This is a genomic window from Acidovorax sp. T1 (assembly GCF_002176815.1).
In the GTDB taxonomy this organism is placed as follows: Bacteria; Pseudomonadota; Gammaproteobacteria; order Burkholderiales; family Burkholderiaceae_C; genus Acidovorax.
The window spans coordinates 3,938,508-3,996,178 of record NZ_CP021648.1 but is presented as its reverse complement, the minus strand read 5'-3'; the positions used below and the strand labels follow the sequence as shown (position 1 = coordinate 3,996,178).

The following is a 57,671-nucleotide window of genomic DNA, read 5'->3' as shown; positions in this document are numbered from 1 at the left end:
CTGGTCGAATGCGGCTTCCATGGCGACCTGGCCAGCCGCACCGTGGCGCAGGATCAGTGTGTGCGCTTTCTGGCGGCAGCTCGGGTGCTGGACGCGGCCGAGCTGGCACACGCGCTGCCTGGCTGGCAGCAGGCCGATGCCCCCCGCCAGTGGGCGCTGGAGGTGACCGGACCGGTGGTGGCTCGCAGCAGCAACTTCCGTTTCACCGAAGCCTTCACGGGCCTGGAGGTGATTGCGCAGGCCGGAACAGTGATTGGCGACAACGACGGCGAGCCCGTCATCACGCCCTACGACGACTGCGTGCTGGTGATGCCCTCCACTCGCCAGGCGCGCGCCGGCGTCACCGTGGTGCGCTACGCACGCCGTCGGCCCCTCTGAGGCCTGAAGCGCATTCGCGTAGATGCCCTGGCTCAGGGTTTGTGCGGTGAGTTGCTATAATTGTAGTAGCTATCAGCGCTTTATGGAAAAGCGCTACAGGCCTATTTGATGCCAAAACGCGGCCCCAGCACCACGCACACCAGGGCCAGCACCACGCAGGCCACGCCCGCCCATTGCCAAGCCGTGATGACCTCGCCCAGCACCCCCATGCCTGCGGCAATACCGACCAGCGGCACGCCCAGGCTGAAGGGCGCCACGCGGTTGGCGGGGTAGCGCTTGAGCAGGCTGGTCCACATCCCGTAGCCCAGCACCGTGGCCGCCCAACCCAGGTAGGCCACCGACAGCCAGGCCACCAGCGGTACGGCGGCCCAGGCGGCAGGATCGAGCCAGCGGGCCGCATCGGGGTCCAGCCACAGCGACAGCAGGGTGAACGGCAGCACCGGCACCAGGCTGCTCCAGACCACGAACGAGAACGGGTCGTAACCCGGCGAGGTTTGCTGCGCCAGGCGCGAGATGATGTTCGACGCTGCCCACCAGGCCGCAGCGCACAGCGTCAGCAGCAAGCCCGCCACCGTGGTGCCGCCCGTGGCAGCGCCGGGTTGCAGCTGGCTCATGGCAAAGCACAGCAGCCCCAGCCCGGCCAGCCCGAGGCCCAGCAGCAAGGGCCGGCTCGGGCGCTCGTGCAGCACACCAAAACCGAACAGTGCGGTGAAAAACACCTGTGTCTGCAGCAGCACGCTGGCCAGCGCCCCCGTCATGCCCAGCTGCAGCGCTACAAACAAAAAGCCGAACTGCCCCACGCCCTGGAACAGGCCAAACAACAGCACCCAGCGCCAATGCAGGCGCGGTGCCCGCACCAGCAGCACCAGCGGCAGGGCCGCGCACAGGTAGCGCAAGGCGCCCAGCTGAAACGGTGTGAAACTGCGCAGGCCCCATTTCATGGCGACGAAGTTCACCCCCCACAGCAGCACCACCGCCAACGCGGCCAGAAGATCGCGGGCCCGCATCGGCCCTGCCAGAGGCGTCATGGGATTGCTCACTGTGCAGCGCGTGCAGCGTCGATATGGGCCTTGACGCGTTGCGCCAGCGCGATGTCGCCGGGGGTCTCTGGCGTCCAGGCGTCCACCGCGCGGGGCTGGCCATCGTCACCCACGGCTGCGTACACCGCCACGCAATGGGTCACGGGCTGCAGTTCGCGGCTCTGCACGCTGCCCGCTCGCACTTCGATGGCCATGCTCATGCTGCTGCCGCCGGTATAGGCCAGGCGGGCCTCCACTTCCACCAGATCACCGGGGCGAACGGGCCGCAAAAAACTGGTGCTGCCCACAAAGGCCGTCGCACAGTCACCGTGCGCCCAGGCGCTGGCGCAGGCCAGACCGGCTTCGTCGGCCCAGAGCAAGACCGTTCCGCCCTGGATGCGACCAGATGCCGATGGCGCGCCGCTGGCGGCCAGAAAGCGCAAGGTGATGGAATGCATGCCGGGGAATCTCCACAAAAAAGACGTCGGTCATTATTCACCAGCCCTCTGCATCCGCCGGACAGCCCCCAAGCCTTCGTCCGACCGGCAGACGCCGCACAGTGCCATGGCCCATGGGCCGCCGACACACAGCTGTCATCACTTGATTTGAGTCAAAACCACTGGGTGCGAGTGTTTGTACATTGCGTTACAGACTGTGGGAATCCGCAGGGGTTCGCAGTCTGAACGTTGCCGGCATCCCGGTTCGGCCTTTGTGTTTTCACGACCTGCGCGTCTGTGCGCTTTTTGCCATGTCTCTCCTCCATCGCCTGGGCTTGCTGCATAAATTCATGATCCTGGGCACCATGGGGCTGATGATGAGCGCCCTGCCCACGTTCCTTTACGTGAGCAATTCACTGCAGTCGATTGCGGCGGCGCGGCAAGAATCCGTGGGCGCCGCGCCCGCGCTGGTGCTGAACCAGGTAGTGCGACTGATGCAGGTGCACCGCGGCCTGTCGGCCGGCATGCTGGGCGGTGACGAGACGCTGGCGGCGCGCCGCCCCGCCGCCCGCGATGCGCTGGAAAAAGCCATGGGCGAAGTCGCAACCAGCTTTGCCGCCGCCCAGGTGCCCACCGCGCAAACCAGCGCGTGGGCGCAGGCCCAGCAGACCTGGAAGGCCCTGGAGCAGGCCGTGGCCGCACGCAGCCTGCAGCCGGCGCAAAGCACGGCGCAGCACACGCAGCTGATTGCATCCATCATGCGGATCAACGAGGGCCTGCTGCACGCCTACGGCCTGCAGACCGACCCCGATGCCGACACCCATGCGCTGATCCAGGCCGCGCTGGTGCACGCCCCGATGCTGGGCGAAAAACTGGGCGTGCTGCGCGCACAGGGCTCGGGTTTTCTGGGGCGCGGCGAGCTGCCCGCGCAAGACAAGGGCCAGCTGCTGGTGCTGCGCCAGCGCGTGACCGAACTGCAGGCCGAAACCCTGCGCAGTTTTGACCGGGCGCTGGAACTGAACCCGCAGTTTCGCCAGTCGCTGGGGGGCAAGACCCCGGAGATCCAGGGCCTGATCACCCAGTCGCTGCAACTGCTGGAGCGCGAGGTGATCAACGCCACCGAATTCAAGCTCCCGTCCAAGGACTATTTCGACCACTTCACCCGCACCATCGAAGCGCTGAACGCGCTCAACACCCAGGCCGCAGACAACCTGGTACAGGCCCTGGAGCGCCGCGTGGCCGATCTGCAGCAAAACCTGCTGTGGGTGGCCGCGGCCTTGCTGGCAACGCTGTCGCTCACCGCCGGCATGGCCCTGGTGTTCGTGCGCTCCATGACGCAACCGCTGGCGCAGGCCGTGCAGCTGTCGCGCGCCGTGGCGCAGGGCGACCTGAGCGGCGGCCCCATAGCCCACGGCAGCAACGAGGTCGGCCAATTGCTGGCGGCCCTGCTGCAGATGCGCCAGCAGCTCACCGACGTGGTGCGCAACGTGCGCGGCGGCTCGGAGAGCGTGGCCACCGCCAGCGTGCAAATTGCGCAGGGCAACACCGACCTGTCGGCCCGCACCGAAAGCCAGGCCAGCGCGCTCGAAGAAACCGCCGCCTCGATGGAGCAGCTCAACGCCACCGTGCGGCAAAACGCCGACAGCGCCCAGCAGGCCAGCCAGCTGGCCGCCAGCGCCAGCGCCGTGGCTGTGCAGGGCGGCGAGGTGGTGGCGCAGGTGGTGGAAACCATGCAGGGCATCAACGCCGCGTCGCAAAAGATCGCGGACATCATCGGCGTGATCGATTCCATCGCGTTCCAGACCAACATCCTGGCGCTCAACGCCGCCGTCGAAGCCGCCCGCGCGGGCGAGCAGGGCCGGGGCTTTGCCGTGGTGGCCAGCGAAGTGCGCAGCCTGGCCGGGCGCAGCGCCGAGGCCGCGCGCGAGATCAAGACGCTTATCAGCGCCAGCGTAGAGCGCGTGGCCCAGGGCAACGCCCTGGTGGACCGCGCCGGCGCCACCATGGGCGAGGTGGTGGGCGCCATCCGCCGCGTGACCGACATCGTGGGCGAGATCAGCGCCGCCAGCCACGAGCAATCGCTGGGCGTGGCCCAGGTCGGTGAGGCAGTGACGCAGATGGACCAGGTCACCCAGCAGAACGCCGCCCTGGTCGAGGAGATGGCCGCCGCTGCCAGCAGCCTCAAGAACCAGGCCGAAGACCTGGTGCAGGTGGTGTCGGTGTTCCGCCTGGGCGATGAGCGCAGCCACAGCGGAATGCTACGACTTCAATAGCGCTTCGCGCTTATGTATAAAGCGCTACAGGCCATTTTTGCTTGAAAATACGCCACCACTTCCTGGTGGGGCGTTGACGTCAGCCCAGAGGGCGCTCGATGCCCAGCGCGGCCAGCTCTGCGTCAGTGAAGACGCGAGAGCGGGTGTGGAAGGCCTTGCCCTCAGGCCCTTCGAGCGAGAAGGTACCGCCGGTGCCTTCGATCACGTCGATGATGAGCTGCGTGTGTTTCCAGGTCTCGTACTGCGCGCGCCCGATGTAGAACGGGCAGCCGCCGATGTCACCCAGGTACACGTCGCCCGCGCCCATGGTGATTTCGCCGGGCAGGTAGCAGTTGGCCGCGCTGTTGTCGCAGCAGCCGCCCGACTGGTGGAACATCAGATCGGGCCCGTGTTTGGCTTGCAGAAAGGCCACCAGCTCCAGCGCGGCGGGGGTGGCGATGACTTTATCGACCATAGGGTGTCTCCAGCGTGCGATGCAAAAACAAACGCGGCAAGTTGGAACAACGAGCCGCGTCAGTAGAAACGTTTCCCGCGGTTCACAAACCGTCCCTGGCCAGGCGTCTCCGTCGCAGACAGTGGCAGCGCCACGGCAAGACGGAGCAACGACGCCAGGGGCGGTTTTTGGACCGCCACCCCCCATCAGAAGAAGCCGAGCTTGTTTTCTGAGTAGCTCACCAAGAGGTTCTTGGTTTGCTGGTAGTGGTTCAGCATCATCTTGTGGTTCTCACGCCCGATGCCCGATTCCTTGTAGCCGCCAAACGCCGCGTGCGCCGGGTAGGCGTGGTAGCAGTTGGTCCACACGCGCCCGGCCTTGATCGCGCGGCCCATGCGGTAGGCCACGTTGCCGTTGCGGCTCCACACGCCTGCGCCCAGGCCGTACAGCGTGTCATTGGCAATTTCCAGCGCCTCGGCTTCGTCCTTGAAGGTGGTCACGGCCAGCACGGGGCCGAATATTTCTTCCTGGAAGATGCGCATCTTGTTGTGGCCCTTGAACAGCGTGGGCTGCACGTAGTAGCCGCCTTCCAGATCGCCACCCAGGTGCGCCTGGCCGCCACCGGCCAGCACTTCGGCGCCTTCCTGCTTGCCCAGGTCGAGGTAGCTCAGGATCTTGGTGAGCTGCTCCTTGCTGGCTTGCGCGCCCATCATGCTGTCGGTATCCAGCGGGTTCTGGTGCTTGATGGCGGCCACGCGCTTGAGCACGCGCTCCATGAACTTGTCGTAGATCGATTCTTGAATGATGGCGCGGCTGGGGCAAGTGCAGACCTCGCCCTGGTTGAAGGCGAACAGCACCAGGCCTTCGATGGCTTTGTCCAGAAACGCATCGTCCTTGTCCATGATGTCGGCAAAGAACACATTGGGGCTCTTGCCGCCCAGCTCCAGCGTGGCGGGGATCAGGTTGTTGGCGGCGGCCTGCGCAATCACGCGGCCCGTGCTGGTCGATCCGGTGAAGGCGATCTTGGCAATGCGCTTGCTGGTGGCCAGCGGCATGCCTGCCTCGCGGCCATAGCCGTTGACGATGTTCAGCACGCCGGGCGGCAGCAGGTCGGCAATCAGCTCGGCCAGGATCAGGATGGAGATGGGGGTGGACTCCGCCGGCTTGAGCACCACGCAGTTGCCGGCGCCCAGGGCGGGGGCCAGCTTCCAGGCGGCCATCAGGATGGGGAAATTCCAGGGGATGATCTGGCCGACCACGCCCAGTGGCTCGTGCAGGTGGTAGGCCACGGTGTCGCTATCGATCTCGCTGATGCCGCCCTCTTGTGCGCGAATGGCGCCCGCGAAATAGCGGAAGTGGTCCACGGTCAGCGGGATGTCGGCGTTCAGCGTCTCGCGGATCGCCTTGCCGTTGTCCACGGTTTCGGCGTAGGCCAGCAGCTCCAGGTTCTGCTCGATGCGATCGGCAATTTTCAGCAGGATGTTGCCGCGCGTGGCGGCGTCGGTCTTGCCCCAGGCGTCGGCGGCGGCGTGCGCAGCGTCCAGCGCCAGTTCGATGTCTTCGGCGGTGGAGCGGGCTGCCTGGGTGTAGACCTTGCCGTTGACCGGCGAGATGACATCAAAGTATTGGCCCTTGACCGGGGGCACGAATTTGCCCCCGATGAAGTTGTTGTACTGGGGCTTGTAGGCGATCTTGGCGCCAGCGGCGCCGGGGGCTGCGTAAACGGTCATGGTGTGTTGTCTCCTGCGATGGTTGTGTGTATCGGGCGGGCCTCATGGGGCCTGTCCGATACCAACCCCCTACTCAAAACCCATGCCAGCTGGCCAAGGCGCGCGGCGTGTTGATTTCATTGGGATTTTTCTGCCAACCAGGGGCTCACCTGTCGCCGTGGGCCCGCCGTGCTGTGCCGTACCGCAACACCTGTCACGAAATGGAACAGTTGGCGCAAACCTGGCGCCCGCGCCCTTGCCCCCGGCGTTGCTGCCCGCCATACTCGTCCCATACCCACAAGCAGGCCATCCTGAGCCTGTACGGAGACAAAGCGTGCGCCCCAACACTTCCCCCGTCGCCTTGCGACAGGCCCGCCAGCATCTGCTGGACTCTGGCCAGTGCCCCAGCGGCCTGGTGGACGAGCGCCTGGCGCGCTCCTGGTCGCGCAGTATGGCGGCGGGCCTGGTGCCCACCGGGCGGCCCCAGGCCATCGACCACCCCAGCAGCGGCACCCTGCGCCATGTGCTGGCCAGCAACCCCGAGCTGCTGGCGCATTCGCGGCCGGTGATGGAGTACCTGTTTGAGCAGGTGCGCCACAGCCAGAGCGTGGTGGTGCTGGCCGACCGGCGCGGCATGCTCATGCACACCCTGGGCGACCCCTACTTTGTGGACAAGGCCGAGCGCGTGGCGCTGACCAGCGGTGCATCCTGGCACGAGGCCCACCGGGGCACCAACGCCATCGGTACGGCCCTGGCCGAGGCCTGCGCGGTCGAGGTGCATGGCGGCGAGCATTTTCTGGAGCGCAACAGCTTTCTCACCTGCGCGGCCTCGCCCATCCTGTCGGCCACGGGCGAGCTGCTGGGCATCCTCGACATCTCGGGCGACTACCGCAACGGCCACGCGCACACGCTGGGGCTGGTCAGTACGGCAGCGCGCATGATCGAAAACCGCCTGCTGGCCGCCACCTGCAAACGCAACATCCGCCTGCACCTGCACAGCGTGCCCGAGGGCATTGGCAGCGTGGCCGAAGGCATCGTGGCGGTGTCGGCCGACGGCTGGATCGTGGGCGCCAACCGCGTGGGCCTGGCGCAGCTGGGCCTGCACGCGGGCGACGTGGGCGCCACCTTGCTGGAGCGCGTGCTGGACGTGCGGCTGGGTGACCTGCTCTCGCACCACAAGCGCCGCCCCCAGCAGCCGCAGGCTTTGCGCACACCCCACGGCGGCTTGCTGTTTGCCCAGGTGCAGATGGATGCCGCCGCGTGGGTCACCCCGTCGCAGCCCGCCACGGCGGCCCGCGCCGCACCCACGCAGGACGCACTGGCGCTGCTGGACACCGGCGACGCCCGCTGGCGCGCTGCCGCCGACAAGGCCCGCCGCGTGGTGGGCAAGCCCATTGCGGTGCTGGTGCAGGGCGAATCGGGCGTGGGCAAGGAGGTGTTTGCGCGCGCGCTGCACGCCAGCGGCCCGCGCCGCGACGCACCGTTTGTGGCCATCAACTGCGCTGCCATCCCCGAGCACCTGATTGAGTCCGAACTCTTCGGCCACGTGGCGGGCGCCTTCACCGGCGCACGCAAGGAAGGCCACCTGGGCCGCCTGCGCGAGGCCCACGGCGGCACGCTGTTTCTCGACGAAATCGGCGACATGCCGCTGGCCCTGCAAACCCGCCTGCTGCGCGTGCTGCAAGAGCGCAGCGTGACGCCCGTGGGCGCCAGCAAGGCCGTGCCGGTGGACTTTGCACTGGTCTGCGCCACGCACAACCAGCTCATGCAGGCGGCAGAGCAGGGGCGCTTTCGGCAAGATTTGTACTACCGCATCAACGGCCTCACGGTGCAACTGCCCGCACTGCGCGAGCGCAGCGACTTTGTGGCGCTGCTGCAGCGCCTGCTGGCCGACCTGGGCACGGAACAGGGCCTGGGTTTTGAGGTGCAGGTGGCGCCCGACCTGTTGGCCCGCCTGGCCGCCTACCCCTGGCCCGGCAACCTGCGCCAGCTGGCCAACGTGCTGCGCACCGCCTGCGCCATGCTGGCCGAGGGCGAAGACACCCTGGGCTGGGAGCACATGCCCGACGACCTGGTGCAGGCGCTCACGGCGGCGCCCGCCAGCCCGCGCAGCGAAGCGGCAGCAGGCCCGGGTGCGGAGGGCCTGCCCGCCGCCCTCAGCCTGCAGCAACTCTCCACCGCAGCCATCGACCAGGCCTTGCAGGCCGCACGCGGCAACATGTCGCAAGCCGCTCGCCAGCTGGGCATCAGCCGGCAGACGCTGTACCGCAAGCTGGCTTCACGCACGCCTCAATAGCTACTATTTTTATAGCTTCTTGCGCTTTACTGTCAAGCGCTAGAGGCCAATTTCTTTCAAACTATTTGCTGAGATACGGCGCCAGATACCGCCCCGTGTGGCTGGCCGGGTTGGCCGCCAGTTCTTCGGGCGTGCCCACGCCCACCACGCTGCCGCCGCCCGCGCCGCCCTCGGGCCCCATGTCGATCAGCCAGTCGGCGGTTTTGATGACGTCGAGGTTGTGCTCGATGATGACGATGGTGTTGCCTGCGTCGCGCAGCTGGTGCAGCACCTTGAGCAGCAGGTCGATGTCGGCAAAGTGCAGGCCGGTGGTCGGTTCATCGAGGATGTAGAGCGTGCGGCCGGTGTCGCGTTTGCTCAGCTCTTGCGCGAGTTTGACGCGCTGCGCTTCGCCGCCCGAGAGCGTGGTGGCGCTCTGGCCCAGGCGGATGTACGACAGCCCCACGTCCAGCAGCGTCTGCAGCTTGCGCGCGATGGTCGGCACGTCCTTGAAGTAGGCGGCGGCGTCTTCCACCGTCAGCTCCAGGATCTGCGCGATGTTTTTGCCCTTCCACAGCACTTCGAGCGTCTCGCGGTTGTAGCGCTGGCCGTGGCAGATGTCGCAGGGCACGTACACGTCGGGCAAAAAGTGCATTTCCACCTTCACCATGCCGTCGCCCTGGCAGGCTTCGCAGCGGCCCCCACCACCTGCTGCACCCACGTTGAAGCTGAAGCGCCCCGGGCCGTAGCCGCGTTCCTTGGCGGTGTTGGTCTCGGCCATCAGCTCACGGATCGGCGTGAACAGGCCCGTGTAGGTGGCGGGGTTGCTGCGCGGCGTGCGGCCAATGGGGCTCTGGTCAACGTTGATGACCTTGTCGAAATACTCGATGCCCACGATTTCTTCGTGCGGTGCGGGCTCGTCGTGCGCGCGGTACAGCTGGCGTGCCACGGCTTTGTACAGCGTGTCGTTGACCAGCGTGCTCTTGCCGGAGCCCGACACGCCCGTCACGCAGGTGAGCAGTCCGACGGGGAAGTCCACCGTCACGCCCTGCAAATTGTTGCCGCTGGCGCCCGCCACGCGCAGCGCCTGCACGGCACCCTGGCGTGCGTGGTGCTCGGCCATGCGCTCGGCGCGGCGCTTGCTGGCCTCGGTTTGCGGAAAGCGCGACTTGGCCTTGGCCTCCGCCACCGGCGCGGGCTGCTCCAGCACCGGCAGCCACGGCGTGCGGCGCCGGGGCACGGCAATCGACAGCGCGCCCGAAAGGTATTTGCCGGTGAGCGACTGCGCATTGGCGCGCACTTCGTCGTAGGTGCCTTGCGCCATCACGCGCCCGCCGTGCACGCCCGCGCCGGGGCCCATGTCGATCACCTGGTCGGCGGCGCGCATCATGTCTTCGTCGTGCTCGACCACGATCACGCTGTTGCCAATGTCGCGCAGGTGCTGCAGCGTGGCGATCAGGCGGTCGTTGTCGCGCTGGTGCAGGCCGATGCTGGGCTCGTCGAGCACATACATCACACCCGTCAGGCCCGAGCCGATCTGTGACGCCAGGCGAATGCGCTGCGCCTCGCCGCCGCTCAGGGTTTCGGCGCTGCGGTCCAGGCTCAAATAACTCAGGCCCACGTCGTTCAGAAACTGCAGGCGCGTGGCGATCTCGCGCACCACCTTGTCGGCAATCTCGGCCTTGGCGCCGCTGAGCTTCAAGTCATTGAACCAGGCGTGCGCCGCGCTGAGCGTGGCGTGGCTCACCTCATAGATGGCGCGGGCCTGTTCGCCCTCGCCCAGCTTCACATGGCGGGCCTCGCGGCGCAGGCGCACGCCGTGGCATTCGGGGCAGGGCTGGGTGCTGCGGTAGCGGGCCAGGTCTTCGCGCACCACCACCGAATCCGTCTCGCGGTAGCGGCGTGCCATGTTGGGCAGGATGCCCTCGAAAACATGCTTCTTGACGATCGCTTTGCCCTTGGAGGCACCGCTGTCCATGATGTAGCTGAAGGCGATTTCTTCCTCGCCCGAGCCGTGCAGGATGGCTTGCTGCACCGGCGCGGGCAGCGATTCAAACGGCGCATCGATGTCGAACGCGTAGTGCCTGGCCAGGCTCTCCAGCATGGCAAAGTAGTAGCCGTTGCGCCGGTCCCAGCCCTTGATGGCGCCGCTGGCCAGGCTCAGGCTGGGGAAGGCGACCACACGCGTCGGGTCAAACACCTCGCGCTGGCCGATGCCGTCGCACGCGGGGCAGGCGCCCATGGGCGAGTTGAAGGAGAACAGGCGCGGCTCCAGCTCGGCCAATGAATAGCTGCACACCGGGCAGGCGAACTTGCTGCTGAACAGGTGCTCTTGCCCCGTGTCCATCTCCAGCGCCAGCACGCGGCCGTTGCCCTCGTGCCCGCCCACGCGCAGGGCCGCCTCGATGCTCTCGGCCAGGCGCTGCTGCAGGTCCGCGCGCACCTTCACCCGGTCGATCACCACGTCGATGTCGTGCTTCTCGGTCTTCTTGAGCTGGGGCAGGTTTTCGTGCTCGTAGATCTGGCCATCGACGCGAAAACGCACATAGCCCTGCGCCTGCATCTGCGCGAACAACTCGGTGAACTCGCCCTTTTTCTCACGCGCCACGGGGGCCAGCACCATGAGCTTGGTGTCCTCGGGCAGGGCCAGCACGGCGTCCACCATCTGGCTCACGGTCTGCGCTGCCAGCGGCAGGCCATGGTCGGGGCAAAACGGCGTGCCGGCGCGGGCATACAGCAGGCGCAGGTAGTCGTGGATCTCGGTCACCGTGCCCACGGTGGAGCGCGGGTTGTGGCTGGTGGCCTTCTGCTCGATGGAAATCGCTGGCGACAAGCCCTCGATCAGGTCCACATCGGGCTTGTCCAGCCGCCCCAGAAACTGCCGCGCATAGGCCGACAGGCTTTCCACATAGCGCCGCTGGCCCTCGGCATACAGGGTGTCGAACGCCAGGCTCGATTTGCCCGAGCCCGACAGCCCGGTAATCACCACCAGCTGGTTGCGCGGGATGTCGAGGTCGATGTTCTTGAGGTTGTGCGTGCGCGCCCCGCGGATGCTGATGCGCGCCTGCGCCAGGGCGTGGCCCAGGTAACGGCCCGAGGGGCCAGAAGGCTGATCGTCAGCAGGACGTTGGGGGAGGGAAGGGTTCACAGTGGGGCGCACGCCAGAAAAGCAGAAAAACCCACCATGATAGTGACGCAGGGCATTCCATGGGGGCGCCGCCCAGGTGCGCCGCGCGCGGATCGCGGACAATCAGGCGCTTTATCGCTTGTGCTGCCTCGGCCCCCTGGGCCAAACGGCCCCTTTTGAGCGTGTCCGACATTACCGTGCCCCCCCAAACCCCTTCACCCACCCTTGCCACCCCCGCCACGGCCATGACGCCGCTGGAGCGCCGCTCCAGCATCAGCCTGGCGCTGATCTTTGCGCTGCGCATGCTGGGCCTGTTTCTCGTGCTGCCCGTATTCGCACTGGAGGCACGCAAATACCCCGGCGGTGACGACCCCGCGCTGGTCGGCCTGGCCATGGGCATCTATGGCCTCACCCAGGCCGTGCTGCAACTGCCGCTGGGCATGGCGTCCGACCGCTTCGGGCGCAAGCGCGTCATCGTGCTGGGCCTCTTGGTGTTTGCGGCGGGCAGCCTGCTGGCGGCGCTGGCCGATTCGCTCACCGGCCTGCTGGTGGGCCGCGCGCTGCAGGGCGCCGGCGCCGTGTCGGCTGCTGTAACAGCCCTGCTGGCCGACCAGACGCGCGACGCCGTGCGCACCAAGGCCATGGCGCTGGTGGGCGGCAGCATCGGCCTGGTGTTTGCCGTGGCGCTGGTGGCCGCCCCGGTGCTGACGGCCCATATCGGCCTGGCCGGCCTGTTTGGCCTGACCTGCGCACTGGCGCTGGCGGGCGTGGCCGTGGTGCTGTGGTGGGTGCCGGCCGAGTCGGCTGAGCACAAAAACGCACCGCGCGGCAGTGTGTCCGATGTGTGGCGCAACCCCGATCTGCTGCGCCTGAACCTGGGCGTGTTCGTGCTGCACACCGTGCAGTTGTCGATGTGGGTGGCCGTGCCGGCCATGCTGGTGCAGGCGGGCCTGACCAAAGACCACCACTGGCAGGTGTATCTGCCGGCCGTGGTGCTGTCTTTTGTGGCCATGGGGGGGCTGTTTGCGATGGAGCGGCGCGGCCGCCTGCGCGGCGCCCTGCTGGGCGCCATTGCCCTGGTGCTGCTGGTGCAGGTGGGCCTGGGGCTGCTCTCGGCCAGCGGCGCCACCCCCACGCTGTGGGTGCTGGGGCCGCTGATGTTTTTGTTCTTTTGCGGCTTCAATGCACTCGAAGCCAGCCAGCCCAGCCTGGTGTCGCGCATGGCACCAGCGCCGGTGCGCGGCGCGGCGCTGGGCAGCTACAACACGCTGCAGTCGCTGGGGCTGTTTGCCGGCGGCGCACTGGGCGGCGCACTGGTCAAATGGGCCGGCGCACCCGGGCTGTTTGCCGCCACCGCCGCCTTGACCGCCCTGTGGCTGGTGCTGACCTGGCCTCTGCGCCCCGTGGGCCGCAGCGCGGGCGGCGGGCACTGAAATTTGCCTGGCCGCAGCGGGCGAACGCCACCCCCGCTTGCGGCACAATGCACCCTTTGGCGCCTGGAATTCCCTCACATCCGGCGCTTTTTATCCCTTGAAGGCAAAGACACCACCATGGCATCCATCAACAAAGTCATCATCGTCGGCAACCTGGGCCGCGACCCGGAAATGCGCACCTTCCCCAGCGGCGACCAGGTGGCCAACGTGACGATTGCCACCACCGATCGCTGGAAAGACAAGCAGACCGGCGAAATGAAGGAAGCCACCGAGTGGCACCGCGTGGTCTTCAACGGCCGCCTGGCCGAGATCGTGGGCCAATACCTGCGCAAGGGCTCGCAGGTGTACGTGGAAGGCAGCCTGCGCACCCGCAAGTGGACCGACCAGGCCGGCGTGGAGAAATACAGCACCGAAATCCGCGCCGACCAAATGCAGATGCTGGGCGGCCGCCAAGGCATGGGCGGCCAAGGTGGCGGCCATGACGACGGCGGCGGCTATGGCGGAGACTCCGGCGGCGGCTACGACCAGGCCCCGCGCCGCGCCGCGCCAGCACCCATGCAACAACGCCCTGTAGCACCCGCCCCCCGGCCCGCGCCGGCCCCAGCGGCGCAGGCACCGCGCGCTGCCTCGGGCTTTGATGACATGGATGACGACATTCCGTTCTGACAGCCAACGCTTCAGCGAACAAAAAAGCCTGCCAACACATAGTTGGCAGGCTTTTTTTTCTGGGCAACCAGCGCCCGGCCTGAACCGTTGCGGCGACACAAGGCATTGGCGGCCACATCGCCCCACGCAGCGCATCAAAATTAATAGCTGCTAGCGCTTATCCAGCAAGCGCTAGCAGCCATTTTCATCAAAACTTTCAGGCCGACGGGTCCACCGCCGCAATCACACCGCCGCCCAGGCACACCTCGCCGTCGTACAGCACGGCACTTTGCCCTGGCGTGACGGCCCACTGCGCCTCGGGAAACTCCAGGCGAAAGTCGGCGCCCACCGCACTCACCACGGTGCAGGCCGCATCCTGCTGGCGGTAGCGCGTCTTGGCGGCGTACGGGCCCGGCGCGGGCGCATGGCCCGCGCACCAGCTGGCATCCTGGGCATCAAGCCGGTGCGACAGCAGCCAGGGGTGGTCGTGGCCCTGCACCACGCGCAGCACGTTTTTTTCCATATCCTTGCGCGCCACAAACCACGGTTCGTGCTCACCCACGCCGCGCTGGCCCCGCTCTAGCGCGGCCTTCAGCTCGGCGCCCTTGGCTTTCACGCCACCAATGCCCAGGCCCTGGCGCTGGCCCAGCGTATAAAAGCTCAGGCCCACATGCTGGCCCAGCGTGCGGCCCCGGTCGTCCTGGATGGGGCCGGGCGCGTGGCTGATGTAGCGGTTCAAAAACTCGCGAAACGGCCGCTCGCCAATGAAGCAAATGCCGGTGGAATCCTTCTTCTTGGCATTGGGCAGGCCAATTTCTTCGGCAATGCGGCGCACCTCGGTCTTGTGCAGCTCGCCCACGGGGAACAGCGTTTTGGACAGCTGCGCCTGGTTCAGCCGGTGCAAAAAATAGCTCTGGTCCTTGGACGGGTCCAGGCCCTTGAGCAGCTCGAACAGGCCCGTGGCTGCGTTCTGGCGCACGCGCGCATAGTGCCCGGTGGCAATCTTCTCGGCCCCCAGGCGCATGGCGTGGTCGAGAAAGGCCTTGAACTTGATCTCGGCATTGCACAGCACATCGGGATTGGGTGTGCGCCCGGCCTGGTACTCGCGCAAAAACTCGGCGAACACGCGGTCTTTGTAGTCGGCCGCGAAGTTGACGTGCTCGATCTCGATGCCGATCACATCGGCCACGGCGGCGGCGTCCACGAAGTCGATGTTGGACGAGCAGTATTCGCTGTCGTCGTCATCCTCCCAGTTCTTCATGAAGATGCCGACCACCTCGTGGCCTTGTTGTTTGAGCAGGTAGGCGGTGACGGCGGAATCCACTCCGCCGCTCAGGCCCACGACAACGCGTTGCTTTTTCATGGACGGGATTATCCGGCTATCGCCGTGTTACCCAAGACAACTGCTATTGAATATGTAGCTTATGACGCTTGATGAATAAAGGCCAAGGCCTATTTTTTATAAAAACCCAGTAACCTTTTATCCATGCCTTCGAGGGCAGTCGATGCTGGGGCGCCGAACAGGCTTTTGCAATTCATCTGTCCTTTGCTTTCTGGTCGTGTGCGTTGCCAGGACAATCCAGGCCACCGCACCCCCTACCAAGGACGACGATGGCATTGCCCGATGGTTTGTACGACTTGCTGTTGACCGAGGGTCTGGCCCGTTCGCTCGCTGAGCTGGCTCCGTCTCGCGCAGATGTGTCGCCCTTGAAGGGCGGAGCGACTGAATTTCTAACCGATGCCATTACGCGGCAACTTGGGACACTCCTCGACGACCTGCCCGGCGAGGATGCGGACAAAGTCAAAGCGCAACTGGAGCTGGTCAACGGGCTTCTGGTGATGCTGCGGCAGCGGCTCGTGGGTGGTGTTGGTGAGGTGGGCACTGGTCCATCCGCGGATGTCATTGACCTGATTGCCTCTCCGTTGCGGGTCCTGCGGGCGGTCCAGCGTGACCAGCAGTTCCCGGCGTCGCCAGAGATTGGTCTGGGGGTGCCTTGGCTCTTTACCGCCGGAAAAGGCTCGCCTTCGCTGCTGCAGGAAATCCGCCGTGAGCTGGCCTCCAGCGACCAGGTGGACATTCTGGTCAGCTTCATCACCGTCTCCGGCGTGCGCAAGCTGCAGGACGTGTTGCAGCAGATCACGGCCATGGGCGCGCAACCAACAGGGCAGGCGCCACGCAAGACCCGTCTGCGCATCCTCACCACCACCTACACCGGCGCGACCGAGGCGCGTGCGCTGGACGAGCTGGCACGCCTGCCTGGGTGTGAAGTGCGCGTGTCGCTCGATGGCCGGCGTACCCGTCTGCATGCCAAGGCCTGGCTTTTCCAGCGCAAGACAGGCTTCGGTTCGGCGTATGTCGGCAGTGCCAACCTCTCGGGCGCTGCATTGACCGGTGGGCTGGAGTGGACCGTCAAACTGACCCAGCGGGCGCAAGAGGCCCTGTTTGCCCGTGCTGTGGCCCATTTTGAGACGCTGTGGGCCGACAGCGAGTTCCAGCGCTACGACCCGGACAACGTTGAACACCGGCAGGCCCTGGCAGCGGCGCTGGGCCGCGAGTCGTTTGGTGGCGAACCCTCGACCGCCATCAGCTTTTTTGACCTCCAGCCCAAGACCTATCAGCAGGAGATGCTGGAGCAGTTGGCCAACGAACGAGCCCACGGTCGCAGCCGCAACCTGCTGGTGGCTGCCACCGGCACCGGCAAGACGGTAGTGGCCGCGTTCGACTACCGCAACACCTGCCGCAACGAAGGCGGGCACCCGCGCCTTTTGTTTGTGGCCCACCGCGAGGAAATCCTGCGCCAGGCCTTGCGCACCTACCGCGAGGTGCTGCGTGACCCCGAGTTCGGTGAGCTGCTGACCGGCAGCCGCCAACCCGAACGCTGGAACCATCTGTTCGCCACCATCGACAGCCTGACCAGCCGCGATCTTGTGGCCACCGTGGGCGCCGACCACTGGCACACGGTGGTGGTGGACGAATGCCACCGCTTGGCTGCCGACCGGTTTGATGCTTTTGCCAAAGCCGTTCGCCCCAACGTGTTGCTTGGGCTGACAGCCACGCCTGAGCGCAGCGACGGCCAACCCATCGTGCAGTATTTCGATGCACGGCCAGACGGCAGCCCGGCGGTGGAGCTGCGGCTGTGGCATGCGCTGGACCTGCAACTGCTGGCGCCGTTTGAGTACTACGCCTGCGACGACGCCACCGACTTCTCGGAAGTGCCTTGGGACCGGCCGGGGGAACGGGAGGCGGTGGACAACCTGGTCACGGGCAACGACGTTCGCGCCCGACTCGTCATCAATGAATGGCGCCGCTTGGCGTCCGACGCAGGGCAGTCACGGGCTATCGTTTTCTGTGTGTCGGTGGCCCACGCCGAATTCATGACCAATTGGCTCAATCGCGCGGGGCTGCCTGCGGCTTGTGTGGTCGGCACGACGGCGAGTGAAGAGCGGCGCCGGGCACCACAGCGCTTGACTGACGGCGAGTTGTGCGCGTTGGTGACAGTCGATCTCTACAACGAAGGCATTGACCTGCCGATGGTAGACACACTGTTGTTGCTGCGGCCCACGCAAAGCCCGGTGCTGTTTCAGCAGCAGATTGGCCGTGGCCTGCGTCTGGCTCCCGGCAAGGAAAGCTGTCTGGTGCTCGACTTTGTGGGCCAGCACCGCACGGAGTTTCGGTTTGACCGCCTGTTGTCGAGCCTGACCGGCTTGTCGCGGCGCGAGCTGACCGACGGTGTGGAGAACGGGTTTGGCAGTTTGCCGCCCGGTTGCCATATTCACCTGCAACGCCAGACGCGCGAGCAGGTGTTGCAAGGTTTGCGGGCCTTGATATCGCAGAACTGGCGGCGCCTGAAGACCGAGCTGCAGACCTACGCCGCGCTGCGTGGCCGCTCGACCGTGCAGTTGGCCGATTTTCTGCACGACCAGGCACTGGACCTGGAAGACGTCTACCGCGCTGGCACCGGCCAAGGCCGTAGTGGTTGGACGGCACTGAAGCGCGATGCGGGCCTGATGGTGGCCGAACCTGGCCCGGAGGAGGACTATTTCAGCCGCCGCTTTGGCGACCTGCTACACGTAGATGATCCGCGTCGGCTCGATGTGATGGCTGCAGTCGGCACGCGTCACAAAGATTCGCAGGTGCCCACGGCAGAGGAAGCATTGGGCGTGCAAATGCTGGCCTACCAGATTGATGGGCGCCATGAGCAGGCCGGCGGGCACGAGGCCTTCATGGCGCGTGTGGCGCAGCACCCCGCCATTGCGGCAGAACTGGTGGAGTTGTCTGCGCTGCTGCAGGCCCGCAGCACCTTGGGCGCGCATCCGGTTCCCGGTCTTGAAGACACGCCGTTGTGTCTGCACGCTGCGTATGGTGTGCGTGAAATCCTCACTGCGGTGGGCTGGCTGACGGCGTCGCGCCGCGTACCCTTCCAGGCGGGCACCTTGTCATTGATCAGCCGCAAAACCGAGCTGTTGTTCGTCACGCTCGACAAGAGTGAGGGCTACCACGATCGCATCGCGTACCACGACTACGCGGTCAGCGCGGAGCGCTTTCATTGGCAAAGCCAGAACAGCGCTGGCCCGGACACGCCAGGTGGCCGCCGCTACCTCGAAAGCGCGACCAATGGCTGGCAGTTCCAACTTTTCGTGAGGCCGCGCAAGGGTGAGGCCTACCGCGCCTGCGGCCCCGTGGCGCTGGAGTCGGCCGAGGGCGATCGACCCATGAACATCATCTGGAAAATGCACACTCCGCTACCGGCGCGACTGTTCAGAGAATTCAGTGTGCTTCGAGGGGTGTAACACTCCGGCAAAAAGGACCCCCATGGAACTGCGCCAACTCCGCTACTTCGTCAGCATCGTCGAGCTCGGCTCCATGGGCCGGGCCGCGCTCGACCTGAACATGGTGCAGTCGGCGCTGAGCCAGCAGATCAGCCGCCTGGAGGGCGAGCTCAGCACCCGGCTGCTGCAGCGCACGGCCAAGGGCGCGGTGCCCACCGAGGCGGGGTTGGCGTTTTTTCGCGAGGCGCAACTGGCGCTGCGCCATGCCGACCAGGCCGCGCGGGCGGCGCAGCAGGCGCGGCTGACGGGCAGCGTGAGCGTGGGCCTGTCGCCCACCACAGCGTCGGTGCTGGGTGTGCCGCTGATGCGCGCCATGCACGAGCGCTACCCCGATGTGCGCCTGCACATGGTGGGCAGCCTGTCGGGGCACCTGTCGACCATGCTCAACGCGCGCCAGCTCGACCTGGCCGTGCTGTTTGACACCCAGCCCGCACGCCGCTGGAGCGTGCTGCCGCTGCTGGAAGAGCGCCTGTTTTTGATCCGCTCGGCGCACCACCCGGCGCAGCAGCCACTGCCAGCGGGCAAGGTGGCCCTGGCGCAGCTGGGCGATGAGCCGCTGATTTTGCCCACCGGCCCGCACGGCCTGCGCAGCCGGCTGGATGCCGCCTTTGCCCAAGCGCGCGTGGCGCCGCGCATGGCCATGGAAATCGACTCACTCGCGCTGCTGATGGATGCGGTGGACATGGGCCTGGGCAGCACCATCCAGCCCTGGGCGGCGGTGGGCCGCTACCCCGACGCGGCGCAGCGCTTTGTGCTGGCCGAAATTGCAGATGGCCCGGCCTACCGGCCCGCTGCGCTGTGCAGCCTGTCGGACGACGAGCTCTCACCCGCCGCGCTGGCCGCGCGCGTGGTGCTGGGCGACTGCGTGCGCGAGCTGGTGCAGTCGGGGCGGTGGATTGGCGCGAGGTTGACCACCGCAGCCAACGGGTGAGGGGTTCTGGCAGCCAGCCGATAGAAAAAACGGACGACCCAAGCGCCCGCTTCAGTCCGCAGCGTTGCCTGGCCGCGTCTGTAGCCAGTGTTGACCGAAGTCAGTCAAGCGGTAGCGTTGCTTGCTGCTGCGTGGTTTGTCGGGCACTGTCATTTCGATGACGCCCACCTCCAACGCGGGCTTGAGGTAAGCCATACGGAAGTGCTCTGCGCTTTTGAGGCCCAGCGTGGATTGGATCAGATGGCGGGGCATCTCGCCCGCCATCGCGCGCAGCAGGCGCTCAACCTCCCCTGTGACTTCCCCTGTGACTTCCCCTGTGACTTCCCCTGTGACTTCCCCTGTGACTTGCTCGGTGGCCATGGTTGCGCCCACGGCGTGCGGATGGCAGGGCAAGCGAATCACAAACGAAAGTCGGTCATCATCGGTTTCAAACAGTGGTGTGGGCGAGCCATTCGCGGTCATCACCTTGAGGATTTTGGGGATGCCGGTCGAGCGGCCTTCCGTCAGATCCAGTTCTTTCAGGAACTCGCCAATCCGTCGGTTGCGGTAGCGGCGGCTGACCGCACGCCCTGCCTGAAAGTCCTCCAGCCGGATCGACCGATCCGGGCCGGGGAAGCTCAGGATGACCAAATCCTCGTGGCTGATGCGCACCTCGATGGGCTCGCGCTCTTCGTAAGACCGGTGGTAGACCGCGTTGACCAAGGCTTCCTCGATGGCGGCATAGGGGAAGTTCCAGACCCGTGTGGCTTCGGCGCGGTCTGGGTGCTTGATGACCGTCTCGCGCAGGTAGTTGCGCTGGATGTAGCTCAATGCCTCGCGTGTCATCCGCGCCAGCGGCCCCTTGAAGATTTTTTCCTCGAAGCGATCTCCGCCCGCGCCTTCGGGGAACCAGACCACATCGATCTGCACACCGGGAAAGAACCGCTCCGGCGCCTCGTTGAAAAACAGCAGACCCACGTTCTTGGGCCACGGCGACTCGGTGGGGCCGCCCGCCACATTCATCTGCCGCGCCAAGGCCTCGACCGACAATCCGGGCGCATCTGCCGCCAGCGCGCTGCCCACTTCCCGCAAGAAAGCCTGCATCAGCGGTTTGGATAAATCATCCATCTGTGCCGACGGGTGGTAGCGATCATCAAACGGCACCTTGGCGGCCAGGCTCAATAACTCCTGCTCGGTTTCGCCCTTGGCCTCGACCGTGCTGCTGTAGCGCCGGATGTAGTAGCGCCAGGTTTTCTTGTTGGCAGTGACGGCTTCCGGCGCTTTGTAGGGCCGGTTCTGTCCACCCGGAGCCCACAGCACTATCAGATTGCGCCCATCCACTTTCTCCAGGCTCAATACCGGGAAATACGGCGGTTGAATCAACTGACAAGCAGCCAGCAACTCCTGCTGAATCTTGTCGAGCTGGTTGTCGGCCAGCCCCACGGGCGGAAACACCGGCTCACCGCTGGCATCGCAATCCTGCCCGATCACTACATAACCGCCGCCGAGATTTTCAAAATCGTTGGCAAAGGCGCACAGGGTACGGAGGATTGCATCCGGATTCCATCCGGCCTTGTATTCGATGCGTTCGCCCTCGACCGTGCGCTGGCGCAGCAGGTCGGTGAGGTTGATGGGAAGTTTGGTGCTCATACCTTTATGGGTGCTGAGGATGCCACGGCTTGCTGACGCCGACCCAACGCAAGGGCGGTTTTTGCCGAATGTCTTTCACCCATCACGATCCGTGATGGGGTCATGCCGCGCGGCCCCTGCGCAAGCGGCGGTGTTCTTTCTACATTCCCCTACCCCCATGAATGATGAAAAGAACTTGCCCATGAGCCCCGACGTCCTGGTGATCGGCGGCGGCAACGCTGCCCTGTGCGCCGCGCTGATGGCCCGCGAGGCCGGTGCCAGCGTGCTGCTGCTTGAATCGGCCCCGCGCGAGTGGCGCGGCGGCAACTCGGGCCACACGCGCAATCTGCGCTGCATGCACGATGCGCCGCAGGATGTGCTGGTCGATGCCTACCCCGAAGAAGAGTATTGGCAAGACCTGCTCAAGGTGACGGGCGGCCTGACCAACGAACACCTGGCGCGCCTGGTGATTCGGGCGTCGAGCAACTGCCGCGACTGGATGCGCAGCCATGGCGTGCACTTTCAGCCGCCGCTGTCGGGCGCGCTGCATGTGGCGCGCACCAATGCCTTTTTCATGGGCGGCGGCAAGGCGCTGGTCAATGCCTATTACCGCAGCGCGGAAAAGCTGGGCGTGCAGATCCGCTATGAAGCGCCGGTGGACCGCATCGAGATCGAGAACGGCCGCTTCATTGCCGCGCATTGCACCGTGAACGGCAAACCCGAGCGCATCACCGCCAAAACCTGCGTGCTGGCCGCGGGCGGCTTTGAATCGAACCGCGAATGGCTGCGCGAGGCCTGGGGCCAGAACGAGCGCGGCGAATGGCCGGCCGACAACTTTTTGATCCGTGGCACGGCCTACAACAAGGGCGTGCTGCTGCGCCATCTGCTCGAAGACCATGGCGCCGACCGCATTGGCGACCCGACGCAGGCGCACATGGTGGCCATCGACGCGCGCGCGCCGCTGTACGACGGCGGCATCTGCACGCGCATCGACTGCGTCTCGCTGGGCGTGGTGGTCAACCGCGAGGCCGAGCGCTTTTATGACGAGGGCGAGGACTTCTGGCCCAAGCGCTACGCCATCTGGGGCCGCCTGGTGGCGCAGCAGCCGGGGCAGATTGGTTATTCGATCATCGACAGCAAGGCCATTGGCCGCTTCATGCCGCCGGTGTTTCCGGGCGTCAAGGCCGACAGCCTGCCCGAGCTGGCGCACAAGTTGGGCCTGCCGGTGGACACCTTCATGCGCACCCTCAACGCCTACAACGCCGCCTGCCGCGTGGGCAGCTTCGACCACACCGCCCTGGACGACTGCCGCACCGAAGGCGTCACGCCCGCCAAGACGCACTGGGCGCGGCCCATCGACCAGGCGCCGTTCTATGGCTACGCGCTCAAGCCTGGCGTCACCTTCACGTATCTCGGCCTGCACACCGACGACACGGCCGCCGTGCGCTTCAACAACCAGCCCAGCGACAACCTGTTCGTGGCGGGCGAAATGATGGCCGGCAACGTGCTGGGCAAGGGCTACACCGCCGGGGTGGGCATGAGCATTGGCACGGCGTTTGGCCGCATTGCCGGTACGCAGGCGGCGCAAGCAGCTTTACAGTCAAACAAGGCCCCAGCGCGCATCCAGCAAGCGCAAGCAGCTACAAAAACAGGAGTACATGATGCAAACGCTTGAAGCCCTGACGCGCGACGCCAGGGCGCTGGCCAACGGCGAGATCGTGCTGTCCGCCCCCGAGACCGAAGTGGCGCGCCAGATGCAGATCTGCAACGCCTGCCGCTACTGCGAGGGCTTTTGCGCCGTGTTCCCGGCCATGACGCGCCGGCTGGAGTTTGGCAAGGCTGACATCCACTTTCTGGCCAACCTGTGCCACAACTGCGGCGCCTGCCTGCACGCCTGCCAATACGCGCCGCCGCACGAGTTTGCGGTGAACGTGCCCCAGGCCATGGCCCAGGTGCGCGGGCAAACCTATGCCGACTACGCCTGGCCGCCCGCGCTGGGCCAGCTCTACCAGCGCCAGGGGCTCACGCTGTCGCTGGCGCTGGCCGCAGGGCTGGCGCTGTTCCTGGTGCTGGCCGTTGCGCTTGGCGGCGCAGGCGTGGGCGCCCTGTGGGGCACGCCGGTGGGCGGCTTCTATGGCATCTTCCCGCACAACCTGCTGGTGGGCCTGTTTGCGCCGGTGTTCGTGTTTGCCACGCTGGCGCTGGCGCTGGGCGTGCGCCGCTTCTGGCGCGACGTGACGCCAGCCACCAGCGGCGCGCCGCTGTCCACGCCCGCCGCCGCCGAGGCCACCGATGCGGTGCTGCGCCTCAAATACCTGGACGGCGGCCACGGCGACGGCTGCCACAACGAGGACGACGCCTACACCCTGTCGCGCCGGCGCTTTCACCACCTCACGTTCTACGGCTTCATGCTGTGCTTTGCCGCCACCAGCGTGGCCACGGTGTACCACTATGCCTTCGGCTGGGCAGCCCCCTACGACCTGCCCAGCCTGCCCAAATTGCTGGGCGCGGCAGGCGGCGTGGCCTTGGCGCTGGGCACGGCCGGCCTGTGGCGGCTGAACCTGCGCCGCCACCCGCAGCACGGCGATGCCGCGCAAAAGCCCATGGACCGGGGCTTCATCGCCCTGCTGTTCCTCACCGCCACCAGCGGCCTGGCGCTGTGGCTGGGCCGTGGCACACCCGCCCTGCCGCTGCTGCTGTGCCTGCACCTGGGCGCGGTGATGGCGCTGTTTGCCACGCTGCCCTACGGCAAGTTTGCCCACGGCATCTTCCGCACCGCCGCGCTGTTGCGCCACGCGGTGGAAAAGCGCCAGCCCAACCCGATCGGGCTGGGTAGTGACTGAAATTCATCAAAAACAATAGCTGCCAGCGCCCGATTGGTCTGGGCTACAGCCACATTTCATTAGAAACAACACCAGGAGACCCACCATGAAAAAACGCACCCTGATCCAGGCCGCCGCCGCGGCCACTGCCTTTGTGGCCTTCTGCAACCCTGCGCTGGCGCAGGACTTTCCGCCCAAGAAGCCTGTCACGCTGGTGGTGGGCTTTGCGGCGGGCGGCGCTGCCGATGCCGCTGCGCGCCTGATCGCCAAGAAACTGGGCGAGAACATTGGCCAGACCGTGGTGGTGGACAACAAGGGCGGTGCGGGCGGCAACATTGCCCACCAGTTTGTGGCCAACGCCGCACCCGACGGCTCGGTGCTGCTGTTCGGCTCGGTCGGCCCGCTGACCATCGCCCCGCACCTGATGAAGCTCAGCTACGACCCGTTCAAGGACCTGGCGCCCATCTCGGGCGGTGTGAACTTTCCGAACGTGCTGGTGGTGCACAAGGGTACGGGCGTGAAGACGCTGGCCGAATTCATCCAGTTGTCCAAAAAGAAACCCGGCAGCGTGGACTTTGCCTCCACCGGTGCGGGCTCGGCATCGCACCTGGCGGGCGAGCTGTTCAACCAGCGCGCGGGCATCGACATGACCCATGTGCCCTACAAGGGCGGCGCGCCCGCGCTGCAAGACCTGCTGGGCGAGCGCATCGCCTCGTACTTTGCCGCGCCGCCCACCGCCATGCCGCATGTGGAGTCGGGCAAGCTGATTCCGCTGGCCACCACGGGCCTGACGCGCCCGGCCTATCTGCCCAACATCCCCACCGTGGCCGAGTCGGGTTTCCCCGGCTTTGAGGCGCTGAACTGGTATGCCTTCGTGGCGCCGGGCAAGACCCCCGCGCCACTGCTGGACCGTTGGAACCAGGAAATCGTGAAGGTACTGAATGACCCAGGCGTGAAGGAAGCCTTGCTCAAGCACGGCCTGACGCCCCAGCCCACCACGCGCGCCGAATTCGCGGCCTTCATGAAGAAGGAATCGACCCAGTGGGCCGCCATCATCAAGGAGCGCAAGCTGATGGTGGACTGACTTCGAAGCGCCAATCCAGCGAGGCCCCAGCTGCCTCGCACCAACAAAGCGGCCCCGTCAGAGGGCCGCTGCGCTTTGCAGCACGCTCGCATCGGTGTGGATCAGCGACAGCGGTGCGCGCTGCCCAGCCAGGTAGTCCTGGATGCACTGCAGCACCAGCGGGCTGCGGTGGCGGCCTGCGCTGGCGCGCAACTCGTCCAGCGTCATCCACACAGTGCGCACGATGCCTTCATCGAGCGCGCGCCATTCGTGGTGCGTGCCCACCGTGCCGGCAAAGGCAAAGCGCAGGTAGGTGATGTCGTCGCCCGTGCGCGTGCGCGTGAAGCGGTTGAGGTACACGCCCACCAGGGCCGCGGGCGCGAAGTCGTGCGCCGTTTCCTCTAGCACCTCGCGCACACAGGCTTCGATGGGCGATTCGCCCGGGTCCAGATGACCGGCCGGGTTGTTAAGCCTGAGGCCATCGGCCGTGTCTTCTTCCACCAGCAAAAAGCGGCCATCGCGTTCGATGATGGCGGCCACGGTGACATTGGGTTTCCAGCGGTTGGGCATGGCGCGCATTATGACCACGGGCCGTGACAAGCGCTTGATGACGCCTTGCAGCGCCTCAGTGCGGCACCACGGGCGGCTGCACGAAATCTTCCAGCGACAAGCCCTTTTCCTGGAGCAGCGCCTCCAGCACCGGCTGCAGGCGGCCCAGGCTTTCGTGCACTGCCTCGCGCACGGTGTCCACCACCACCTGGGTGCTGCGCTCGATCTCGATGTTGAGCGCATCGCCCACCTGCTTGCCCTCGAACACCGTGGCGCGGCGGGTTTCGGGGATCAGCCAGACCTCGAACCAGCCCTCGGCCCGGTTCACTTCCGACACCGTGAGGCTGGCGCCGTGGATGGCGATGTAGCCCTTGGCAAACACATACTTGCGAAACTCGGGCGGCACGGCCACGCGCCACACCAGGTTGTTGTCAAATTCGCGGCGCTCGATGAGCGTGCCGGTGAAATCGACATGGCCCGACAGCGGGTGGCCGCCGATCTCGGCGCCGTCCTTGGCTGCGCGCTCCACGTTCACGCGGTCGCCTTGGCGGTAGCGGCCCAGCGTGGTGATGTTCAGGCTTTGCAGCATCACGTCAAAGTTGGCCTGCGTGGGCGAGAGGATTTCCGTCACCGTGAGGCACACGCCGTCGGTGGACACGCTGGCGCCCAGGCCCAAGTCGTGGCAGAAGCCCTCGGGGAAGTCAAGCGTGAAGGTGCGCAGGCCTGCGCGGTCGTGGATGGCGGCGATGCCTGCCGTGGCTTGGACGATGCCTGTGAACATGGTGGCGCGGCTTTCCGGGTGCGTTGCGGAGCGCAGGGCCTGCGAGGGCGGGCAGCACTCCTGAAGGGGGTACGCAGATTTTGCCACCCGGCCTGTTCTGCGCGGAGCACCCATGTCTTTATCGCATGGGCGGCGTATCTGTTGCAGCCGCCATGGCGCGCGCCATGTACACCGCGCCCGCGCCATAGCTGGCCAGCCGTTCGCGTTGCGCTGCGTCGCCCAGCGGCCTTGGGGCGTAGCCATGCCGCTGCCAATAGGTTTGCGAGCCCTGCACCGACACCAGCGCCGTGTGCCGCAGCCCCTGCGCCGCCGCGTGGTCCCACAGCGACTGCAGCAGTGCCTGGGCCATGCCCTGCCCGGCGCAGGCGGGCAACACCGCCATGTCATGCAGGTACAGCGTGTCGACCTGCGCCGCCGGCTCGAAATCACCGTGCAAAGGCGTGACCTTGCCCAGCACGGAGCGGTAGGCCGCCAGATAGGCGCAGACTTGTCCATCGCGCTCCAGCACCAGCGAGCAGTTGGCGGGGCTGGCCAGGCGGCGCGCAAACACCTCGGCACTCTCGACAAAGCCCGGGCCATAGCAGGCCCGCTGCACGGCAAGAAGGTCCGCGAGGTCGCGGTGCGCCAGGGCACGCAGGCGCACTGGCGACGGACGGGAAACGGGAGGGAAGGTCACGGTGGCGGCAGGCAAAAAGCAAGCACCGGATTGTCAGGCAAGGAGTGTCAGCCCCTCATTGGCTTGTGCTGCGCGCTTGGCGCGAGGAAGGTCAGGCGACCTGCGCGGCGGCGGGCAGGCCCCAGGCGCTGGCGGTCACGGTCAGCACGGCGGCAATGGTGGCATTCAGGGGCGGGAGCGAGAGGATCGGCATGGCAAACAGCATTCGGAAAACAAAACAATGCCGCAAAGGTAACCACCGGCCGTGACGCCCTGATGACTGACATGCGCCCTGCCGAAGTGGACCCGCACCGCTACCGCGCCACCGCCAGCCCCGCGCCATGCCCGCGCGTGAAGGCTTCCTCAAACACCGAATAGCCCGACCAGTCGCTGTGCGCAAACGCCAGGCGGGCGGTGGTGGGGGTGGGAAGCCAGGCGGTTCGCTCACCATTCGATAGCTGCTTGCGCTTATCAGATATGGGTTTGAGGCCAATTTGACCTAAAAACCCCAGCACACCCGGCGTGGGGATGGACATGGCGTGGCCATAGCGGGTGATGTCCACGCGCGTGGCGCGGCGCGGCAGGTCGGGGTGGGGCACGCTCAAGGCGGCCAGCGTGGCTTGGGCCCAGTGCGTCCAGGGCTGGGTGGCCAGTTGCGCGCGGGCTTGCGGCACATCGCCCAGGGCCTGGTAATAGCTGAGCACGGTAGGGCCGGCCAGCACGGCGCGCGGGTCCAGGCGTTGGTGGCCGGCATCGACATAGCCCAGGCCGCCCGGGTTGGCATCGCCGTACAGCACGTTGTCCCACGCGGGGGCGGCGCCGGGGCGGTCGGCCAGCGGTGCGTCGATGTGGATGTTGGCCACCAGCCAGGGCGCCCACGACAGGCGCTGCGCGGCCTGGCGCAAAAAGGCGGGCGGGCTCTGCACCACGCGCGCTGCCATGAACACCGGCAGCGCCACGATGCAGCGCTGCGCCTGCCAGCGCTCCACGCTGTCGGTGGCGTGGTTGAAAGCGTCCACCTGCACGCCACGGGGTCCCTCGGTGATGCGCAGCACGCTGCAGGCCGTGCGCAACTGGCCGCCGTCGTGCAGCGGCGCGGCCAGGCGCTGGGTGAGCCAGCCGTTGCCCTCGGGCCAGGTCAATACGCCCTCGCGGTCTTCGGCGGCCGCGTCGCCCGGCGCATGAAAGCCGTGGCGGCTGGCGAAATAGTGGATGCCGGCCCAGGCCGACACGCGCGCCGTGCCCGCGCCATAGTCGTCGCGGCAGCAGTAGTCCAGGTACCAGCGCAGGCGCGGGTCATCCAGCCCCTCCTGGTCCAGCCATGCAGCAAAAGTTATAGCATCCAGCGCTTGATGGGTGGGCGCCAGCGGCCGTTTTGCATCCAAAGACTTGAGCATGGGCATGGCGAAGCGCGCGGCCTTGCCCAGCGCCTGCACCCGTTCGGCAAAGCGCCGGTATTGCGCCAGCGTGGCCTCTCCCACGCCCTGCACGCCCTGCACGGGCAGCAGGCCCTCTTGCCACGCGCCCTCGAAAAACAGGCGCTCCTGCGGGCTGTGGACCAGGTAGCGCTCGTCGTATTGCCAGCGCCCGGCCACGCGCTCGCGCAGGCCCAGTTCTTCCAGCAGGTCCTGCACCTCGCGCGCGTCGTCGCCGGGCACGGGCAGGTAGTGCGCGCCCAGCGGGCAGGCGATGCCGTTGACCTGGCCGCCGCGGCTGTTGCCGCCGGCCTCGTCCTCCAGCTCCAGCAGGGCGAAGTCATCCACCCCCGCCAGCCGCAGCGAGCGCGCCGCCGCCAGCCCGGCCACGCCGCCGCCCGCAATCACCACCTGCGCGCGGCGCACCACGGCGGGCGCGGGCAGGGTGCCGGTGGCCAGCAGGTCGCGCAGCGCATGGCCGCGCGCCATGTCGATGCCGGTGAAGCCGCCTGCGAGCGTGCGCGGTGCCCGGTCGCAGCCGGCCAGCGCCCCGCCCAGCATGGCGCCGCTGGCTTGCAGCCAATGCCGCCGCGAGAGGGGAGGGCCGAACGGAGTGGGCGGAGAAGTCACGGGCATGGGCCCTACTCTAAGCCACCAGCGACACCCCAGGGGCGCCTGGTTCGGTCAGTCAGGCCAGCGGTTCTTGATGTCCAGCAAGGTGGGGAGCTGCGCGATGAAGGCATCGACCATCGCCGGGTCGAAATGCAGCCCTGCCTGCGCGCGCAGGTGCGCCACCGTGTCTTCAATGGGCCAGGGCTCCTTGTAGGGGCGGCGCGCGGTGAGCGCATCGAACACATCGGCCAAAGCCACAATGCGCGCCTCTGGAGGGATGGCCTCGCCCGCAAGGCCATGGGGGTAACCGGAGCCGTCCCATTTCTCGTGGTGAAACAGGGCCACCGTGCGCGCCAGGCGTAGCACGCCCGAGGGGTGTTCGCCAATGATGTCGGCGCCGATCTCGGGGTGGCGGCGCATCACGTCCCATTCTTCGGCGGTGAGCTTGCCGGGCTTGCGCAGGATGGCATCCGGGATGCCGATCTTGCCCACGTCGTGCATGGGCGCCGCGTTGAGCAGGTCGTCTGCCCAGGCGGCCGAATACCCCAGCGCCAGCGCCAGCACCTGGGCGAAGTGGCTCATGCGGATGACGTGCATGCCGGTCTCGTTGTCCTTGAACTCGGCCGCGCGCCCCAGGCGCTGCACGATCTGCAGGCGGGTTTCGCGCAGTTCGTCCATGCGCACCAGCGACAGGTGGGTGCGCACGCGCGCGCGCACCACGGGCGCGCTGATGGGTTTGGTGATGTAGTCCACCGCGCCTGCGTCAAACCCGCGCGTTTCTTCGGCGGTGTCCGTGAGGGCCGTGACGAAGATCACGGGGATGCCCGCCGTGTCGCGCTCGGCCTTCAGGGCAGCGCACACGGCGTAGCCATCCATGCCCGGCATCATCACGTCCAGCAGGATGAGCTGCGGCTTTTGTTGCTGGGCAATCTGCAGGGCGCGGGCACCATCGGTGGCAAACAATAGGCGGTAGTCGTCTTGCAGCACGTGCCGCAGCACCTGCAGGTTGGTGGGCTCGTCATCGACAAGCAGCAGGCGTGGGCGGGGGTCTTCGGCAGGCATCATGGGGCGGGTATCTTCTCGACGTGCGCGTGCAAGGTGCGCAAGGCGTCCAGCGCATCGTCAAAGTCAAAACGGTCGAGGGCTTCGCGCAATCCATCCAGACAGGTTGCGGGCATGTGCTGCTCCAGCACGGCCAGGGGGCCATCGGGCAATTCTCCCGTGGCCAGAGCCCGCGTCATGGCGTTGAGCGCAGCCAGCACCTCGGACCGCTCTGGCGCGCCCAGGGCATGGGGCACGGCGGGGGTGCCGTGCGGGCTGGCGTCGGGGGCGTCCAGGCTGTCCAGCGCCTGGCGCACCTGGCCCAGCGCCGCGTCCAGCGCGTCAATCAGCGCCGGGTGGGCACTGGCGTGGGCCGGGTGTGCCGCGGCGGCCTCCAGGCGCTCGGCCAGGCGCTGCACGGTGGTCAGCGCCAGGTTGCCCGCAGCGCCGCGCAGCCGGTGCGCGGCGGCCACCAGGGCCTGCACATCGGTGGCCGCCACGTGGGCGCGCAGGGCGTCCAGGGTGGCATCCGACTCTTGCAGGAACCGGGCAATGGCTTCGCGCAGGTAGCGCGCCTGGGTCCACAGCCGCACGCCCCGCTCCCAGTCGATGGCCGGCAACGCCGGGGCACTGCGCCCGTGGGGCGTGTCGGCCGCCAGGGGCGCCGAGCCGGTGATGGGCGGTGCGTCGTCCACCAACCCGTGCAGGCCGATGACGCGTGCGATCTCTCCCATCAGGCGCAGCGGCTCGATGGGCTTGCTGGCAAAGCCGTCCATGCCGGCCGCCCGCGCGTTGCGGCGGTCTTGCTCCAGCACGCTGGCCGACAGGGCCACGATGGCGGTGGGCTTGCGGCGTTGCGTCTGCTCGAAGGTGCGCATGTGGCGCGTGGCCTCCAGGCCGTCCATGTCTGGCATCTGCAGGTCCATCAGAACCACGTCGAAGCGCTCATTTTCAAAGGCCTGCAGGGCATCGGCTCCGCTGTGGGCCTGCACCACTTTGTGGCCACCGCGCTGCAGGGTGATGTCCAGCAGTTCCAGGTTGGCGGGCACGTCGTCTACCGCCAGCACGCGCAGCGGGGGCAGCGCCAGGCGGGGTTTGGTGCGCACGGCGGCCGTGTGGGGGTCCCCGTCGTGTTCGGAGGCCACCTGCAGCGGCAGCCGCACGCTGAACGTGCTGCCCTGCCCTATCTGGCTGGCCACGGCGATGTGGCCACCCATGAGTTCGGTGAGCTGGCGCGCGATGGTAGTGCCCAGCCCCGTGCCACCGTAGCGGCGCGTGGTGGACGCATCGGCCTGCGAGAACGGGTCGAAGATGCGCTTGAGACCTGCCTCGTCGATGCCGATGCCGGTGTCGACCACCTCGAACAGCAGGTGGCCATCGCTGCCCGAGACCCGCAGCGTGACGCTGCCTTCGTGGGTGAACTTGATCGCGTTGCCAAGGAGGTTGAGCAGAATCTGCTGGATGCGAAAGGCATCGCCCTGCCAGAACTCCGCCACTGAGGGCGGGTAGTCCAGCCCCAGGGACAGGCCCTTCTTGGCCGCGGTGATGCGCAGCGAGGCCAGGATCTGGTCGCACAGCTCGCGCAGGCTGAAGGCCTCGATCTCCAGCTCCACGGCGCCTTTCTCGAGCTTGGCGGTGTCCAGAATGTCGTTGAGCAGCCGCAGCATGGATCGCGCCGCGTGGTGCACGGTGCCCAGGTGGCGGCGCTGCGTGCTTTCCAGGTGCGAGTCGAGCAGCGCCTCGGTGAAGCCGATGATGGCGTTCATGGGGGTGCGAATCTCGTGGCTCATGTTCGCCAGGAAGGTGCTGCGCGCGGCGGCGGCCTGCTCGGCCCGGTCCTTGGCGGTGCGCAGGTCCTCCTCCATCGCCCGGCGCTGGCTCAGGTCGGTGGCGAACTTGATGATTTTCGATACCTGGCCCTCGGCATCGAAAATGGGGTTGTAGGTGGCCTGGATCCACACCTCGCGCCCGCCCTTGCCAAACCACTGGAACTCGCCCGCTACAAAATCCCCTTGTCCCAGGCGGCGCCAGAAGGCGGCGTAGTCGTCGCTTTGCACCAACGCTGGGTGGCAGAACAGGGCGTGGGGCTGGCCGATCACCTCGTCCATGGTGTAGCCGGTCAGCGCCAGGAAGTTGGGGTTGGCGGCAATGACATGCCCCCGCAGATCAAACTCCACGGCGGCCTGCGAGCGGCCAATGGCCTGCACCGTGCCTTCAAACTCGGCATTGCGCGCCTTGATGTCCGTGACGTCCAGGATGACGCCGTCGATCCAGTGCACGGCACCGTCCGTGTCCGGCACGCCGCGGCCGCTTTCCGACATCCAGCGCGTGTGGCCGTCGCGGGTCTTGATGCGGTATTCCACCTGGTAGGGCCGCGCGGTTTGCAGCGCGTGCTCCACATCCAGCGCGATGTGGGCGGCGTCCTCGGGGTGGGTGATGTCGCCAAAATGGATGCGGCCCTGCAGAAAATCATCGGCTGTCCAGCCGGTGATCTGCACCACCGCATCGCTGATGAACAGCATGGGCCAGCTGCCGCCATTGAGGCAGCGGAACGCCACGCCCGGCAGGTTGCTGACCAGAGAGCGCAGCTGCTCTTCGCCCTGACGGCGCTCGCGCTCCAGCGCCTTGCGCTCGGTCAGGTCGGTCAGAAAACCCACGAACAGCGGCTCGCCCGGCTGCTCCACTCGCCCCACAGCCAGCCGGATGGGCACGAGCGAGCCATCCTTGCGCACCGCTTCCACTTCACGCGCCGAGCCGATGATCTTGGTCAGGCCGGTTTCGAGGTGGTTGCGCAGGTAGCCATCGTGCGCATCGCGGTGGGGCGAGGGCATGAGCATGTGGATGTTGCGGTCCATCACCTCGGCGGCTGTCCAGCCCAGCAGCCGTTCGGCCGCGCCGTTGAAAAGCCGCACCGTGCCCTGCGTATCGATGATGATAATGCCGTCCACGGCCGTGTCGACCAGTGCACTGAGGCGCGAGGCATTGGCCCGGGTTTCGCGCAGCAGCTGGCGAAACCGGATGCTCACGTTCGCCCCCGTGATGACCAGGCCCATGACCAGCGCCATCATGGCAATGGCCAGCGCCAGGTACACCGAATGCGAGCCGGTAGCGGCCGGTTCGGCCACTGGCGACACCACGCGCAACGCCGCCATGGCGATGTAGTGCATGCCTGCAATCGCCAGCCCCAGGACCACGCCGCCCAGCGCAGTGGCGGCCCAGCGCGGAATGCGTGCCACGCGGCTGAGCCGCAGGCGCACCCACAGCGCCAGGCAGGCCACCACCACTGCAAACACCAGCGATGCCAGAAAACCCGGCACGTCGTAGCGCATGGCTGAAGCAAACTCGGATGCGGCCATGCCCGTGTAGTGCATCACGCCAATGCCTGCACCCACCAGCGTGCCACTGAAAAGCAATGAGCGGGTACTGACCTGCGCTTGCGCCAGCACTTGGAGCGCCACCCAGGACGCCAGCAAACTGGGAATGACCGAGCCCATGGTGATCCACGGGTTGAAGTTGCCCGACGCACACAGCTCGAAGGCCAGCATGCCGACGAAATGCATGGACCACACCCCACCACCCAGGGCCACCGAGCCCGACAGGATGATCAGGCGGCGGCTGGCGGCGTCTGGCGCACGCTGCGCCAGGCCCGCCAGGTGGAGGGCCATGGTGGACGAGGCAATGGCCAGGGCCACCGATACGGCGACGAGCCAGGGGTCATGGCTCCAAAAAACGTTCAGCACCACCTGATCGGCACTGACAACAAAAAACCGGTCGAGCATCTGGGCAACCTGTAAACAATGGGGGCCATTGTGCCGAAGCGGCGACTGCGCCCATTTCGGCCTGTTTCAGGCCTTGTCAGGGCGTGGTGCGGCCCCACTCGCGCTCGTAGGTGTGCACCAGCGCCTGGTTCGACAGCCGGTTCACCTCGGCGGGCACCCGCGCCATGTCGAGCGGAAAATCGAACAGTGGCGGCAGCGTGTCCGCGCTCAGAAACTGCAGCCCCGCAGGCAGCGCCTCGGGCAGGCGCCAGGGGCGGCGGCTGGCGATGATGAAGCCCCACTCGCCAAAGCTGGGCACATGGGCGTGGTAAGGCGCCGTGCGCAGGCCCGCCGATTCGATGGTCTGCACCACGGTCCAGAAGCTGTGCCGCGCCACCAGGGGCGAGGTGGTCTGCACCACGGCGTAGCCGCTGGCGGCCAGGCGCTGCTCCAGCAGGGCGTAAAAGCTGTGGGTGTAGAGCTTGCCGATGGCAAAGTTGGTGGGGTCGGGGAAATCGACCACGATCACGTCGAAAAGGTCTGATCCATCTTGCAGCCACTGAAAGGCATCGGTGTTCACCACGCGCACCTTGGGGCTTTGCAGCGCCCCGCCGTTCAGGCGCATGAGCGTCGGGTTCTCGCTGAACAGCCGCGTCATGGCCGGGTCCAGCTCGACCAGCGTGACCGATTCGACCGAGGGGTATTTGAGGATCTCGCGCACCGCCATGCCGTCGCCGCCGCCCAGCACCGCCACCTTCTTGGGCGCGCCGTGCGCCGCCATGGCCGGGTGCACCAGCGCCTCGTGGTAGCGGTATTCGTCGCGCTCAGAAAACTGCAGGTTGCCGTTCAAAAACAGCCGGTGGCCCTGCTTGCCGTGGGTGACCACGATGCGCTGGTAGGGCGAGGCGGCGGTAAAGACGATGCGGTCCTGGTAGAACTTGTCCTCGGCAAAGCTGGTGATCTGCTCGGCGCCCACCAGCGCCGCCAGCAGCAGGCCCAGCACCATCACGCAGGCCGCCACATGCGCGCGCAGGCGGCGCAGCTCCCAGCGAAACAGCCACACCGCCCACAGCGCCACCAGCGCGTTCATCAGGCCAAACAGCAGGCCCGTGCGAATGAGGCCCAGCTGCGGCACCAGCAGCAGCGGAAACGCCAGCGACACCGCCAGCGCGCCCAGGTAATCAAAAGTGAGCACCTGCGAGACCAGGTCTTTCAGTGCCACGTTGCGCTTCAAGATGCGCATGACCAGCGGAATCTCCAGCCCCACCAGCGTGCCCACCACCAGCACCATGCCGTACAGCAAAAACCGGAAGGCGCCCGGCGCGTAGGCATTTGCTATGAAAAGCGTAGCTGGAAGCGCCCCACCAATCAGCGCCACCAGCAATTCGATGCGCAAAAAGTGCGCGGGCAACTGCCGCTCGAAATAGCGCGACAGCCACGAGCCCACGCCCATGGCAAACAGATAGGTGCCGATGATGGTGGAAAACTGCAGCACCGAGTCGCCCAGCAAATACGACGCCAGCGCGCCCGCCGCCAGCTCATACAGCAGGCCACAGGCCGCCACCACGAACACGCTGGCGAGCAGGGCGATGTCAATGGGGCGGGCGCCGCCGGGTGGCGCCCCAGGCGCGGTGGCAGGTGTCATGCCAGCACCGTATCGAGTTGCTGCGCCAGGCTCTTGCCGTCTTGCTGCTTTGTCAGCCACCCAAACACGGCTTTGCCCGCGCTGGCCTGTGCCCACAGCGCACCGACCTGGCTCTTTTCCGTTTCATACGGGTCGCTCAGCAAATGCGCCCCCTTGTATTCGAGCAAGGCCACACGGCCATCGACCAGCTCGGCCACAAAGTCGGCAAAAAACCGGCCGCGCGACGTGGGCAGGGCAAAGCCGCAGGGCGCGGTATCGAGGTTGCGCACCCATTGCCGGACTTTGGGGTGGCGGTCAATCAACTGCGCGCACAAAAACTCTTCGCCGCCGTCCTTCAGGTCGGCCAGCACGGCAAAGTAATGCCGCGTGAACTGGTAGCGCCCGCTGTAGCGCGATGCCTCCGGCGCCGGGTAGCGGCCTGGCTCAAACACATGGGGCCGGGCCCAATCGCTCTCGACCAGCCAGGCGCCCGCCTGGCCCTGCTGCAGCACCAGCTGGCGAAACTGCCGCGTGGCCGCCTGGTCGCGCAAATCGCCCACATGCAGCGCGATGCACCGGGCCAGCTGAAACCGCGCCTGCGCCAGCACCACCAGCGGCAGGCCGCAGGCATGCAGCTGGTGGTTCACCACCGCCGCCAAAAAAGCACGGCGCTGCGACTGGGTGATGCCCGCCAGCGGTGCGTGCAGCGCCTTGTGCAGCGACTGGTCCAGCCAGCGCACCAGCGTTTCGGCGGTGATGCTGCTGGCGCCGTAGTCCATGGCCATTTGCTGCACATCGGTGGGGCGCAGCGTCACGCGTGCGTCCTGCACATCGATCTCGATCACGTCAGGCTCTTGCGCCACATGAAAGCCGGGCAGCTGCACCGCCTGGGGGCTGAGCAGGTCGAGCTCCACCGTGCCCAGCACCGCACCCTGCTCCAGCGGCCACAGCGGCGCTTGTGCGTCGGTGCGATAGGCCAGCGTGGGCACGGGCGCAAAAGGCACGCCGCGCGATGCGGGGGCCACGCTGGCGGCCACCAGCGCGTTGTGCTGGGCCACCTTCTCGCGCAGCTGCTCCTGCTTTTTGGGCCCGCGCACCTGGGCCTGCATCAGCGCCTCGGTGCGGGCCTCGATGTGGCCCGCCACCACCACCTGCGCCGCGCCCGCAATGGTCTGCTCTTGCACACCGGGCACCGCCAGCAGCTCGGGCGTGGCCGCAATCGCTTCAAAATTTGTAGCTATCAGCGCTTGCGGGGCGGGCGCTACAGGCGAATTTTGATCATATTCTTCGCCAAACAGCGGGTAGCTCGATGGCGCCGCCAGCATCGAGGCCACATCCAGCGCCTCGAACCCCATGTGCTGGATCAGGCGGTCGGCCAGTGCGTGCGCCGCCGCAGAAAACTCCGCTGCGCACACATGGGCATAGGCGCGGTTGAGCGCCTCGCGCCCGCGCCGCCGCGCCTGCGGCATGCGCAGCACGCGGCCCAGCAACTGCTCCACCGCCGTGGCGCTGGTCAGCTTTTGCAGGCTGCACAGCACATAGGCAAACGGGCAGTCCCAGCCCTCGCGCAGCGCCTGCACCGTAATCACATAGCGCACCGGGCAATGGCGCGCCGCCAGGTCGATGTCGTCCAGTCCGCGCGTGGTGCCCGTGGCCACCACGATCTGGTTGTCTGGCAGGTTGAGCTCGTCCACCAGATAGCGGCGCAGGGCCTCGGGTGGCATTTCGTCGCCCAGGTTTTGTGCCTGAAACAGCACGATGGGGCGCACATAGCCGTGGCCCTCGGCCTCGTCCTTGAGCGCCTCGGCCTCCAGCTTGCGTTGCGTCTGCACCGCGCCAAACACGGCGGCGGGCCAGCCCTCGGGGTGCTCGGCCAGCACGATGGGCAGCTTGATCATGTCCTCGGCCGCCAGCTCTTGCGCACTGACGTGGTAGAGCACATTGGTCTTGTGCGCAATCGGCGTGGCCGTCAGCTCCAGGATGAACGCGGGGTTCAGGCGCTGCAGCGCGGTGAAGCTCTTGTCCGTCTTGGTGTTGTGCGCCTCGTCCACTATGACCAGGGGGCGGTGCAGCGCCAGCCAGTTGGCCAGGCTCCAGCGTGGCTGGCCCACAAAGCCCGCCAGCACGCCCGTGGCATCCTGCGCGGCGTCTTGCGCCGTCACCACGGCGTCGGGCAGGTCGTGCAGGCAGGCCAGATCGCCATCGTGCGCGCCCTTGAAATGCGGCTCAAAGCTCTCAGCAAAGCTGTACACATTGCGCTGGCCCGCGTCCTCGATGCGAAAACTCTGGATGGTCGCCACCACCACCACGGCATGGCGCCCCCAGTCGGGCGGGGCGATCTGCGCCACATCGTCGAGCGTGCACACCTGCAGGCCCTCGCCATAGGCATCGGTCAGGGCGGCGCGGTAGGCATGGCCGGGCGTCTGCAAGGCCTTGAGCGTTTGCTGGCGGATGGCATCGCTGGGCACCAGCCACACCGCCACGGGCGCATCGCTGCCTTGCCACTCACGCGCCAGCAGGGGCACCGCATGCGCTGCCAGCACCGTTTTGCCGCCACCCGTGGGAATGCGCAGGCACACGCAAGGCACCTGCGGGCCAAAGGCGTCAAGGTTGTACGGGTGGCCCGCCAGTTCGCCAAAGGCCAGCGCCGGGCCCTTGATGCGGGCTGCGCGGGCAAAAGCGCCCAGGGCGTCGAGGGCGGTTTGCTGGTAGGACTTGAGGGTGAGGGAGGTCATGAATTGGGAAGTGATTGGGGAAGTTTGGAACAAAAAAGCAGCCTTCCCAAATGCAACTTATTGATTTAAAAGAGATTTTTAAAATTTCATTGGGAAGAATCCACCTTTGATTGGGTGGTGTTTGGTGGTGTCTGGTGGTTGTTTGGTGATCCGCCATCCGGCGTCAGCGCCCACCGGGCCGCCTTGGTTTTTCCGCCAATGTTCTGAATTCGCCCTTCCTTGGTCATCTCCTTGAGGAGGGTTCGGACGTATTCCTTGCGCTGGGCCAGGTCAGGTATCCACAGTTGCAGCTTGGGCAGCAGCAGTTCATCCACCTTGGCGCGTGGCTGCGGCCCCAGCGCCAGCAGCCTGCACAAGGCCGTTTTGTAATCATCGGCATCAGGGCGACGCCGATTCAGGTACGCCACCTCCTGCCCGGTTGCCACTGCCAACTGGGCCGAGATATGCAAATTGGGGCTACGGCCCTCGATCAAGCCGGCCCGGCGCAGTTCAGTCACTTGCGCCGTATCCAGCCTGCGCTTTTTTTGCACCCGGTCGAGCCACAAGACATGCTCAATGGGCAAGTCCGTGCGCTCCATCAGCCAGTGGCTGTAGTTTTCGTCAATCTCTTGTCCGTACACATTGAAGACCGTGCGCAGGGGGGACGATCCTTCATAGTCCGGCAGCGGCAGAAAGCGCCGCCGCTGCGCCAGCACCATGTCGTGAATGCCGAAGCCCACTTTGTCGATCATGCCCACCTCGGCCATGGCCTTGGCCAGGCGCTCATTGCGATAACGGGCGGGGGTGCGCATGCCGCTGGCGTAGTCGTCGGGCTGGCCGTCGAAAAAGCCGCCCAGGTTGATCATGCGCACCAGCCCGGTGGACTCCTCCACCACCACGCGCCCGCCCTGCGCGTAGTCCTGGTGCGCCAGGCAGTTGTGCAGCCCTTCCAGCAGCACCGTGTTCGTGTCGTAGCGCGGCAGGGTCACGGCCAGCAGTTCATTGGCCGGAAACAGTTTGATGTTGGGGTTGCGGATGGACTGCGCCACCTTGGTGGTTGTCAGTAAAAAAGGCGGGTGAAAGTGCTCGGCCACCCGCTCGGCCGCCAGCTTCCAGGTGATTTCCGCCGGGTGGGGCGACAGCAGCGCCGTGGCACTTTCACGGCTACCCAGCAGCAATAGGCAAGCCCGGGTCATGCGGCCATGGATAGTCAGGCCGATCTTGTCCAGCAGCTTCTCTGCGCTCCACTGCGGTATCTGTGCGGCCCAATCCTCGCGCTGGTGCTTTTCAAGGAACTTCTCGCGCGCCTTGGCAATGGCGGCTTCGTCCAGGTCGGCGAGCGTGGCCCCGGCCACCACGACGCCGCTCCAGTCCTCGCCCGCCAGGTGCTCGGTCAGGATGGCGCGGCGCCGGTCCTCGCGCAGTTCCACCAGGCTGTCGCCATCGCGCTGCCAAGCCTTGTCGTGCGCCAGCACCAGCTCGCGTGGTGCATGGCGCGGCACATGCACCAGCCACACCACGGCACCCGTGTCGCTGGCGCACAGTTCTTCGACGCGAAACCCCATGGATGGCAGCCCCGGCGTTTTGCCCAGCACACGGTGCACCACGTTGTCCACCGTGTAGTCGGCAAAGTCCTGAATACCCGTCAATGCCAGGGTTTTGTCCTGCACGCCAATGACGATGCAGCCGCCCTCCATGTTGGCCAGGGCCGAGACGTAAGACACGAGGTCGTCACCTTTGCGGCCCGAGATGTTGGACTTGAGGCTGTTCCACTCCTTCCACTCATGGCGTTCGTCCTCTTTGGGAAAGCGCACGCGCAGCCAGTCTTGCAGTTCGGATGCGGTCAAGTGGGACGGGGTCATCGGTCACCTCGCCTTCACGTCATACGGAATGTGCTTGAACGTCACCCGCGCCAGCGCCAGGCGCGCTTCGCCCAGGCGGCAGGCCTCGCCATACACCACCAGCGGCGCCTCGGGGTGCGGGGTGCGGGCGTGCAGTTCCAGCAGCGCATCGAGCACGGCGGAGGTCAGCACATTGCCGCTGGCCGGGCGCTTGTCGCCCAGGATGCCGTTGAACAGCAGGTAGTAGGCGGTGCGGCTGCGCAGCACGGGGGCGGGTGCCGCAGCGGGCGGGGGTAGCGCGTCTGGCGCCTGCAACCCGAGTTCACCCTGGGCTTGCGAGGCTGACGGAGCTGGCGGCAGGGTTTCAGATGAAATTGGCCCTAAGCGCCCGTCTGGCAAGCGCTCATAGCTATCAAAAACAGAGTGTGTGCCCAGGTGCGGCGTGCCGGGCGTGCCGGGCGTGGCGCGCGCGGGGTCAAAGGCGGTGCCGGTTTCCTGCTGCCAGACGAAGGCGGCCAGCGTGGCAAAGCGCACCTCGGGGTGGATGCAGCCATCGGCGTCGAAGATCGGCGCACCCAGCCGCATAAAGCGAAAGCCGCCGCCGCCCTGCCAGTTCACCGCCTGGCTGATGCCGCCCTGCTCGCCGTCAATCACCTTTTGCAGGCGCGGCAGGCAGTGCGTGGCAGCGTGCTCGCCCATCTCGATGCCGATCCAGCGCCGGCCCATCTTGTGCGCCACAGCGGCCGTGGTGCCGGAGCCGAGGAAGCTGTCGAGGACGAGGTCGTTTGGGTGGGTGGCTATGTGGATGATGCGTTGGATGAGCGCTTCGGGCTTGGGTGTTGAGAAGGGTGTCTCACCAGGAAACAGCGCGACCAATTCGGATTTGGCGCGGCCATTTGAGCCGACCTCCTGATGCAGCCAGAAGGTTGACGGTACTAGCCCTGCCTGTACCTCAGACAAAAATTTCTTAACTCTTGGGGCATTTTTGCCGTCCCCGCCGAACCAGATGCGTCCGTCTTGAACCATTTCCAAGAAGCGGGGTTCCGTATAGAGCCAGCACCGTCCCGGAGGTGGATCTATCTTTCTGCCAGACGGAGTGGTAATCGTGAAAAACTGAGCTTCACGTCGCCCTTTTTCGGCTTTCGCGTGAGCCGGTAGCGAAGCCCAAACGCCGCGCGGGTCGTTGTCTGGGTTTGTAAAACGTTCCAATTGCTCGTCGGAAGAAGGTAGCAAGTTTCGTACTTCCTTCCAACCGTCGCGGTTCTTCGCGACGACCAACAAATGGTCGTGGACAGCGGAAATGTCGGTTCTGTTCTCGCGTGTGTGCGTCTTCTGCCAGAAGATGTTCGCTACAAAATTCCGCCGCCCAAACACCTCATCCATCAACACCTTGAGGTAATGCCCCTCGTTGTCGTCAATCGTCACCCAGATCGAGCCGTCGTCGCTGAGCAGGTCGCGCAGCAACTGCAGGCGCGGCAGCATCATGCTGAGCCACTGGCTGTGTTCCAGGTTGTCGTCGTAGTGCTCAAACGCGCTTTTGGTGTTGTAGGGCGGGTCGATGAAGATGCATTTGACCTGCCCCCGGTAAAACGGCAGCAGCGCCTTGAGGGCTTCGAGGTTGTCGCCCTGGATGAGCAGGTTGCCTTGTGCGCTGGCGGCATCGCCATGGGTGGAGACGTTCTCCAGCAGGCGGTAGGGCACCTGGGCGGCGGTGGTGAAGGCGTGGGCGCGGTTGAGCCAGTCGAGGGTGGGCATGGGGTGGTGGTGTCGGGCCTGGGGGCCGGTGAAAGCAGGCGGTATTGTGTGGCCTGCGCCATGGCGCGGCGCCACCCGGAAGGCGGTGGCGCGGTGGCGGGGATGGGCGGGGTGGCTTTAGCCGCCGTGAATGGCGGCGGCCACGATGATGCTTATCCCTAAGCTCATGGCGGCTACCACCATGGCCAGGGCCTTGTTCTGTTTTTCGACGATTTCGCGCCACAGGTCGTAAGGCGTGATCTTGTCGATGATGAGGAAGCTGAGCCAGAACACCAGCACGCCCACCAGGGCGAACAGGATGGAGCCAAAAAATGCGGCAGGCCGCAGCCATTCAATTCCCATGATGACCTCCGTGGGTAAAAATTATTTGTGCCCGCCGCCGGATGAATACCCGCCGAACGAGCCGCCCGAGCTGCGCAAACCACTGCCGGACGAGCCCGAGCAATTGCTCAGGATGATGAGCAGGATGAGGATGATGACCGCAATCAGGATGATGGTGCCGCAGCCCAGGCCCGACTTGGCCACAAAGGGGCCAGGGTCGTCGCGCTGCAGCACGTCTTTCTTGTCTTCGAGCTTGAAGGCCTTGACCACGGTGTCGCTGGCCAGCTTGTCGCCGGACGACCAGGTGATCTCGCTGGCGCTCTGCTCCATGGACAACAGGCCTTTGCTGCTGGCGAAGTCGCGGTTGCTGGTTTTCTGGCCGCGCTCCACTTGCCAGTAGAACTCGCCCAGCACATAGGTGGTTTCGGCCTCGTAGGTGTATTGGAGCTGGTAGGTGGTGCCCAGATAGGTGGCGCTGCGGCCGCTGGCGGCCAGTTGCGGCGCGCCGGTGGTGGGGCGCACCATGCTCCAGCCTTCTTGCGAATCGACCAAAAAGGCAAAGCCGCGCTTCTGGTTGTAGAGCAGGTATTCGCTCCAGCCAAAGTGCTCGTCATCACCCGGCTCCACGCCCATGCGGTGCTGAAAGCCCACCACCTGCCAGTGCACGCCCTGCAGCTGGCCCTTGGTGCCCAGCGGGATGATGGGCTGCACGGGCTCGTCCTGCTGGGCCGAGCGCAGTTCGCCGCCCACGCCGCTGTCCAGGCTGATGATGCTGGCGCACGAGCCGCAGGTGACGCTTTTGGAGCTGGCCAGTTGCACCTGCACGGGCGCACCGCAGTGCGGGCAGTTGAACTGGCGGCCTTTTTCGTCCTTGGCCGATTCACCCTTCAGGCCGGTGAGCTGCAGGTCTTCGAGCAGCACGGCTTTGCCACGCTCGACACTTGGCGGTGTGTGGCCGTAGTCGATGCTGACCACTTCGCCGTCGGCACTGCGCAGCTCGACCATGTCGAACGGCTGGCCCAGCGGCGGCAGCTTGGGCAGCTCGCCCTGGGCCGAGATCAGCTGTGCCTGGCCGGTGTAGGCCACGCTGTAGGGCTTGCCGTTGATGGCGGTGGTGGTGCCGATGCGAAAACGCGCGGCCTCGGGCATTTCGCGGCCCGGATCGATGGACCGGGTGAAGACGTAGGCGCCGTTGTCTTCGCCCAGCGTGGCCAGCGTGCCGTCTTGCAAAAACGCGGCCCATTCGGTCCAGACGCCCGCGTCGCCCTTGTATTGCAGGCGGCCAATCAGTGTGAATGGCTGGTCCTGGCCATCAAGCTGAATGCGCCCGCTGGCCATGAGCTGCAGCGGGCTGTGGTGGTCGAACAGCTCGGCCATCTTGCCCAGGCGCGTGAGCACCTCGCCGCTGCGCACCACGGTGCTCTGGCAGTAGGGGCAGACGGCGTGGGTGGACTGCGCGCTTTTGAACTCCACCGGCGCGCCACAGCCGGGGCAGGGCGCGCGGTAGGTGCGCTGGGTGGCGCTGGTCGCCATGGAGTTTATGGATGTTTTTGGCCTCTAGCGCTTATGCAGCAAGCGCTAGTAGCTATTAAAAAATGAGTTCAAACCAGCTTCTTGAGCAGCTCGGCCTTCTTGGCGTCGAACTCCTCCTGCGTGAGGATGCCCTTGGACTTGAGCTCGCCCAGCTTTTCCAGCGTGGCCATCACGTCCTCGGGCTTGACGCCCACCGCAGCGGCGGCGGCAGGCGCGGCCTGTGCGGCGACAGCGCCACCTTGCAGACCGGCCTGCAGGTTCTGCGCCAGCACCTGGCCCAGCGCCACACCGGCGCCCAGGCCCATGGCGTCGCCCGCAATGCCGCCGCCACCGCTGCCAGCGCCTTCGGCGAATTTGGGAATCGCCTGCGCCGTCTGGTACTGCATGAATTTGCCCATGTCGTTGCCGACCATGCCCATGCCGATCTTCTGGTCGAGAATTTTTTGCAGCTCTTCGGGCAGCGAGACGTTCTGCACCGTGAGGTTTTCGATCAGCAGGCCCAGCTTGGCAAAGACCGGCGCCAGCTCTTTGGTCAGCGCATCGGCAAACATGACCTGGTTGGCCGCCAGGTCCAGAAACGGCAGGCCGCTGCCCGCAATGGCGTTGCTGATGTTCTGCAGCACCAGGCCGCGCAGCTGGCCTTCGAGGTCGGCCGTGGGATACACATCGCGCGTGCCCGAAATTTCGGTGTGAAACAGCTTGGGGTCGGCGATGCGGTAGGCGTAGTTGCCAAACGCGCGCAGGCGCACGGCGCCAAAGTCCTTGTCGCGGATGGTGATGGGCTGGGGCGTGCCCCATTTCTGGTCGATCTGCTGGCGCGTGCTGAAGAAGTAAACATCGCTCTTGAAGGGCGACTCAAAGAGCTTGTCCCAGTTCTTCAGATAGGTCAGCACGGGCAGCGTCTGCGTGGTGAGCTTGTAGGTGCCGGGGCCGAACACGTCGGCCACCTGGCCTTCGTTGACGAACACCGCCATCTGCGACTCGCGCACCACCAGCGTGCCGCCGTTCTGGATTTCCATGCCCGCCATGGGGAAGCGCCAGGCCAGCGTGCCATCCCCTTCTTCGGTCCACTGGAGGATGTCAATGAACTGTTTCTTGATGAAGTCCATGAGGGCCATGCGGTGCTCCCGGTTGTGGTGAGGGGATGGGAAAAAAGAGCGGCCATCATAGCAACGGGGGGTGACGCCGAAAGCGGCTGCTTCGCGCTGGGCGGCGCCTCGTGATAGCGGCTATCTGCGCTTTAGGCACGATCAATTGGCCATCGCTATTGAGAATGACTACCATTTGACTGTGCCTGCTTTTCACCGCAGGCCCTGTTGAAGCCAAGGAGTTCGCCATGTCCCTCATCCGCCGCACCGCCCGCCAGAACAAGACCATGCTGATGAAGACGGGCAGCTACTACCTCATCCACATCTGCGTGGCCGCCCTGGTGGCTTATGCCGTCACGGGCAACCTGTGGGCCTCGCTCACGCTGAGCCTGCTGGAGCCCACCGTGCAGGCCGTGGCCTTTTTCTTCCACGAAAAAGCCTGGGAGCGGGCCGCCCGGCGCAATGCGGGCCACGCTGGCGCATTGCAAAACGCCTGAACTTATTCAAAGGATTAAAGGAGCACCACCATGTACAGCATTCCCTTGCGCAGCCGCAGCGCCGCCGGCCTTGCTTTTCAGCGCTGGCTGGTTCACCGCCTGGCCGGGCTGGCGTCGGCGGGTTAAGCCGCAGTTTTTCGGCCGCAGAAACAGCAATGCCCCGGCAGGCGGGGCATTTGCGTGAACGGGGTTGGCTTTGCAGCCTCTCAGGCCTTCACGTCGAGCAGCGCACCCATCATTTCATCCTGCGTCTTGATGGTCTGCAGGTTGGCCTTGAAAGCGTAGGTGGCCGACATTTGCTCCACGGCCTCTTTTTCCAGCGCCACGCCGTCAGCCTCTTGCTGGCGCTGCACCGTGGCGCGCACGCCCGCGCTGTCGGCCACGGCCTGTTGTGCCACTGCCTGGCGGCGGTAGCCGGGCGTGTTCATGTTGGCCACGTTGTTGGCCGACGCATCCAGCCGCAACTGGGCCGCCTGCAGGCTGGAGTTGCCAATCGAAGAAAGGGATGCCATGGAACGCCTTACGCAAAGTTGCAACAACAGCCCGCATTCTGCAGCCCGCCGCGAGGTGCGCGCAAGGCCGTGCGCCCGTCAACCATGCGCGGCCAGCAGGCATTGCGCAAACGCCTGGGCCGCGCGCGGCGGCTGGGGCGACTTGCGCAGCACGCTGACAAACTGGCAGCGGTAGAAGAACTGCGCAGGCAGCACGGCCTGCATCTGGCCCTGGCGCTCGAAGGCTTCGGCATAGTGGTCGGGCAGAAACCCCAGGTAGTGGCCCGAGAGGATCAGTGTGGCAATCGACTCCTGATCAAACCCCGTGGCCTTGCGCGGCAGGTGCGCGCTGTGGCTGAGCTCCATGTTGGGCGAGTGGTAGCCCAGGCCGGCAAACTGGTAGGCGCGCAGCGATTCCCAGGTCAGCGGGGCATGGTTGGTGCCATAGAGCGGGTGCCGTGCGCCGCAGTACAGCAGCATGGTTTCGGTGAACAGGTTGGTATAGACCAGGCTTTGTGATGCGCGGTGCGCCGGAATGATGCCGATGTGAAAGCGCCCGTCCATCAGCCCGCGCTCAATGGCGGGGATGGACGCTACATGCATCTGCAGGCTCACGTCCGGGGCCTGCTCGGCAAACAGCGCAATCGCCGTGCCGATGTGCGCCGCCGGGTTGCTGGCGGTCTTGTCGAACACGGCCACGTCGAGTCGCCCGCCCATGCGCTGGTGGATGTCGTCGATGCTGCTGCGAAATGCGTCCACGGCAGACAGCAGGCGCAGGGTTTCGTCGTACACCCGCTGGCCCTCGGGCGTGAGGGCAAAACCCGCCCGCCCGCGCCGGCACAGCGTGAGGCCCAGGCGCGTTTCCAGGTCTTTCATGTGGCGGCTGACCGTGCTGGTGCCGATGTTCAGCTCCAGCTCTGCCGCCGACATGCCGCCGCACTCGGCCACGCTCTTGAACACTTGCAGCAGACGCAAGTCCATGTCGCTGAGCTGGCCCAGCACGGCGCGGTGTTTGGCTGAAGCGGGCGTAGCGGGCATCGGTCCGGGTGTTTTTACTTGCATAAAATGTCAAGTAAACATTGATATTTGATTATTTGAGAGATTAACAGGCGGCGCAACAATGGCCCACGTCCGTCCCCAATCCATGGGGCTGCTTGCCTTGTATCGCTGTCCTGCATTGGAGAACCCCATGAGCTTCGTCAACATCGAAAAAACCGCCGCTGGCGCCGAAGGCCCCCGCATGGACGCCGAATGGCTGGATGCGCACTGGATGCCCTACACGGCCAACCGCCAGTTCAAGGCCAACCCGCGCATGATCGTGGAGGGCAGCGGCGCGTATTACACCGATTCGAACGGCCGCAAGATCTTTGACGGCCTGTCGGGCCTGTGGTGCTCGGGGCTGGGCCATGGCCGCCGCGAGATTGCCGAAGCCATCGGCAAGCAGGCGATGAAGCTGGATTACGCGCCCGCCTTCCAATTTGGCCACCCGCTCGGGTTTGAGCTGGCCAACCGCATCAAGGAACTCACGCCCGCCGGGCTCGACTATGTGTTCTTCACCGGCTCGGGGTCTGAATCGGCCGACACCTCGCTCAAGATGGCGCGTGCCTACTGGCGCGCCAAAGGGCTTGGGACAAAGACGCGCCTGATCGGCCGCGAAAAGGGCTACCACGGCGTGAACTTTGGCGGCATCTCGGTGGGCGGCATCGCGGCCAACCGCAAGCTGTTTGGCCAGGGCGTGGAGGCCGACCACCTGCCCCACACGCAGCCATCCGCAGGCTCGTTCCACAAGGGCATGCCGCCCACGGGCAAGGAGCTGGCCGACCGCTTGCTCGACGTGATTGCGCTGCACGATGCCAGCAACATCGCCGCCGTGATCGTGGAGCCTTTCTCGGGCTCGGCCGGTGTGGTGATACCGCCCGTGGGCTACCTGCAGCGTCTGCGTGAGATCTGCACACAGAACAACATTTTGCTGATTTTTGACGAGGTGATCAGCGGTTTTGGCCGCAGCGGCGCCTTCACCGGCGCCGAGGCCTTTGGCGTGACGCCCGACATTTTGAATTTTGCCAAGCAGGTCACCAACGGCGCGCAGCCGCTGGGCGGCGTGGTGGCCAGCAAGGAGATTTACGACACCTTCATGGCGGCGGGCGGACCGGACTACATGCTCGAATTCCCGCACGGCTACACCTACTCGGCCCACCCCGTGGCCTGCGCGGCGGGCATTGCAGCACTCGACATCCTGCAAAAGGAAGACATGATCGGCCGCGTGAAGGCGCTGACCCCTTACTTTGAGCAGGCCGTGCACAGCTTGAAGGGCGCCAAGCATGTGGCCGACATCCGCAACTTTGGCCTGGCCGCAGGCTTCACGATTGCCGCGCTGCCCGGCGAGCCCGCCCGCCGCCCTTACGAGATTGCGATGAACTGCTGGAAGAAGGGCTTTTACGTGCGCTACGGTGGCGACACGATTCAGCTGGCCCCGCCCTTCATCAGCGAAAAGGCCGAAATCGACCGCCTGGTCAATGCGCTGGGCGACGCGCTGGCCGAGACTGCCTGACGCGCACGCGACCCAGCCTGCGGCAGAGAGTCACCGGGGCTGCAAATGCAGTTCAACCGCTCAACGGTCCCTGAGGGGACCGTTTTTCATGGCCGTCTTGGTGGCAAGAACCTCACCCATAAAATCGATAGGCGATTTCATCATGGGTGTTATCGTGCATCGGAGTCCCCCTTGTCCGGCCACCACGGCCCGCCCTCTTATCACCCTACCATGGTTCGCACTACTGCTCCAGACACCGCAACAGCCCGGCCGGCTGCCGACCCGTTGTTCAACCAGTCATTGGAGAAGGGGCTGGATGTGCTGCGCGCCTTCACTGCCGCGCACCGCACCCTGACGCTCTCGGAGCTGGCCCAGCTGACGGGGATGACCAAGGGGTCGGCCCAGCGCACCGTGCACACGCTGCAGGTGCTGGGGTATGTGGGCAAGCACCCGCAGACGCGGCGTTTTCAGTTGCTGCCCAAGGTGATCGAGATCGGCTTCAATTACCTGGCCGCCCACCCGCTGATCCGCGTCGCCCATCCCTATCTGTCGCAACTGGCCACTGCCAGCGGCGAAACCGCCAGCCTGACCGAGCCGGTGGGCACCGACATGGTGTTCGTCGCGCAGTTGCTCACCACCCAATTCATTCCGGTGCTCACGCCCGTGGGCATGCGCATCCCCATGTACTGCACCAGCTCGGGGCGCGCTTACCTGAGCCAGCTGCCTGAGGCGGAGGCCCGCGCCATGCTGGATGCCGCCCCCCGACCGGTGCGCACACCCGCCACGCTGACGACGGTGGATGCCATCCTGGAGCGCATCGCGCAGTGCCGCCAGGTGGGTTATGCCACCAACTGCGAAGAGCTGTTTCTGGGTGACATGGGTGTGGGCGCGCCCATTCTCAACAGCAAAGGCCAGCCCGTGGCCGCAGTGCACCTGTCGCCGCCCACCAGCCGCTGGACGCTGGAGCAGGCGCAACAAAAGCTCGCGCCCATGGTGATCGAGTGCGCGCGGGCCATCTCGCAGTCGATCACGCATTGACAGGGCAGCGTTTTTCAGCCTCCTTTGATTCATCAATTGCTATTGATTGAATAGCTATAGGCGCTTTCTGGGTAATGGCTGGAGGCGGTTTTATCTAAAAATCGCCTTGGGCACCTGCTGGGAGCCTGGGGCAGGCCCCGTGCAGAGCACCCTGCGCCTTACCGGGCACGCTCCAGCATCGCCAGCAGCAGCACGTTGGCGCCGGCGGCAATGTGCTCGGGCAGGGCGTCTTCAATCTCGTTGTGGCTGATGCCGTCCTTGCATGGCACAAAGATCATGCCGGTGGGGGCGACGCCGTTGACATACACGGCATCGTGGCCCGCGCCGCTTACCACGTCCATGTGCGGCAGCTGCAGCTGCTCGGCTGCATGGCGCACGCTGGCCACGCAGCGGGCGTCGAACAGACAGGGTTCGTATTTCACGACCTGCGCCACGGTCACCTGCACCTGGGCGGCTCCGGCAATCTGGTCCAACGCGGTGCGCAGGGCCGCATCCATGCGGTCCAGGCCGTCTTGCGACAGGTTGCGAAAGTCCACCGAGAACTGCACCTGACCCGGGATCACGTTGCGGGAATTGGGCAGCACCTGCAGATAGCCCACCGTGCCCCGTCCGTGCGGCGCCTCAGACAGTGCAATACGGTTGACGGCCTCGACCATGCGGGCAGCAGCCAGCAAGGCATCGTGGCGCAGTTCCATGGGTGTGGGACCGGCGTGGGCGTCCATGCCGGTGACCGTCACGTCGTACCATTGCTGGCCTAGCGCGCCGGTGACGATGCCAATCGGCAGACCGTGCGCTTCCAGCACTGGACCCTGCTCGATGTGGGCCTCGAAGTAGGCGGCAAACATGCCCCCCGGTACCGCGCCGCAGGGGTGTGCGCCGCGGTAGCCAATGCGCGCCAGCTCGTCGCCCACGCTGGCGCCAGCGATGTCTTTCTGGGCGCGGATGAAGTCGGGCGTGAACACGCCCGCAAAGGCCCCCGAGCCCATCATCACCGGGGTAAAGCGCGTGCCTTCCTCATTCGTCCAGACCACCACTTCGAGCGGGGCGCGGGTTTGCAGGCCCAGGTCGTTCAGGGTGCGCATCACTTCCAGCCCGGCCAGCACGCCAAAGTTGCCGTCAAACTTGCCGCCCGATGGCTGGGTGTCGATGTGGCTGCCCGTGGCCACGGCGCGCGCCAGTGGGTCCAGCCCTGGGCGGCGGGCAAACAGGTTGCCGACTTCGTCCACCCGCACGTCCAGGCCGGCCTCGCGGCACCAGCGCGCCACCAGGTCGCGGCCCTGGCGGTCTTCGTCGGTGAGGGCAATGCGGCGCACCCCGCCTTTGGGTGTTGCACCAATCTGGGCCAGGTCCATGAGGGATTTCCAGAGGCGGTCTGCATTAATTCGGGGCGTAGTGGTGGAGATCATGGTTTTGTCCGGAGGGTATGCGACGGAAAGAAAAATACGCGACGTTCACAGCAAAAATCAGGCCACATATAGTGTTAATCGGCTTAAACAAACTGATTATCGACGTGTGAATATCGATAGGCGATAGTTACATTTGTATATGGCACACCAATTGCTTGGAGCACGTTGTCCCTCACAACCTGCAACTACTGAAGGTGAACCCCATGAGCAAAGCCCCGTTGTCACCACTCTCGTCCCCACGCCGTGCACCGCTGGCACTGGCCTTGGCTGCTGCCCTGTCGCTGGCGGGTGGCACTGCCGCCCTGGCCCAGGAAAAAGTGCTGCGCATTGCCATGACGGCGGCCGACATTCCGCGCACGCTGGGCCAGCCCGACCAGGGGTTTGAGGGCAACCGTTTCACTGGCATCCCCATCTATGACTCGCTCACCCAGTGGGATCTTTCCAAGGCCGATGCCCCCAGCGTGCTGATTCCGGCATTGGCCACCGCCTGGTCCGTGAACGACAAGGACAAGACCAAGTGGGTGTTCAAGCTGCGGCCCGGCATCAAGTTCCACGATGGTTCGGCCCTCAACGCCGATTCGGTGGTGTGGAACGTGGCCAAGGTGCTCGACAAGGACGCGCTCCAATTTGATCCCAGCCAGGTGGGCGTGACCGCCTCGCGTATGCCGACCCTGCGCTCTGCGCGCAAGATCGATGATCTGACGGTGGAACTGACCACCAGCGAACCTGATGCATTTCTGCCCATCAACCTCACCAACCTGTTCATGGCCTCGCCCGCCCAGTGGCAAAAGAAATTTGATGCCGCCACGGGTGCCACCCCGGCCGACAAGTCCAAGGCGGCCTGGACTGCCTTCGCGGCAGACCCTTCGGGCTCGGGGCCATTCAAGGTCAGCCGTTTTGTAGCGCGCGAGCGCTTGGAACTGGCGGCCAACAAGGCCTACTGGGACGCCAAGCGTGTGCCCAAGATCGACAAGGTGGTGATGCTGCCCATGCCAGAGGCCAACGCCCGCACGGCGGCGCTGCTCGGTGGCCAGGTGGACTGGATCGAAGCCCCCGCCCCCGACGCCATGCCGCAGATCACGCAGCGTGGTTTCAAGATTTACTCCAACGCCCAGCCCCATGTATGGCCGTGGCAGCTGTCGTTTGCCGAGGGCTCGCCCTGGCTGGACAAGCGCGTGCGCCAGGCGGCCAACCTGTGCATTGACCGTGGCGGCATGAAGCAGCTGCTGGGCGGCATGATGGCCGAGCCCAAGGGCACGGTGCCGCCCGGCCACCCCTGGTGGGGCAACCCCAAGTTCGACATCAAGTACGACGTGAAGGCGGCACAGGCCTTGATGGCGCAGGCGGGCTACTCGGCTGCCAAGCCCATCAAGGTGAAGGTACAGATCTCGGCCTCGGGCTCGGGGCAGATGCAGCCACTGCCGATGAATGAGTTTGCGCAGCAGTCCCTCAAGCAGTGCTACTTCGATGTGCAGTTCGACGTGATCGAGTGGAACACCTTGTTTACCAACTGGCGCAAGGGCGCCAAGGACCCGTCAGCCAATGGCGCGAACGCCGTGAACATCAGCTTTGCCGCCATGGACCCGTTCTTTGCCATGGTGCGATTTGTGAGCACCAAGGCCTTCCCGCCGGTGTCCAACAACTGGGGCTACTACGGCAATGCCGAGGTGGACAAGCTGGTGGCCGATGCCCGCACCAGTTTTGACGACAAGGCCCGTGACGCCGCCCTGGCCAAGTTGCATGCCCACATCGTGGAAGACGCACCGTTTGTCTGGATCGCCCACGATGTGGGGCCGCGTGCCCTGTCGGCCAAGGTCAAGAACGTGGTGCAGCCCAAGAGCTGGTTCATTGATATCGCCACGATGACGATGGACTGATCTTCGGTTGGCTCCTGGCGGGCGCAGCCCCCACCCGCTGGCGGGTGGGGCAGGGCGTCGCCAGGTCCTGCATCCTTTACCGCCAGGCTTCCCATGCTCTCTTATCTACTGCGACGCATCGTGTATGCCTTGCCCATCATGCTAGGTGTGGCACTGGTGTGCTTTCTGCTGGTGCACCTGGCGCCCGGCGATCCGTTGGTGTCCATCCTGCCACCCGATGCATCGGCCGACCTGCAGGCCCAGTTGCGTGAGCTATATGGATTCAACCGCTCGTTGCCCGAGCAGTTCGCCATGTGGGTATGGCGGGCGCTGCACGGTGATCTGGGCGTGTCGATCGCCAGCAACCGACCGGTGGCTGGCGAGGTGATCACCGCCGTGGGCAACACGTTGCGCCTGGCGGTGGTGGCGACGCTGATCGGCTTTGTGCTGGGCAGCCTGTTTGGTTTTGTCGCGGGGTACTTTCGCAACTCGTGGCTGGACCGGCTGGCCTCCATGCTGTCGGTGCTGGGGGTGAGCGTGCCGCACTACTGGCTAGGCATGGTGATGGTGATCGTGTTCAGCTCGCAATTGATGTGGCTGCCTGCGACTGGTGCGGGCCCCGGCGGATCGAGCGACTGGGTCTGGGACTGGGAGCACATCCAGTTTCTGGTGCTGCCCGCCATCACCATGTCGGTGATTCCCATGGGCATCATCGCGCGCACCGTGCGGGCGCTGGTAGCCGATATCCTTGATCAGGAATTCATCGTGGGCCTGCGCGCCAAGGGCCTTACGCACTTCGGGGTGTTCTGTCACATGGTCAAGAACGCTGCCCCCACGGCACTGGCCGTGATGGGCCTGCAACTGGGCTATTTGCTGGGTGGCTCCATCTTGATCGAAACGGTGTTCTCGTGGCCCGGCACCGGCTTCTTGCTGAATTCCGCCATCTTCCAGCGCGATCTGCCCCTGCTGCAGGGCACCATCCTGGTACTGGCGCTGTTCTTTGTGCTGCTCAACCTGCTGGTTGATGTGCTGCAGACGCTGCTCGATCCGCGCATTGCCCGCGCTTGAGGAATACACCACCATGGCCACCCTTGCTGCTTCTTCTCCCGCACCCTCCACTGCGGACTCTCTTGCCGCCCCCGACGCCCGGGCCCAGCCACCCTCCAGGGGCTACTGGGCCCTGGCCCTGCAGCGCTTCACCCGTGACCCGGTCGCCATGGGCGCCGCTGTGGTGGTGCTGCTGCTGATCGGCCTGGCCTTGCTGGGCCCCTGGCTGGCACCAGCCGATCCGTATGCGGCGTCCATGCTCAAGCGGCTCAAACCCATCGGCACCGAAGGTCTGCCGCTGGGCAGTGATGAGCTGGGGCGCGACATGCTTTCACGCTTGATGGTGGGCGCCCGGCTCTCGCTCTTCATCGGGATTACGCCGGTGGTCTGTGCCTTCATGGTGGGCTCGGTCATTGGCATCGTGGCGGGCTATGCGGGTGGCATTGCCAACACGGCCATCATGCGCACGGTGGACGTGTTCTATGCGTTCCCATCGGTGCTGCTGGCCATTGCACTGTCGGGCGTGTTGGGCGCGGGCATTGTCAACTCGCTCATCTCGCTAACTATCGTGTTCATTCCGCAGATCGTGCGGGTGGCCGAGAGCGTGACCACGCAGGTGCGCAACCGCGACTATGTGGAGGCCGCCCGTGCCTCGGGCGCCAGCCCCTTCACCATCGTGCGGGTGCATGTGTTGGGCAACGTGCTGGGGCCCATCTTTGTCTATGCCACGAGCCTGATCGCGGTGTCGATGATCCTGGCCTCGGGCCTGTCGTTCCTGGGCCTGGGCGTCAAGCCCCCCGAGCCGGAATGGGGCCTGATGCTCAACACCCTGCGCACGGCCATCTATGTGCAGCCCTGGGTGGCCGCCCTGCCCGGGCTGATGATTTTCATCACCTCGATTTCATTCAACATCCTCTCGGACGGCCTGCGGTCGGCCATGGACAACAAGGGCTGAAGCGATGCAAGCAATCACCGACGTCGGCGGTCCGGCGCAACCGCTGCTTACCATCACGGGGCTGGTCAAGCACTTCCCCCTCAAAAAAGATGCCCTCGGGCGCGGCAGCGGTGTCGTGCGTGCGGTGGATGGCGTGAGCTTTGAAGTGCTCAAGGGAGAAACCCTGGGCGTGGTGGGCGAGTCGGGCTGCGGCAAGTCGACCACCGCCCGGCTGTTGATGCAGCTCATTGCGCCGACGGCGGGGCAGATCGTGTACGACGGGCGCACTGTGGGGAGCCGGGACCTGCCGCTCAAGGAGTTCCGGCGCCAGGTGCAAATGGTGTTTCAGGACAGCTATGCCTCGCTCAACCCGCGCCTGACCATTGAGGATTCGGTGGCCTTTGGCCCCCAGGTGCATGGCGTACCGCAGCGCCAGGCCGTGGCGCGGGCGCGTGACCTGCTCGACCGCGTGGGCCTGGCCCCCGGGCGCTTTGCCGAGCGTTATCCGCACGAGCTTTCGGGTGGCCAGCGCCAGCGCGTGAACATTGCGCGTGCCTTGGCTCTGCAGCCGCGCATGGTCATTCTGGATGAGGCCGTTTCGGCCCTCGACAAATCGGTGGAAGCCCAGGTGCTCAACCTGCTGACCGACCTGAAAGCCGAGTTTGGTCTGACCTACGTCTTCATCAGTCATGACTTGAACGTGGTGGATTACATGAGCGACCGGGTCATGGTGATGTACCTTGGCCAAGTGGCGGAGATCGGCCCATCGGATGCGCTGTTTCGCCAGCCTGCCCACCCCTACACCGGCGCGCTGTTGTCGTCGATGCCGTCGATGGACCCCGACCACCGCACGGAGGTGGCGCCCCTGGCAGGCGACCCGCCCAACCCTATCAACCCGCCTTCGGGCTGCCGGTTTCATCCCCGCTGCGCGCTGGCTGCGCCTGTGTGTGCCCAGCGTGTGCCGGTACGCACCATCACCGGCCCGCACCATGTGGCGGCCTGTCTTGTCCACGAGCCGGGCAGCGGCCACCCGCAAGCCACTGCGGCACTGGCCCAGGCGGCCTGAGCCGTTGTCACTCCGTTGCGCATTGGAGCACGCCCATGAATATCTCCCAACCTTCTACTGAACCTATGGTGGTGCTGCGCGACCTGAGCGTGACATTCACCGGTGCACGCAAACCCGTGCAGGCCGTCAGCGGCGTGAGCCTGCAGGTGCAGCGCGGAGAAGTCGTGGCGCTGATTGGCGAGTCGGGTTCAGGCAAGAGCGTCACGTTGCGCACGCTGCTGCGCCTGCACCCCGAGCGGCGCACCCGCATCGGCGGCGAGGTGCGCGTGGACGGACAAGACCTGCTGGCCCTGTCGGGGCGGCAATTGGCCGACTACCGGGGCAAGGTCACGTCCATGATTTTCCAGGAGCCTTTGCTGGCGCTGGACCCGGTGTATACCGTGGGTGCGCAGATCGTGGAATCCATCAGTCGCCACGAGGGCGTCACGGCGGCGGAGGCTCAACGGCGTGCGCTGGCCTTGTTCGAACGCGTGCGCATTCCCAGCCCCGCGCGGCGCCTGCAGGCCTACCCGCATGAAATGTCGGGTGGCATGCGCCAGCGCGCCATGATCGCTCTGGCGCTGGCCTGCCGCCCCCAGTTGTTGCTGGCCGACGAACCCACCACGGCGCTGGATGCCACGGTGCAGATCCAGATCCTGCTGCTACTGCGTGAGTTGCAGCGCGACCTGGGCCTGTCGGTGATTTTTGTCACCCATGACATCGGTGCGGCGGTGGAGGTGGCGGACCGCATTGCGGTGATGTACGCCGGCCGCATCGTTGAAGAGGGCACGGCTCGCGACCTGATCCGCAACCCGCGCCACCCGTACACAATCGCCTTGCTCAAGAGCCGCGCCCATGGCGCCATGGCGCGCGGTACGCCCCTGGAGACCATTGCGGGTGCACCGCCCGATTTGTCGGCGCTGCCACCTGGTTGTGCCTTTGCCGAGCGCTGCAGCCTGGCCACCGACGCATGCCGCGCACAGCAACCGCCGGTGATCGAGATAGCTTCTGGTCATCGTGCGCGCTGCCTGCGCACCGATGCGGTAGTGGCCACGGCTCCGGTATGCGTGTCCACCCCTTGACGGTTTTTACAGCTGGCCTTGCGCCCCACTACCATGCCTCTGCACGACCCTGCCCACGCGTTTGTTCCCTATCCCGATGTACCGGTGCCCCATGCTGGCACGGGGCCCTTGGCCGGGCTGAGTTTTGGTGTCAAAGACCTGTTCGATGTGGCGGGCTACCCTACAGGCGGTGGCAACCCCTTGGTGCTGGCCCTGTCGGGCACCAAAGTCCGCACCGCACCCACCGTGCAAAAGCTGCTGGACGCCGGCGCGCGCCTGGCAGGAAAAACGGTGACCGATGAGCTGGCGTTTTCCATGAACGGCAATAACGCCCACTTTGGGGCGCCCCTCAACGGGGCCGCGCCAGAGCGCATCACGGGCGGTTCGTCCTCGGGGTCGGCCTCGGCGGTATCGTCGGGCCTGTGTGACTTTGCGCTGGGCACCGATACCGGTGGCTCAGTGCGGGCCCCGGCCAACCACTGCGGGCTGTTTGGGCTGCGTCCCACGCACGGCCGCGTGAGCCTGGCAGGCGCCCTGGACTTGGCGCCCAGCCTGGACACCTGTGGCTGGTTTGCCCGCGAGGCCCAGACTTTTGCCCGAGTGGCTGACGTGCTGCTGGGCGCCGACCCGCAACCCTTGTCCGCCCAAGTGCGCCTGTTGTGGCCGGCCGACGTGTGGGCGCTGCTCGACCCCGCCGTGCGTGCGGCGCTGGATGGCGCCGTGCAGCAAGTGCAGTCGTTGCTGGGTACCGCGCAGCCGGTGGACGCCGTGCTCGAGTCGTTGGATGCCCTGTATTGGAACTTTCGCTACATCCAGGGGCGCGAAGCCTGGATGACCGACGGCCCGTTGATTGAACGCTATGCACCCCCGCTGGGTCCGGGAGTGGCCGAACGCTTTGCCTGGTCGCGGGCGGTTACGGATGAACAGGTGGTCACCGCCCGCGCATTTCGTGCCTGCTACCAGCGTCATCTGGGCCAGTTGCTGGGCCATGACGGTGTGCTGGTCATGCCCAGCATGCCCGATATTGCCCCCCTGCGCAGCGCCCCGGAGAGCAGCCTGGAGGACTATCGCAATAGTGCGATCCAGATGCTGTGCA

42 protein-coding genes (2 of these 42 cut by a window edge) are annotated in these 57,671 nt (G+C 65.9%); 19 read left to right on the top strand and 23 right to left on the bottom strand.

Annotated features, from left to right (window positions below; all coding sequences use genetic code 11):
- A protein-coding gene (locus CCX87_RS18520) for a succinylglutamate desuccinylase/aspartoacylase domain-containing protein (protein ID WP_087748012.1) crosses the window boundary here: on the top strand, positions 1–378 show its final stretch. It extends 609 nt beyond the left edge of the window; the window shows 378 of its 987 coding nt (coding positions 610–987); its start codon lies off the left edge, out of view; it ends in the stop codon at positions 376–378.
- Positions 379–479: 101 nt separating this feature from the next.
- Here CCX87_RS18520 and CCX87_RS18515 read toward each other — a convergent pair whose 3' ends face one another.
- Positions 480–1,406 carry an EamA family transporter gene (locus tag CCX87_RS18515; protein ID WP_087748011.1) on the bottom strand — a complete coding sequence of 309 codons (927 nt, stop codon included), beginning with the start codon at positions 1,404–1,406 and terminating at the stop codon, positions 480–482.
- Positions 1,407–1,414: 8 nt separating this feature from the next.
- Positions 1,415–1,855, bottom strand: a complete 441-nt coding sequence (locus CCX87_RS18510; RefSeq protein ID WP_087748010.1) for an acyl-CoA thioesterase — start codon at positions 1,853–1,855, stop codon at positions 1,415–1,417.
- Between the two features lie 290 nt (positions 1,856–2,145).
- Here CCX87_RS18510 and CCX87_RS18505 point away from each other — a divergent pair, with 290 nt between their 5' ends.
- Positions 2,146–4,107, top strand: a complete 1,962-nt coding sequence (locus tag CCX87_RS18505) for a methyl-accepting chemotaxis protein (RefSeq protein ID WP_087748009.1) — start codon at positions 2,146–2,148, stop codon at positions 4,105–4,107.
- A 79-nt stretch (positions 4,108–4,186) separates the two neighbouring features.
- On the opposite strand, the gene CCX87_RS18500 is transcribed toward CCX87_RS18505, so the two are convergent.
- Both CCX87_RS18500 and exaC read right to left on the bottom strand, forming a co-directional pair.
- Complete coding sequence (locus CCX87_RS18500) at positions 4,187–4,561, bottom strand: DUF779 domain-containing protein (RefSeq protein ID WP_087748008.1); 375 nt, start codon at positions 4,559–4,561, stop codon at positions 4,187–4,189.
- 185 nt (positions 4,562–4,746) lie between these two features.
- Positions 4,747–6,270: an acetaldehyde dehydrogenase ExaC gene (gene exaC, locus CCX87_RS18495; RefSeq protein WP_087748007.1), complete on the bottom strand. Its 1,524-nt coding sequence runs from the start codon at positions 6,268–6,270 to the stop codon at positions 4,747–4,749.
- A 313-nt stretch (positions 6,271–6,583) separates the two neighbouring features.
- On the opposite strand from exaC, the gene CCX87_RS18490 reads away from it, so the two are divergent.
- Positions 6,584–8,545: a sigma-54-dependent Fis family transcriptional regulator gene (locus CCX87_RS18490; RefSeq protein WP_087748006.1), complete on the top strand. Its 1,962-nt coding sequence runs from the start codon at positions 6,584–6,586 to the stop codon at positions 8,543–8,545.
- Positions 8,546–8,606: 61 nt separating this feature from the next.
- On the opposite strand, the gene uvrA is transcribed toward CCX87_RS18490, so the two are convergent.
- The gene (gene uvrA / locus CCX87_RS18485; RefSeq protein WP_232476612.1) at positions 8,607–11,609 is read right to left on the bottom strand and encodes an excinuclease ABC subunit UvrA; all 3,003 of its coding nucleotides are present in this window, start codon (positions 11,607–11,609) and stop codon (positions 8,607–8,609) included.
- A gap of 287 nt (positions 11,610–11,896) precedes the next feature.
- On the opposite strand from uvrA, the gene CCX87_RS18480 reads away from it, so the two are divergent.
- Together CCX87_RS18480 and ssb are read left to right on the top strand one after the other, a co-directional pair.
- The gene (locus CCX87_RS18480) at positions 11,897–13,084 is read left to right on the top strand and encodes an MFS transporter (RefSeq protein ID WP_087748004.1); all 1,188 of its coding nucleotides are present in this window, start codon (positions 11,897–11,899) and stop codon (positions 13,082–13,084) included.
- A 117-nt stretch (positions 13,085–13,201) separates the two neighbouring features.
- Positions 13,202–13,750, top strand: coding sequence for a single-stranded DNA-binding protein (gene ssb, locus CCX87_RS18475; protein WP_087748003.1), 549 nt, complete (start codon positions 13,202–13,204; stop codon positions 13,748–13,750).
- A gap of 196 nt (positions 13,751–13,946) precedes the next feature.
- Here ssb and mnmA read toward each other — a convergent pair whose 3' ends face one another.
- A complete protein-coding gene (gene mnmA, locus CCX87_RS18470; RefSeq protein ID WP_087748002.1) occupies positions 13,947–15,092 on the bottom strand; it encodes a tRNA 2-thiouridine(34) synthase MnmA in 1,146 nt (381 codons plus the stop codon).
- A 248-nt stretch (positions 15,093–15,340) separates the two neighbouring features.
- Between mnmA and CCX87_RS18465 the strand changes: the two genes are divergently transcribed.
- Positions 15,341–18,520, top strand: a complete 3,180-nt coding sequence (locus CCX87_RS18465) for a DUF3427 domain-containing protein (RefSeq protein WP_087748001.1) — start codon at positions 15,341–15,343, stop codon at positions 18,518–18,520.
- Between the two features lie 22 nt (positions 18,521–18,542).
- Entirely contained in the window at positions 18,543–19,490 is a 948-nt protein-coding gene (locus CCX87_RS18460; protein WP_087748000.1) for a LysR family transcriptional regulator, read from the top strand.
- 51 nt (positions 19,491–19,541) lie between these two features.
- On the opposite strand, the gene CCX87_RS18455 is transcribed toward CCX87_RS18460, so the two are convergent.
- Entirely contained in the window at positions 19,542–21,119 is a 1,578-nt protein-coding gene (locus tag CCX87_RS18455) for a Fic family protein (RefSeq protein ID WP_087747999.1), read from the bottom strand.
- A 181-nt stretch (positions 21,120–21,300) separates the two neighbouring features.
- Between CCX87_RS18455 and tcuA the strand changes: the two genes are divergently transcribed.
- The 3 genes from tcuA to CCX87_RS18440 all read left to right on the top strand — a co-directional run bounded on the left by tcuA (position 21,301) and on the right by CCX87_RS18440 (position 25,004).
- Complete coding sequence (gene tcuA / locus CCX87_RS18450) at positions 21,301–22,773, top strand: FAD-dependent tricarballylate dehydrogenase TcuA (protein WP_087748495.1); 1,473 nt, start codon at positions 21,301–21,303, stop codon at positions 22,771–22,773.
- Positions 22,760–23,941 carry a tricarballylate utilization 4Fe-4S protein TcuB gene (gene tcuB, locus CCX87_RS18445; RefSeq protein ID WP_087748497.1) on the top strand — a complete coding sequence of 394 codons (1,182 nt, stop codon included), beginning with the start codon at positions 22,760–22,762 and terminating at the stop codon, positions 23,939–23,941. Before tcuA ends, tcuB begins: the two co-directional genes overlap by 14 nt.
- 85 nt (positions 23,942–24,026) lie before the next feature.
- Positions 24,027–25,004, top strand: a complete 978-nt coding sequence (locus CCX87_RS18440; RefSeq protein WP_087747998.1) for a Bug family tripartite tricarboxylate transporter substrate binding protein — start codon at positions 24,027–24,029, stop codon at positions 25,002–25,004.
- Positions 25,005–25,061: 57 nt separating this feature from the next.
- Here the strand turns inward: CCX87_RS18440 and CCX87_RS18435 are convergent, their stop codons facing one another.
- The 13 genes from CCX87_RS18435 to CCX87_RS18375 form a co-directional block, all read right to left on the bottom strand.
- Positions 25,062–25,553: an NUDIX hydrolase gene (locus CCX87_RS18435; protein ID WP_087748493.1), complete on the bottom strand. Its 492-nt coding sequence runs from the start codon at positions 25,551–25,553 to the stop codon at positions 25,062–25,064.
- Positions 25,554–25,608: 55 nt separating this feature from the next.
- Positions 25,609–26,313 carry a riboflavin synthase subunit alpha gene (locus CCX87_RS18430; protein WP_087747997.1) on the bottom strand — a complete coding sequence of 235 codons (705 nt, stop codon included), beginning with the start codon at positions 26,311–26,313 and terminating at the stop codon, positions 25,609–25,611.
- Between the two features lie 118 nt (positions 26,314–26,431).
- Positions 26,432–26,989, bottom strand: a complete 558-nt coding sequence (locus tag CCX87_RS18425) for a GNAT family N-acetyltransferase (RefSeq protein ID WP_198314735.1) — start codon at positions 26,987–26,989, stop codon at positions 26,432–26,434.
- Between the two features lie 293 nt (positions 26,990–27,282).
- Positions 27,283–29,019: an FAD-dependent oxidoreductase gene (locus tag CCX87_RS18420; protein WP_198314734.1), complete on the bottom strand. Its 1,737-nt coding sequence runs from the start codon at positions 29,017–29,019 to the stop codon at positions 27,283–27,285.
- 48 nt (positions 29,020–29,067) lie between these two features.
- On the bottom strand, positions 29,068–30,057 hold the full coding sequence (locus tag CCX87_RS18415; RefSeq protein WP_087748492.1) for an HD-GYP domain-containing protein: 990 nt from the start codon (positions 30,055–30,057) through the stop codon (positions 29,068–29,070).
- A complete protein-coding gene (locus CCX87_RS18410; RefSeq protein WP_087747994.1) occupies positions 30,057–33,815 on the bottom strand; it encodes a PAS domain S-box protein in 3,759 nt (1,252 codons plus the stop codon). Before CCX87_RS18410 ends, CCX87_RS18415 begins: the two co-directional genes overlap by 1 nt.
- Before the next feature lie 76 nt (positions 33,816–33,891).
- Positions 33,892–35,439, bottom strand: a complete 1,548-nt coding sequence (locus CCX87_RS18405) for a polyamine aminopropyltransferase (RefSeq protein ID WP_087747993.1) — start codon at positions 35,437–35,439, stop codon at positions 33,892–33,894.
- Positions 35,436–38,153: a DEAD/DEAH box helicase gene (locus CCX87_RS18400; protein WP_087747992.1), complete on the bottom strand. Its 2,718-nt coding sequence runs from the start codon at positions 38,151–38,153 to the stop codon at positions 35,436–35,438. Before CCX87_RS18400 ends, CCX87_RS18405 begins: the two co-directional genes overlap by 4 nt.
- Before the next feature lie 86 nt (positions 38,154–38,239).
- Positions 38,240–39,994, bottom strand: a complete 1,755-nt coding sequence (locus CCX87_RS18395) for an RNA-binding domain-containing protein (protein ID WP_087747991.1) — start codon at positions 39,992–39,994, stop codon at positions 38,240–38,242.
- A 3-nt stretch (positions 39,995–39,997) separates the two neighbouring features.
- Complete coding sequence (locus tag CCX87_RS18390; protein ID WP_087747990.1) at positions 39,998–41,728, bottom strand: site-specific DNA-methyltransferase; 1,731 nt, start codon at positions 41,726–41,728, stop codon at positions 39,998–40,000.
- 117 nt (positions 41,729–41,845) lie between these two features.
- The gene (locus CCX87_RS18385; protein WP_087747989.1) at positions 41,846–42,070 is read right to left on the bottom strand and encodes a DUF350 domain-containing protein; all 225 of its coding nucleotides are present in this window, start codon (positions 42,068–42,070) and stop codon (positions 41,846–41,848) included.
- Positions 42,071–42,091: 21 nt separating this feature from the next.
- The gene (locus CCX87_RS18380; protein ID WP_087747988.1) at positions 42,092–43,582 is read right to left on the bottom strand and encodes a DUF4178 domain-containing protein; all 1,491 of its coding nucleotides are present in this window, start codon (positions 43,580–43,582) and stop codon (positions 42,092–42,094) included.
- A 68-nt stretch (positions 43,583–43,650) separates the two neighbouring features.
- On the bottom strand, positions 43,651–44,700 hold the full coding sequence (locus CCX87_RS18375; protein WP_087747987.1) for an SPFH domain-containing protein: 1,050 nt from the start codon (positions 44,698–44,700) through the stop codon (positions 43,651–43,653).
- Between the two features lie 218 nt (positions 44,701–44,918).
- Here CCX87_RS18375 and CCX87_RS18370 point away from each other — a divergent pair, with 218 nt between their 5' ends.
- Positions 44,919–45,167, top strand: coding sequence for a DUF2061 domain-containing protein (locus CCX87_RS18370; protein ID WP_087747986.1), 249 nt, complete (start codon positions 44,919–44,921; stop codon positions 45,165–45,167).
- Positions 45,168–45,373: 206 nt separating this feature from the next.
- Here the strand turns inward: CCX87_RS18370 and CCX87_RS18365 are convergent, their stop codons facing one another.
- On the bottom strand, positions 45,374–45,679 hold the full coding sequence (locus tag CCX87_RS18365) for a flagellar basal body protein (RefSeq protein WP_087747985.1): 306 nt from the start codon (positions 45,677–45,679) through the stop codon (positions 45,374–45,376).
- Between the two features lie 78 nt (positions 45,680–45,757).
- Positions 45,758–46,720: a LysR family transcriptional regulator gene (locus tag CCX87_RS18360; RefSeq protein WP_369825304.1), complete on the bottom strand. Its 963-nt coding sequence runs from the start codon at positions 46,718–46,720 to the stop codon at positions 45,758–45,760.
- Positions 46,721–46,847: 127 nt separating this feature from the next.
- Between CCX87_RS18360 and CCX87_RS18355 the strand changes: the two genes are divergently transcribed.
- Positions 46,848–48,209 (top strand): aspartate aminotransferase family protein, encoded by a 1,362-nt coding sequence (locus CCX87_RS18355; RefSeq protein ID WP_087747984.1) that lies wholly within the window; start codon positions 46,848–46,850, stop codon positions 48,207–48,209.
- 210 nt (positions 48,210–48,419) lie between these two features.
- Positions 48,420–49,226, top strand: a complete 807-nt coding sequence (locus tag CCX87_RS18350) for an IclR family transcriptional regulator (RefSeq protein WP_087747983.1) — start codon at positions 48,420–48,422, stop codon at positions 49,224–49,226.
- 158 nt (positions 49,227–49,384) lie between these two features.
- Here the strand turns inward: CCX87_RS18350 and CCX87_RS18345 are convergent, their stop codons facing one another.
- Positions 49,385–50,632 (bottom strand): Zn-dependent hydrolase, encoded by a 1,248-nt coding sequence (locus CCX87_RS18345; RefSeq protein ID WP_087747982.1) that lies wholly within the window; start codon positions 50,630–50,632, stop codon positions 49,385–49,387.
- Positions 50,633–50,964: 332 nt separating this feature from the next.
- On the opposite strand from CCX87_RS18345, the gene CCX87_RS18340 reads away from it, so the two are divergent.
- The 6 genes from CCX87_RS18340 to CCX87_RS18315 all read left to right on the top strand — a co-directional run.
- On the top strand, positions 50,965–52,509 hold the full coding sequence (locus tag CCX87_RS18340; protein WP_232476610.1) for an ABC transporter substrate-binding protein: 1,545 nt from the start codon (positions 50,965–50,967) through the stop codon (positions 52,507–52,509).
- Positions 52,510–52,602: 93 nt separating this feature from the next.
- Complete coding sequence (locus CCX87_RS18335; protein WP_087747981.1) at positions 52,603–53,556, top strand: ABC transporter permease; 954 nt, start codon at positions 52,603–52,605, stop codon at positions 53,554–53,556.
- Positions 53,557–53,569: 13 nt separating this feature from the next.
- Positions 53,570–54,490 (top strand): ABC transporter permease, encoded by a 921-nt coding sequence (locus CCX87_RS18330; RefSeq protein ID WP_087748485.1) that lies wholly within the window; start codon positions 53,570–53,572, stop codon positions 54,488–54,490.
- Positions 54,491–54,494: 4 nt separating this feature from the next.
- The gene (locus CCX87_RS18325; RefSeq protein WP_087747980.1) at positions 54,495–55,535 is read left to right on the top strand and encodes an ABC transporter ATP-binding protein; all 1,041 of its coding nucleotides are present in this window, start codon (positions 54,495–54,497) and stop codon (positions 55,533–55,535) included.
- Positions 55,536–55,600: 65 nt separating this feature from the next.
- Positions 55,601–56,596: an ABC transporter ATP-binding protein gene (locus tag CCX87_RS18320; RefSeq protein WP_087747979.1), complete on the top strand. Its 996-nt coding sequence runs from the start codon at positions 55,601–55,603 to the stop codon at positions 56,594–56,596.
- 33 nt (positions 56,597–56,629) lie between these two features.
- A protein-coding gene (locus CCX87_RS18315) for an amidase (protein WP_087747978.1) crosses the window boundary here: on the top strand, positions 56,630–57,671 show its 5' portion. 143 nt of this gene lie beyond the right edge of the window; 1,042 of the gene's 1,185 nt are visible here — the first part of the coding sequence; the start codon lies at positions 56,630–56,632; its stop codon lies off the right edge, out of view.

Coding starts and splice junctions, on each gene's coding strand:
- CCX87_RS18320 (WP_087747979.1), top strand. CDS start 55,601: ATGGTGGTGCTGCGCGACCTGAGCGTGACATTCACCGGTGCACGCAAA.
- CCX87_RS18415 (WP_087748492.1), bottom strand. CDS start 30,057: ATGCCTGCCGAAGACCCCCGCCCACGCCTGCTGCTTGTCGATGACGAG.
- CCX87_RS18430 (WP_087747997.1), bottom strand. CDS start 26,313: ATGTTCACAGGCATCGTCCAAGCCACGGCAGGCATCGCCGCCATCCAC.
- CCX87_RS18460 (WP_087748000.1), top strand. CDS start 18,543: ATGGAACTGCGCCAACTCCGCTACTTCGTCAGCATCGTCGAGCTCGGC.
- CCX87_RS18385 (WP_087747989.1), bottom strand. CDS start 42,070: ATGGGAATTGAATGGCTGCGGCCTGCCGCATTTTTTGGCTCCATCCTG.
- CCX87_RS18400 (WP_087747992.1), bottom strand. CDS start 38,153: ATGACCTCCCTCACCCTCAAGTCCTACCAGCAAACCGCCCTCGACGCC.
- CCX87_RS18510 (WP_087748010.1), bottom strand. CDS start 1,855: ATGCATTCCATCACCTTGCGCTTTCTGGCCGCCAGCGGCGCGCCATCG.
- CCX87_RS18515 (WP_087748011.1), bottom strand. CDS start 1,406: ATGACGCCTCTGGCAGGGCCGATGCGGGCCCGCGATCTTCTGGCCGCG.
- CCX87_RS18390 (WP_087747990.1), bottom strand. CDS start 41,728: ATGCCCACCCTCGACTGGCTCAACCGCGCCCACGCCTTCACCACCGCC.
- CCX87_RS18360 (WP_369825304.1), bottom strand. CDS start 46,720: ATGCAAGTAAAAACACCCGGACCGATGCCCGCTACGCCCGCTTCAGCC.
- exaC (WP_087748007.1), bottom strand. CDS start 6,270: ATGACCGTTTACGCAGCCCCCGGCGCCGCTGGCGCCAAGATCGCCTAC.
- CCX87_RS18480 (WP_087748004.1), top strand. CDS start 11,897: ATGACGCCGCTGGAGCGCCGCTCCAGCATCAGCCTGGCGCTGATCTTT.
- mnmA (WP_087748002.1), bottom strand. CDS start 15,092: ATGAAAAAGCAACGCGTTGTCGTGGGCCTGAGCGGCGGAGTGGATTCC.
- CCX87_RS18345 (WP_087747982.1), bottom strand. CDS start 50,632: ATGATCTCCACCACTACGCCCCGAATTAATGCAGACCGCCTCTGGAAA.
- CCX87_RS18395 (WP_087747991.1), bottom strand. CDS start 39,994: ATGACCCCGTCCCACTTGACCGCATCCGAACTGCAAGACTGGCTGCGC.
- CCX87_RS18330 (WP_087748485.1), top strand. CDS start 53,570: ATGGCCACCCTTGCTGCTTCTTCTCCCGCACCCTCCACTGCGGACTCT.
- CCX87_RS18455 (WP_087747999.1), bottom strand. CDS start 21,119: ATGAGCACCAAACTTCCCATCAACCTCACCGACCTGCTGCGCCAGCGC.
- CCX87_RS18410 (WP_087747994.1), bottom strand. CDS start 33,815: ATGCTCGACCGGTTTTTTGTTGTCAGTGCCGATCAGGTGGTGCTGAAC.
- CCX87_RS18435 (WP_087748493.1), bottom strand. CDS start 25,553: ATGCCCAACCGCTGGAAACCCAATGTCACCGTGGCCGCCATCATCGAA.
- tcuB (WP_087748497.1), top strand. CDS start 22,760: ATGCAAACGCTTGAAGCCCTGACGCGCGACGCCAGGGCGCTGGCCAAC.
- CCX87_RS18375 (WP_087747987.1), bottom strand. CDS start 44,700: ATGGCCCTCATGGACTTCATCAAGAAACAGTTCATTGACATCCTCCAG.
- CCX87_RS18500 (WP_087748008.1), bottom strand. CDS start 4,561: ATGGTCGATAAAGTCATCGCCACCCCCGCCGCGCTGGAGCTGGTGGCC.
- CCX87_RS18335 (WP_087747981.1), top strand. CDS start 52,603: ATGCTCTCTTATCTACTGCGACGCATCGTGTATGCCTTGCCCATCATG.
- CCX87_RS18440 (WP_087747998.1), top strand. CDS start 24,027: ATGAAAAAACGCACCCTGATCCAGGCCGCCGCCGCGGCCACTGCCTTT.
- CCX87_RS18420 (WP_198314734.1), bottom strand. CDS start 29,019: ATGCCCGTGACTTCTCCGCCCACTCCGTTCGGCCCTCCCCTCTCGCGG.
- CCX87_RS18365 (WP_087747985.1), bottom strand. CDS start 45,679: ATGGCATCCCTTTCTTCGATTGGCAACTCCAGCCTGCAGGCGGCCCAG.
- CCX87_RS18465 (WP_087748001.1), top strand. CDS start 15,341: ATGGCATTGCCCGATGGTTTGTACGACTTGCTGTTGACCGAGGGTCTG.
- ssb (WP_087748003.1), top strand. CDS start 13,202: ATGGCATCCATCAACAAAGTCATCATCGTCGGCAACCTGGGCCGCGAC.
- CCX87_RS18350 (WP_087747983.1), top strand. CDS start 48,420: ATGGTTCGCACTACTGCTCCAGACACCGCAACAGCCCGGCCGGCTGCC.
- CCX87_RS18380 (WP_087747988.1), bottom strand. CDS start 43,582: ATGGCGACCAGCGCCACCCAGCGCACCTACCGCGCGCCCTGCCCCGGC.
- CCX87_RS18405 (WP_087747993.1), bottom strand. CDS start 35,439: ATGACACCTGCCACCGCGCCTGGGGCGCCACCCGGCGGCGCCCGCCCC.
- CCX87_RS18370 (WP_087747986.1), top strand. CDS start 44,919: ATGTCCCTCATCCGCCGCACCGCCCGCCAGAACAAGACCATGCTGATG.
- CCX87_RS18505 (WP_087748009.1), top strand. CDS start 2,146: ATGTCTCTCCTCCATCGCCTGGGCTTGCTGCATAAATTCATGATCCTG.
- CCX87_RS18325 (WP_087747980.1), top strand. CDS start 54,495: ATGCAAGCAATCACCGACGTCGGCGGTCCGGCGCAACCGCTGCTTACC.
- tcuA (WP_087748495.1), top strand. CDS start 21,301: ATGAGCCCCGACGTCCTGGTGATCGGCGGCGGCAACGCTGCCCTGTGC.
- CCX87_RS18340 (WP_232476610.1), top strand. CDS start 50,965: ATGACGGCGGCCGACATTCCGCGCACGCTGGGCCAGCCCGACCAGGGG.
- CCX87_RS18355 (WP_087747984.1), top strand. CDS start 46,848: ATGAGCTTCGTCAACATCGAAAAAACCGCCGCTGGCGCCGAAGGCCCC.